The sequence below is a fragment of the Rhodococcus sp. IEGM 1366 genome (assembly GCF_033142425.1).
In the GTDB taxonomy this organism is placed as follows: domain Bacteria; phylum Actinomycetota; class Actinomycetes; order Mycobacteriales; family Mycobacteriaceae; genus Rhodococcus_F; species Rhodococcus_F globerula.
Window position 1 is genome coordinate 1 of sequence record NZ_JAWLRZ010000010.1, and the last position, 57,671, is coordinate 57,671.

A 57,671-nucleotide genomic window follows, 5' to 3' on the forward strand; every position below is an offset into this window, starting at 1 on the left:
CAAATCCACAGACCGCCGAACAGCCAACCCCACCAACGACTCCGGCCCAACACCCAAACCAATCAAATAACGCGCAAACCTATTAACCCGCTCATCGAACTCCCCGTACGAAAGCACCACATCACCACACACCACCGCACGCGAACCCGAAGAAACCCCCACCACAGAATCAAAACCATCCAACAACAACCCACCCACAACCGGACGCGAGGTGTCGTTCCAGGTGTCGAGCACCAAAGCGCGCTCAGGCGCGGTCATGATCTCGATGTCACCGACTGCAGTAGACGGCGTTTCACCGATTTCGGTCAGCAGAGTCTCGAGGCGACCCAGCAGGGCCTGCGCGTACGACTCGTCGAAGAAGTCGGGTAGGTAGCGAAGAGTCAGGTGCAGTTGGTCGTCGAGACCGATCAGCAGGGTGAGCGGGTAGTTCGTGGAGTCGTCGGAAGCGACATCGTCGATCACCATGCCGTCCAAGAACTCTGCTTGCGCTGCAAGACCGTCACGGTCGACCGGGTAGGACTCGAAGATCACCAGAGTGTCGAAGAGTCCGCCGACGCCCGCGGCGCTCTGCACGTCGGTCAGGCCGAGGTAATGGTGATCGAGCAATCCCGCCTGTTCGATCTGAACCCGTGAGAGCAGTGCCTCGACGGACTCGGCCAGATCCAGTTGGACACGCACGGGCAGCGTGTTGATGAACAGGCCCACCATCTTCTCGACGCTGTCGAGTTGTGGCGGACGGCCGGAGACCGTGGCACCGAAGACGATGTCCTGGCGACCGGTCATGCGTCCCAACAGAATTGCCCAGGCAGCCTGGACGATCGTGTTGGCGGTAACGCCGGTCCTCGATGCCAAACCGGTCAGTGTCGCGGTCACCGATTCGCTGAGCGAGATCTGCAACTTCTGCGACAGCGCACTGAATTCCTGGCCGGCAACGGTGGGAGCCAACAACGTCGGCTCTTCGACGCCGCCCAGCGCCTTCGCCCAGGCATCCATGGACACACTGCGATCCTGCTGAACCAGCCACGCGAGGTAGTTCCGGTAGCTCAGTGCCCGCGTCTGAGCGGGAATGTTCCCACGCATCGCGTAGTGGCCGAGGAGCGTCTGGAGCAGCAGCGGCATGGACCAGCCGTCGAGGATGATGTGGTGGTTTGCCACAACAAGGCGGTATTCGCTCGCCGCGATCTTGATCAGCGTGAACTTGATCAACGGCGGGTTCGACATGTCGAAGTGCGTGGCCTGGTCCTCGGCAAGAATCCGATCCAACTCGCCGCGTCGTTCTTCGCTGTCGGCGATTGTGGTGAGATCCAGTTCGCGCCACGGCACGTCGATGTCACCGAGAACTACCTGGACCGGTGTACCCGTTCCATCGACCACAAATGCGGTGCGCAGGTTCGGGTGACGATCGATGATGGCCTGTGCTGCGGCGTGGAGGCGATCCGCGTCGACGCGGCCGGACAGCGAGAGAACCATCTGCACGGAGTACAGGTCGACGGTCGACTCGGCCATGACAGCGTGGAACAGCAGACCCGACTGCAGCGGAGCCAGCGGCCAGACGTCCTGCACCGCCGGGAAACGCTGCTCGAACCCGTCGAGATCCTGCTGGGTCAGCGTTACCAGCGGCACGTCCGACGGCGTGAGTCCGCCTGCGCCGACGGCCTGTGCGTGCTGCGCCAGCGCTGTGAGTGCTCCGACCCACAGGTCGGCCAGGGCTTGCACCTCGGTGGCGCTCAGCAATCCGTTCGGGAAGGCAAACGATGCTTCGAGCACCGCGCCGTCAGGGCCGTCGTTGACGATGGCATTGATGTCGACAACCTTGTTGGCCGGCATGTCCGGGTCTTCCGGCGCAGCGACATCGGAGAAGTCGCGTGCCGGAATCCATCCGAGGCCTTGCGCTGCAGCCGGAATATCCTCCGCCACAATGCGACCCAGGTAGTTGAAGCTGACCTGCCCGCTGCTCAGCTTCGACAGCTCGGTGCGGGTGTCGTCGTTGACGTACCGCAGCAGTCCGTAGCCGACACCCTTGTCGGGAGCGGCGAGCAACTGCTCCTTGACTGCCTTGATCGCCGCTCCCGCAGCAACTCCGGCGTCGAAGGCGTCGTCGATGTCGATACCGGCAAGGTCGAGGGCGACAGGGAAGGCCGCCGTGAACCAGCCGACGGTGCGCGAGAGATCGGCACCCGGGACGACACCCTCTTCGCGGCCGTGGCCCTCGAGCTGGAGCAGTGCCGCTTCGGTGTCGATGCCCCGGTCACGCCGCCAGCGCACCAGTGCCAGAGCAAGTCCGGCCAGCAAACCGTCGTTGGCTCCGCCGCGGAACATCTCGGGCAGGGTGGTCAGCAGCGTCTCGGTGACGTCTGTGGGCACCTCCACGCGCACACGCTCGACTGTTGCCGCAACGTCGACGGAGGGGTCGAACGCACGCGAACCGAGAATGGGGTCCGGAGTCGACAGCGTCTTACGCCACCGTGGCAGTTCTGCCAGTCGCTTGTCGGATCGTGATTCCGCAGCCAGCGAGTGCGCCCAGGTACGCATGGACGTGCCCGTCGGTTCGAGCACGGGCACACTTCCGCCACTGCGCTGGGCCCACGCGGAAATCAAGTCCGGCACGATAATTCGCCAGGAGACGCCGTCGACGATCAGGTGATGCGCAGCCACGATCAATCGGCCGGTACGCGTGTCACCGAAGTCGATCCACACGAACTGAGCCATGACACCAGCGGCCGGATCCAACCGGCCGAGAGCGTCGTCGAGAGCGCCCGACGCGATGGCCGTCAGCTCTGTATCCGCAATCGCGGGGTCCACCTGCACCCGGCGCACCGAACCATCCACGTCGACGGTTCCGGGCGCGGACACAGCCATGCCCGGACCACGCTGATCATTGACCAGACGCGAACGGAACATGTCGTGGTGATCGATGACCGCAGTCAACGTTTCGACAACACCGGTCCGGTCGATTCCCAGCGGCAATTCCAACGTCAACAGCTGGTTGAAACGCTGGTAGCTGCCAGGCCGTTCGAACATGAAGCGCTTGATCGGAGTGAGCGGCATCCAACCGATGCCACCGCCTTCGATCTCGGCGAGAACAGTGATCGCGTCGGCGTCGGAGCCGAAGACGGCGACCTCGGCCAACTCTGCCACCGTCTTGTTCTCGAACACGTCCTTGGGCGTGAAGAGAACACCGCGGGCCTTGGCGCGGGACACCAACTGGATCGACATGATCGAGTCTCCGCCCTGAGCGAAGAACGAATCGTCGGTACCGATCTGATCGAGGCCGAGAACGTCGGCAAAGACCTCGCTGAGGATGCGTTCCATCTCGGTGGTGGGAGCGCGGAACTCCTTGACCTCGAATACCGGATCCGGCAAAGCCTTTCGGTCCAGCTTGCCGGCCGGGGTCAGCGGCATGTCGGTCAGAACCATGATCGACGCAGGCACCATGTGCGCCGGCAGAGTGCGTGAGACGAACTCACTCAGATCCGCCGAGCTGACAGCAGATTCCTTGCCGACAAATACGTACGACACCAGTGCCGGAGCACCGGACGCCAGCGTGGTGCCCATGGTCGCGGCGAACTCGACGTCCGAATGTGCCGTCAGGGCGGCGTCGATCTCACCGAGTTCAATGCGGAAGCCACGGATCTTCACCTGGAAGTCGTTGCGGCCCACATACTCAACCTGATATTGGTCAGTCCAACGCACAACATCACCGGTGCGGTACATGCGCTCACCGGGCAGGCCATGCGGGTTGGCAACAAAGCGATCCGCGCTCAATCCCGGGCGGCGATGGTATCCGCGGGTGACCTGAGGACCCGACAGGTACAGCTCACCGGCAACACCAACCGGAACGGGCTGCAGACGCGTGTCGAGAACAAACGCGGCCATGTCGCCGATGGTTCCACCGATGGTCATCCGGTCGCCCGGCATCAGCGGCACACTGACATTGGTGACGATAGTGGTCTCGGTGGGGCCGTAGACATTGAGGAATGTGCGTCGACGGTTCGGCTGATCCGCCCACTTGGCCATCAACTCCGGCGAGTACGCCTCGCCGCCGACACCAACCACCTCGAGATCGTTCAGGCCCGACGGATCCATGGAAGCCAGCGCCGCCGGCGTGATGAAGGCGTGTGTGACGCGTTCGGACTTGAACAGCGCAGTCAACTCGTCGCCGCCGAAGATCGACGTCGGGACGATCACCATGGCAGCGCCTGTCGCGACAGCCAGGAACAGTTCAAGCATCGACGCGTCGAAACTCGGCGACGCGAAGTGCAGCGTGCGGGAGTTCGGCGTCACCAGGTAGTGCTGTGCCTGCGTTGCACTGAAGCTCGCGAGGCCTGCTCCCGTAGCAACAACACCCTTGGGCAAGCCTGTTGTGCCCGACGTGTAGATCACCCAGGCCGGATGCGCCGGAAGGACGGGGCGCACACGTTCGCCTTCGCGAATCGGTGAACTATCCTGCGCTGCCATCAGCTCCGCGCAAGCAGCACTGTCGATCGCGAGCCACTCGACGGTGTCGGTAAGCCCTGCGAGTTCAGCTTCGAGAGTCAGACCGACCGAGACGCCCGAGTCGGAGACCATATGCGTGATGCGGTCAGCCGGGTAGTGCGGATCGATGGGAACAACCGCGGCGCCCGTCTTGGATACCGCCCACACCAGCAGGACCGATTCGATGGAACGCGGAATCGACACTGCGACCAGATCTTCGGCGCCCAGACCGCGAGCGATCAGGACACGGGCGAGGCGCGACGACCACTCGTCGACCTCGGCGTAGGTCATCGACCGATCCTGGTAGCGGAGAGCTTCGTTGGAGGGATACTGCAACGCGGTCTCGGCCAGGATGTCGGCCAACGGCTTCGGCTCGATGCCCGAGGACGCTCGGCGACCGGTCAATTCGATGCGCTCAGGCGCTTCGAGGATGTTGATGTCGCCGACAGCCTGCGTCGCATCCACGGCGACGGCTTCGAGAATTCGAGTCAACCTCTCGGCGAAGGAGACAACTGTCCCCTCGTCGAAGAGATCCGTCGCATACGTGAAGGTCGCAGTCATTCCGTGACCATCGGCAGCTTCCACCAGGGTCAACTGAAGGTCGAACTTCGCTACGGTTTCCGCGATATCGAATTCGGTGATATCGAGTCCCGGCAGCGTCAGGTTATTCTGCCCCAGGTTCTGGAATGCCAAGGCAACCTGGAACAACGGGTTGTGCGCTTGCGAGCGCACCGGATCGAGAACCTCGACCAGCCGCTCGAACGGCACGTCTGCGTGAGCGAAAGCCGCGAGATCACTCTCACGCGCCGACGTAAGCAGATCGAGGAAACGCATCCCCGGATCGACCGAGGTGCGCAGCACGAGCGTGTTGACGAACATGCCGATCAGATCGTCGAGTTCTGCTTCGCCGCGACCGGCCACCGGGGTACCGACTGCGATGTCGGTGGTGCCGGACAACCGGGCAAGAAGTGTTGCCAACGCCGAGTGCATCACCATGAACAGCGATGCCTGGTGCTCGCGACCCACAGCAGCCAGTCCGCGGTGCACATCCGCGGAAATCGGGAAGCTGTAGGTGGCTCCCCGTCCGGTGAACACGGCTGGACGCGCGCGGTCACTGGGCAAGGTGATCTGGTCTGGAACTCCGTCGAGAGCCTTAGCCCAGTAGCCGATCTGCTCTGCGAGTACGGATTCCGTGTCACTCTCGGAACCGAGAACACCACGCTGCCACAACGCGTAGTCGGCGTACTGCACCGGCAACGGCGCCCACGTCGGGGTCTGCCCCTGTGAGCGGGCGTAGTACGCGGTCATCACGTCACGGATCAACGGGCCCATCGAGAAACCGTCGGTGGAGATGTGGTGAATCACTATCGCCAGTACAAACGAGTCCTCGGCAAGCTGGAAGAGCTTGGCCCGCAACGGAACCTCAGCCGTGACGTCAAAACCTGATGAGACGAACTCCGTCACCGCCGCGACGATGTCGGATGCTTCGAGCTGCACGGGAGCCAGATTCACCGGAACTGCCGCCGCCGGCAGTATCCGCTGGTAGCCGATACCGTCCACCTCGGGGTAGACCGTGCGCAGGACCTCGTGACGCTTCACTACGTCCATGACAGCGTCGTACAACGCCGCCTCATCGAACTCGCCGGTAAGCGTGATCGCCATCGGAATGTTGTTGGCTGCCGACTCGCGATCCAATTGGTTGAGGAACCACATGCGTTGCTGCGCAAACGACAACGGCACCTGCGCCGGACGATCCTGCGCAGTCAACGCCGCACGCGAACCACCACCGACATGAGAACCGAGGCGAGCGGCCAGGCCTTCGACGGTCGACGCCTCGAACAACTCCCGCACCGACACCGCAGCATCAAGAGCCTGACCCAACCGCGACGTCACCTGCGTCGCGATCAGCGAATTACCACCGAGCGCAAAGAAATCGTCATCCAAACCGACACGCTCGGCACCCAGAACATCCGCAAACGTCTGCGCCACAACCTCTTCCACCACCGACGTCGGAGCCCGGAATACCGCAACCTGCAACGACGGAGCCGGCAACGCCCGACGATCCAACTTCCCGTTCACCGTCAACGGAATCGCATCCAACACCACAAACGCCGACGGCACCATGTACTCCGGCAACAACGAACCCACACTGGTGCGGACATCCTCGACCGAAACGCTCACACCCGCAGCCGGAACCACATACGCCACCAACCGCTGATCACCCGGAGAATCCTCACGAACAACCACCGCCGTCTGCGCCACGGACACATCCGCCAACACCGCAGACTCGATCTCACCGATCTCGATCCGGAATCCACGGATCTTCACCTGATCATCAGCGCGACCCAGATACTCCAGATCACCAGCGCTGTTCCACGAAGCCACGTCACCCGTGCGGTACAACACCTCACCAGCAGCAAAAGGACTCGCCACAAACCGAGTCGACGTCAACCCCTGCTGACCCAGATAACCGCGAGCCAACTGCACACCCGAGACATACATCTCACCCGCAACACCGACGGGCACCGGAGTCAAACGCGTATCGAGCACAAACACCTGCAGACCCGAAATAGCCTGACCCACAACACTCGCCGACGCATCCGCCGCCATCGCAGCATCCAACACGCGATGGCTCACATGCACCGTCGTCTCCGTGATGCCGTACATGTTCACCAACGTCGGCGCGCTGTCACCGCGGCGGCCGTACCAGTCCGACAAGCGTCGAAGCTCGAGCGCCTCGCCACCGAAAACAACCCACCGCAACAACAACTCAGCGGCCTGACCGGATTCCGACGCCAACCGATCAGCCTCAGCCAACTGATAGAACGCCGACGGCGTCTGATTGAGCACCGTCACCCGCTCAGCAGCAAGCAACTCCAAGAACTGCTCCGGCGACCGCGACGTCACATAATCCACAACGACCAACGTGCCGCCGTAGAGCAACGGACCCCACAACTCCCACACCGAGAAGTCGAACGCATAACTGTGGAACATCGTCCACACATCCGACTCGTCGAACCCGTACACACTCTCGGTATTCGCGAACAATTTCGCCACCGTGATGTGCGGAACCTGCACACCCTTCGGGCGACCCGTCGAACCCGACGTGTAAATCACATACGCAACATTCGAGGTACGCAACGGCGACACACGATCAGCATCCGTCACCACCGAACCATCGAACTCGGTCAGATCCACCGCGTCGATATCGACCACCGGCAGACCAGCAGGCAACACCAACTCACGCTCAGACCACGAAATCGCGCACACCGGAGCAGCATCGGCGAGCATGAACTCGATACGGTCGCTCGGGTACGACGGATCCACCGGCAGATACCCGGCACCGGACTGCACTACCGCCAACAACGCCACCACAAGATCAGCCGACCGCGGCAACGCCACCGCCACCAACGTCTCCGGACCACAGCCCAACGCAATCAACCTGCGCGCCAACCGATTCGACCGAACCGACAACTCCGCATACGTCAACGACTCGTCACCGAACCGCACCGCGATCCGATCACCGAACTCCGCAGCGGCACGATCGAACCACGCCGGCAACGTCGACTCCACACCGCTGTCGATACCCGTGTCACTCCACGCCAGAACACGATCCAACTCACCTGAAGTCAGAACATCCACGTCGCCCACGGCGGCAGTCGGGTCCGCGACAACGCCACGGAGGACGGACACGAATCGATCAGCGAACTCGGCCGCTGTCGACGCGTCGAACAGGTCCGTCGCGTAAGTCAGGGTGCCGGACATACCGGCGTCAGCAGCGTCTTCAAGAGTGAACTGCAGATCGAACTTGGCCAGTGCTGCGTCGAATTCCACAGCAGCGGCGGTGAGTCCGGGCAGTTCGAGAGCACTCTGGCCAAGGTTCTGGAAGGTCAATGCCACCTGGAACAGCGGGTGGTGTGCCTGCGAGCGCACCGGATCGAGTGCTTCGACGATCCGCTCGAACGGAACGTCAGCGTGGGCAAACGCCTGCAGATCCACTTCTCGCGCAGAAGCCAAGAGATCCGTGAACGACATCGACGGATCAACCTCGGTGCGCAGCACCAAAGTGTTGACGAACATGCCGATCAGATCGTCGAGCTGCGCTTCACCGCGACCGGCGACAGGAGCGCCGATTGCGATGTCGGTTGTCGCGGACAAGCGTGCCAACAGCACGGCAAGCGCAGAGTGGACGACCATGAACGGGGTTGCGCCCGCCGTCTGACCTGTTGCTTCCACATCGGCCCACAACTGCGGGTCGATCACAAAGGTGTGGTTCGCTCCTTGTCCCGTTGCGATCTCGGGGCGGGTGCGATCACTCGGCAGGTCCAATTGCTCGGGCAGATCAGCCAGGGCGTCGGACCAATAGTTGATCTGCTGCGCGATGACGGACGTCGGCTCGCCTTCGGAGCCGAGGACCTCGCGCTGCCACAACGCGTAGTCGGCGTACTGCACCGGCAGCGGAGCCCACGTCGGGGTCTGTCCCTGTGAGCGCGCGTAGTACGCGGTCATCACATCGCGGGTCAACGGGCCCATCGAGAAACCGTCGGTGGAGATGTGATGCACCACGAAGGACAACACGAATTCGTTGTCGGCGAGCTGGAAGAGCCTGGCCCGCAACGGAACCTCGACAGTGACGTCGAATCCCTCGACGAAGAATGCATAGAGCTCCGCTTGAAGCTCGCCCTCGGCAATGCGTACGGTCTCGAATTCGATCGAGGCATCCTCCGGCGAGAGGATCTCCTGGTAGCCGACACCGTCGGTTTCCGGATACAGCGTACGCAGAACCTCATGACGCGCAATGACATCGGCGATCGCCGAGTGAAGCGCACCTGAATCCAGGTTGCCGGTGAGACGCACCGCAACGGGAATGTTGTTGACGGCTGACGCGGTATCGAAGCGGTTGAGGAACCACATACGCTGCTGCGCCAGCGACAACGGCACCTGCGCCGGACGCACCTGCGCGGTCAATGCTCGTGTGCCGTCGCCACCGACGTATGTTTCGATGCGCGCGGCAAGTTCTTCCACTGTCGACGCGTCGAACAGCACCCGGACCGGAATCTTGGTTTCGAGCGCCTGCCCCAGACGAGACATCACCCGTGTCGCGATCAGCGAGTTACCGCCGAGCGCAAAGAAATCGTCGTCCAGGCCGACCTGTTCGATTCCTAGAACATCGGAGAATACCTGCGCCACAGCCTGTTCCACAGAACTGACCGGAGCCCGGAACACTGCTGCCTCGAACGCGGGCACCGGCAATGCTCGCCGATCCACCTTGCCGTTGGCGTTGAGCGGCAGGGCGCCCAGCACCATGAAGACTGCCGGAACCATGTAGCCGGGCAAAGAGTCGGCGAGGCGCCGGCGCAGTTCCGTCTCATCGATCACGGCACCGCTGGCCGGCTCCACATACGCGACCAGCGTGTCCTCGATGACCGCGACCGCAGCCAGGGACACAACGTCTTGTGCCGCGAGCAGTGTTTCGATCTCACCGAGTTCGATTCTCTGGCCACGCAATTTCACCTGGAAGTCGGAACGTCCGACAAATTCGAGTGAACCCGAGCGCGTCCAGCGGACGAGGTCACCGGTCCGGTACAGGCGCTCGCCGGCTTCCGAGAACGGATGCGCAACAAAGCGCTCCGCAGTGCGAACGACGTCACCGAAGTATCCCCGGGCCAACTGAGAGCCGGATACGTACAACTCACCGGTAACACCGAGTGGTACTTGAAGCATTCTGGAGTCGAGCACCCACAATCCGGTGTTCCACGCCGGGCCACCGAGGGGCACAACATCGCCGTCGAGATCCGAACTGCGATGGCTCGTGACCTGGATCGTCGTTTCGGTCGGTCCGTACAGGTTGTGGACATCACTACCGGTCAGCGCGCGGAAGCGGGCCGCGAGAGCGCTGTTCAACTGCTCGCCGCCCGCAAACGTCGCACGCAAGGAAGTGGGCGCCGCAGTCTCGAACTCGTCGGCCATTGCTGCAAGCACCGATGGCACGAACTGAGCCACCGTCACCGATTCACCTGCAATGATACTGCTCAGGTATGCGGGATCACGGTGACCGCCGGCCTCCGCAATCACCATTCGAGCACCGACCATCAAGGGCCAGAACAGCTCCCACACCGAAGCGTCGAAGGTTGCGGGTGTCTTGTACAGCACCACGTCTGAAGGAGTAAGGCCGTAAGTGGCCTGCATCCACGACAACTGGTTGACAACGGCCGCGTGTGTGACTCCGACGCCCTTCGGACGTCCCGTCGATCCGGACGTGAACAGCACGTATGCCATGTTGTCCGGGCGCAGCGGGGCACGGCGCTCGTCGTCACGGATCTGCGCCGGCGAGTAACTCTGCAGGTCAAGGGTGTCGATACCAAGTACCGGCCACCCTGCGGGGACGTCACCGCGTTCGGAATCCGTGGTCAGCACGCAGACCGGCGCTGCCGACTCCACGATGTACTGATTGCGTTCGGCCGGCTGCTCGGGATCAACGGGAACATAGGCCGCACCGGCACGGAGTACCGCGTACACGCCGATCACCTGATGGATCGAGCGGCGCATCACGAGCGCGACTCGCGAATCGGGGCCGACGCCGACATCAATCAGTTGACGCGCCAAACGGTTTACGCGCGCATCGAATTCGGCGTAGGTGAGAGTGAGATCGCCGCTGACTACTGCGACGTCTGTCGATGAAGCGGCCACTCCTCGGTCGAGTACATCGACCAAGGTCTTGTAGTCCGCCGGCACTGTCATCCCGGCCGATACACCTGACAGCACGCTGCGTTCCACGTCGTCGACAATGTCGACATCGCTCGGCACGACGCTCGGGTCGGCAACGAGTGCCTGTGCCAACGCAATGAACTGCGTCGCCATAGCGGCCATCGTGGCTTCATCGAACAGGTCAGTCGCGTAGACCATCTGCACGTGCAGCCCGGCATCGCCATTCGTGGCGCCGACCCGTTCGGTGACCGTAATCGACAGGTCGAATTTCGCGCTCTCCGACTCCGGTTCGAAGGTCGTGACCTCGAGCCCGCCCAGCGTGAAGTCGACACGATCCAGGTTCTGGAAAGCCAACATCACCTGGAACAACGGATTACGCGACCTCGACCGCTCCGGATCGAGCACCTCGACCAACCGCTCGAACGGCACATCCGCATGCGCGAATGCGGCCAGATCGGTGCCGCGTACCTGGGTCAGGAAGTCCTCGAATGTAACGCCGGAACCGACCTCGGTGCGAAGCACGAGGGTGTTGACGAACATACCGACAACATCGTCGAGCGCGGCGTCTCCGCGACCGGCGACCGGAGTCCCGATCGTGACGTCGTCCGTAGCCGCCAATCGAGCGAAGAGCGATGCGAATACCGCGTGTACGACCATGAACAACGATGCGCCGTTTGCACGGCCCAACTCGGACATTCCGCGATGAGTCGCCGCGTCGATGTCGAAGGTATACGCATGTCCTCGACCCGAAGCCTGCGCCGGTCGTGGACGATCCGTGGGTAGTTCGAGCTGTACCGGAGCATCTGCGAGCGTAGCGGTCCAGAATTCGATCTGGCGTGCCATCTTCGACTGCGGATCGTCTTCGGAACCGAGTACGTCGCGCTGCCACAGCGTGTAGTCCGCGTACTGGACCGGCAGCGGTGTCCACGATGGAGCGCCGCCGCGAGTGCGTGCCTCGTAAGCGACCATGACGTCACGGGTGAGAGGTCCCATGGAGAAGCCGTCGGTGGAGATGTGGTGAACGACGAACAGCAGTACGTAATCAGCCTCGTCGACGCGATACAGCGCTGCCCGCAACGGAATATCCGCGCTCACATCGAAACCCGCCATCGCGGACGTCGTCACGGCAGTAGGCAATTCGGCAGCCGTCAACGGCTGGGGTACCAAGTCGAGTGCAACGTCGGCAATCGGCAGGATCTCCTGATATCCGACGCCATCGATGTCCGGATAGACGGTCCGCAATACCTCGTGCCGATCGATCACATCGAGCACAGCGGCGCTCAGCGCCACCACGTCCAGATCGCCGGCGATACGAATCGCGACGGGAATGTTGTTGACCGCGGATTCCGGTTCGAGACGGTTCAGGAACCACATGCGTTGCTGCGCAAGCGACAACGGGATCCGCTCCGGCCGGGTCTGCGGAACGAGCGGCGCAACCGCGCCGGAGCCTGCATGGACTTCGAGCCGAGCAGAAAGGGCCCCCACGGTCGACGCCTCGAACAGCGCCCGTACCGGCACTGTGGTGTCGAGAGCCTCGCCCAGGCGTGCGGCAACCCGAGTCGCAATCAGGGAGTTGCCACCGAGGTCGAAGAAGTCGTCGTCACGGCCGACCGGCGAAACACCCAATACCTCGGAGAACACCTGGGCCACGATCGATTCAGCTGCGGTGACCGGCGCGGCATACGCCTTGGCCGCGAAAGCCGGCGCCGGGAGCGCCTTGGTGTCGGTCTTGCCTGCCGTGGTCAACGGAATGGAATCGAGCACGAGGACTGCGTCGGGAACCATGTAGCCGGTGAGGAACTTCGAGACGGAATCGATCACCGCGGCAGGTTCAATGGCAGCCCCGGCATCGGGAACCACGTAACCGACAAGACGATCACCGAATTCTTCGTCGGTGTGGACTACTGCAACAGCCTGTGCGACGCCCTCGCAACGAGACAGTGCTGCTTCGATCTCGCCCAGCTCGATGCGGAATCCACGAACCTTCACCTGGAAGTCGCTGCGGCCCACGTACTCCACTGCGCGGCCGTCGATCCAGCGGACGACGTCGCCGGTGCGGTACAGCCGATCACCGGCGTCGCCGAACGGGTCGGCAACAAATCGACTTGCCGTCAGAGCGGGCTGGCCGAGGTATCCCCTGGCGACCTGGATGCCCGACACGTAGAGCTCTCCTGCAACACCGACCGGGACCGGCTGCATCCGGTCGTCGAGGATGCGAGCGGACATTCCGCGAACCGGTCCACCGATGTTCATCCGGTCGAATGCGGTCAGCGTGTCACTGATATTGCTGGCAACTGTGGATTCGGTGGGACCGTATGCGTTGAAGAAGCCGCGTACGGAGCCGTCCGGCAGCGGTACGGCCCACTTGGCGACCAGAGCGCGCGGGCTTGCCTCGCCACCGACGACAACAACGCGAAGGGCGTCGAGGCCGGCCGGGTCCACCGACGCCAAGGCTGCGGGCGTGATGAAGGCGTGCGTCACTGCCTCGGAGTTCAGGATTTCTGCCAGTTCGGCGCCGCCGTAGACGGTGGTCGGCGCGATCACCATGGTCGATGCGGCGCCAAATGCCATGAGCAGTTCCAACACCGACGCGTCGAAGCTCGGGGACGCGAAGTGCAGGGTCCGTGCGTCTGCGGTCAACTCGTAGCGTTCGACCTGTACGGCACAGAAGTTCGCCACTCCGGCGTTGTCGACGACAACGCCCTTGGGTAGCCCGGTGGTACCGGAGGTGTAGATGACGTATGCCGCATTTTCCGCGCGGATGACGCCCCGCAGCTCCTCGGCACGAATCGGTGCGCCGGACTCCGCGGCCATGACAGCGTCTTCGAGCGTGATCCAGTTGGATCCGGCGGGAAGCGCTGACACGAACTCTTCCGTCGTAATTCCGACTGTGGCACCCGAGTCCGAGACCATGTGAGTGATGCGATCAACCGGATAGGTGGGGTCTACCGGCACAAAGGCGGCGCCGGCCTTGGCTACCGCCCACAATGCGAGCACGGAATCTGCCGATCGCGGAATGGCAATGGCCACTCGATCTTCGGCGCCGACACCGCGGCCGATCAAGACACGGGCCACCTGGGACGAGCGCTCGTCGAGCTCACGGTAGGTGATCGTTTCGCCGGCGTAACTGATAGCTTGCGCGTCCGGGTTCACGGCTGCGGCATCGGTGAGAATTCCGGCCAGTGTTCCCGAAATACCCTGTGCGCCGCGCACATCGGTCAGCTCGAGCCGCTCAGAAGAGTCGAGAATATTGATGTCGCCCACAGCGACTGCGGGGGCAGCGACCACGGATTCCAGAATGCGCACCAGTCGGCGGGCAAAGCCCTCGACGGTGTCGCGGTCGAACAAATCGGCAGCGTAGGTGAACTCCGCGGCGATTCCCTGAAGTTCGCCGTGCACTCCGATGGACTCGGATACCGACAGTTCGAGATCGAACTTCGCTGTTGTCGTGTCGATCTCGGCAGCCTTGACTGCCAGGCCGGGAAGTTCCAGCTCGGTCTGCGCCAGATTCTGCAACGAGAGAACAACCTGGAAGAGCGGATGCCTGGCCTGGGACCTGGCGGGAGCCAGGACGTCGACCAACCGCTCGAACGGGACGTCCGCATGGGCAAATGCGCTGAGCGCGGCATCGCTCGACGCCGCAAGCAGTTCCGTGAACGGAGCCGACGTGTCGACCTCGGTGCGCAGGACCAGAGTGTTGACGAACATGCCGACCAGATCGTCGAGCGCTGCCTCGCCGCGGCCGGCGACCGGAGTACCCACCGAGATGTCCGATGTCCCACTCAGGCGGGCGAGCAGCAGCGCAAGTGCGGCATGCAGCGCCATGAACAGCGTTGCATTGTGCTCCCGTGCAAGTGAATCGAGGCGAACATGCAACTCGGGCGCGATGTCGAAGGCGAATCGTTCGCCGCGCATCGACGCAACATCGGGTCGAGCCCGGTCGGCGGGCAGTTCGATCCGGTCAGGCAGACCCGCGAGCGTCTCGCTCCAGAACGAGATCTGCTGGGACATCAGTGACGATGCGTCGTCCTCGGAACCCAGGACCGCACGCTGCCACAGCGCGTAGTCGGCGTACTGCACCGAAAGCGGTTGCCACTGAGGAACAATCCCGTCCTTGCGAGCCGAGTACGCGATCATCAGGTCGCGGCCCAGCGGCGCCATCGACCACCCGTCTGCGGCAATGTGGTGAACCATGATCGCCAGCACGTGCTCGGTGTCACTCAGCGTCAACAGACGCACGCGGATCGGCACGTCAACGGTAATGTCGAGTGCTGTCGAACCGACTGCGGCAATGGCGTCGTCGAGTTCACCGGTGTCGACGGACACCACATCGAGACCCTGGAACACATTGTCGACGTCGAGAATCGACTGCACCGGACCGGATTCGGTATCCGGGTACACCGTGCGAAGAACCTCGTGCCGAGCCAGCACGTCCTCGAACGCTGCTTCCATCGCGGCGACGTCGAGATTTCCACTCAACTGAAGCGCGAAGGTGATGTTGTACGCCGCAGACGCCGTGTCGTAGCGGTTGAGGAACCACATGCGCTGCTGGGCGAGCGACAACGGAATGCTGCTCGGACGCGTCTGCGCGACGAGTGCGGTGCGCCCACCACTGCCCGCGTGTGTCTCCACCCGCGCGGCGAGTGCCTCGACGCTCGACACGTCGAACAACGTGCGGACCGGCACCGTGGTGTCGAGTGCAGCGCCCAAGCGCGAGGTGACCTGCGTGGCGACGAGCGAGTTGCCACCGAGAGCAAAGAAGTCGTCGTCGAGTCCGACTCGCTCGACCCCGAGAACATCGGCAATGATCTGTGCGACGATTTCCTCGACCGGCGTTGTGGGCGCGCGGAATTCACGCACCTCGAACACCGGCTCCGGCAGCGCGTCCCGGTCGAGCTTTCCGACCGGAGTCAGCGGAACCTCGTCCAAGGCCATGATGACCGACGGAACCATGTAACTCGGCAGGGATTCACCGACAAAACCCGCGAGGCGTTCGGCGTCGAAACTCGCATCGCCTTCGAGTTGGACATAAGAGACCAGGGCCATGACTCCCGCGATGCCTTCACGGCCCAGAGTCACGGCGAAACGAACGTCCTCGTGTGCTGTCAGCGCGGCGTCGATCTCGCCGAGTTCGATGCGGAAACCACGCACCTTGACCTGGAAGTCGCTGCGGCCCATGTACTCCAGGACGCCCTGCTCACCCTCGCGAGAAGTGCCGGTCCACCGCACGACGTCGCCGGTGCGGTACATCCGGGAGCCGTCCGACGAGTACGGGTTGGCGACAAACCGCTCCGATGTCAGCGCGTAGCGATCGTGGTACCCACGGGCCAATGCCGCACCCGCAAAATAGAGTTCACCCCTGGTACCGACCGGGACGGGGTGAAGTCGCTCATCGAGGACAAGCGCCGACATTCCCTCGACGGGGCGGCCGATGTCGATGGGCAGACCTGCCGTGAGGTGCCCGTACGACGAAATGATGGTGGTTTCGGTAGGACCGTACCCGTTGAAGTACTCACGTCCCGGTGCCCACGTTGCCAGCAGTTCCGGTGTGGTGACGTCGCCGCCGACGGAGACTACGGCCAACTCCGGCAGCTCAGCTGCGTCCATCGTGCCGAGCACTGCGGGCGTGATGATCGCGTGGGTGACATGCTCGTCGCGCAACAGTGTGGTCAGTTCGGGGCCACCGATGATCGCCGGTGGAACGATGACAAGGGTGGCGCCGGTGGAGAAGGCCACCATCCATTCGAGAACCGACGGATCGAAACTCGGTGAACAGATGTGCAGGAACCGGGACTCCTCGTCGACTCCGTATCGCCGCTGCGCGGCATCACGAACACCACGGAGGCCGCCGTGGGTAACGCTGACGCCCTTGGGCTTTCCGGTGGAACCGGAGGTGTAGATCAGGTATGCAACATGCTCGTCGCGCAGCGGCGTGGTTCGTTCGGAATCGACGACCGTGGCACCCGATTGGGCGTCGACGAGGTTCACGGTGGACGGATCGTCCAGTGCCCACCATTCGGTGGCGGCGGGCAGCTGTCCCAGGAACTCCGATGACGTCAAACCGATTCGTGCCGCGGAATCCGACAGCATGTGGCGAACCCGGTCGTCCGGGTAGTTCGGATCGACCGGAACGTAGGCGGCGCCGGTCTTTGCCACTGCCCACACCGCGCGAACCATGTCATAAGACCGTGGAAATGCCAGCGCAACAGTGGTTTCCGGACCTATGTCGCGCGCAATGAGAGCCCGGGCCAACCGTGACGACTGCTCGTCGAGCTCACGGTAGGTAACCGAACGTCCCTCGAATCGCACTGCGACCGATTCCGGATCGGCCGTACCAGCGGTGAGAATGTCGGCCAGGCTCGCTCGCGGCATCGCGTCGTCGGACGCGACATAAGTGAGGTCGACGAATTCAGTCGGCGAGAGCAGTTCGAGATCTCCGACCGTGGTCGCCGGCCGAGCAGTGACCGCGTCGAGAATCCGGACGAACCGAGTGGCGAACGTTGCTACGGTCGACGCATCGAACAGATCCGTGGCATAGGTGAAGGTAGCGTCCAGGACATCTGAATCATCGCTTCCTTCAGGATTTTCCGACACCATCAGCTCGAGATCGAACTTGGCGACAGGAACTTCCAGTTCGGTGGCGACCGCAGTGATCCCCGAGAACTGCAACTGGCGACGTCCACTGATCTCGGCGGTCAACGCGACCTGGAACAACGGATGACGCGACTGGGACCGCGCCGGATTCAGGACCTCGACAAGACGCTCGAACGGCACGTCCGCGTGTCCGTAGGCGCTCAGTCCCGACTCGCGCACCCTGGCAAGCAAGTCTTCGAACGTTTCGCCTGCGTCTACCTCGGTCCGCAACACCAAGGTGTTCACGAACATACCGATGACATCGCTCAGCGCTTCGTCGCTTCGACCGCCGACGGGAGCGCCGACGGCAATATCCGTGGTTCCGCTGAGTCGGCTGAGCAGCGCCGCATACGCCGCTTGCAGGACCATGAAGAGCGACGCGTTCTTCGAACGTGCCAACGCGTTCAATTTGCGCGTGGTGCGCTCACTGATGTGGAAGTGGTGCTTGGCACCGCGATTGGAGGCAACGGCCGGGCGGGGGCGGTCGGTCGGAAGATCCAGCTGGTCGGGAAGCCCAGCGAGTGACTCACGCCAGAAGGCGATCTGACGTGCGGACTCCGACGAAGGATCATCTTCGGATCCCAGGGCCGCGCGTTGCCAGAGCGCATAATCCGCGTACTGCACAGGCAGCGGCGTCCAGGCCGGTGCGGTGTGCTCGCTACGTGCGGAGTACGCGACCAGGAGATCACGGGCCAGCGGACGGAACGACAAGCCGTCTGCTGCGATGTGGTGCAGCACCATGACAAGTACGAAATCGGTCGCTGTGACCTCGAACAACGTGACGCGCAACGGGATCTCGGTTGCCACGTCGAATCCGCGTCCGGCGATCTCGACAGCGGCGGCCTGCACCTCACGCTTGGAAATCCGCTGCGGAGTGAGATCGATGGACACCTGGTCGATCGGCAGAATCACCTGCTGCGCGGTGCCGTCGGTGTCGGGATAGAGCGTGCGCAGCGACTCGTGCCGCTCGAGAAGATCCATCACCGAGGCGTGCAAGGCCGCAGGATCGACCGTGCCGGTCAATCGCACCGTGAACGGAAGGTTGTAAACCGGCGTCGACGGGTCGAGCTTGTTGAGGAACCACATTCGCTGCTGCGCCAAGGACACCGGAATGACGTCGGGACGCGGTTTTGCGACGAGTGGCGCCAGCGGCCGAACATTTCCCGCCAGCAATTCGGCCCGCGCGGCAAGCGTCGCTACTGTGGTCGATTCGAAGAGCTCGCGCACACCGAGTTGGACACCCATCGCGGAGCCGACTCTGGTGACCACTTGCGTTGCCACCAAGGAGTTTCCACCGAGTTCGAAGAAATCGTCGTCGAGACCGACTTGCTCCACACCGAGGACGTCGGCAAAGACGTCGGCGACAACTCGCTCGGTATCGGTGCGCGGTTCCCGGTACTGCTTGGCGCTGGCGAAGACAGGCTCCGGGAGCGCTGCGCGATCGAGCTTGCCACTCGTGTTGAGCGGCAATGCTTCCAAGACCATCAGTGCAGCCGGAACCATGTACGACGGTAGGCTTCGACCGGCGAATTCGCTCAAAGCAGCCGAATCAACGGAACGGCCAGGACCCGGCACGATGTAGCCGACCAACTGGTCACCGGTCGGTGTCTGCACCACCAACACGACGGCCTGCGAGACGTCGGGATGCGCGAGCAGCACGGTCTCGATCTCGCCGAGCTCGATGCGCTGGCCGCGGAACTTCACCTGGAAGTCGGTGCGTCCGATGTAGTCGAGGTTTCCGTCGTCACGTCGACGCACGAGGTCGCCGGTTCGGTACATACGTTCCCCGGCGGGACCATAGGGGTTTGCCACAAAACGATCGGAGCTGAGGTCAGGTCGACCGACGTATCCGCGGGCCAACTGAACTCCGGCGAGGTACAGCTCACCGGGCTGGCCGATCGGCGTTGCACGGAGATGCGAATCGAGCACGTAGGCCTGAGTATTCCACTGCGGCAAGCCGATCGGGACCGACGTAGTGTCGGACCTGCGAGCCTCGTAGTACGTTACCGAGACCGCAGCTTCGGTGGGGCCGTACAGGTTGTGCAGATCCGCGCTGCACAGTTCACGGAAGGCCGTAGCCGTCTCGGGCGGCAACGCCTCACCGATGACAAAGACGTGGCGCAGTGAATCACATGACCCGGCAGGGGCATTCGCGGTGAACAAGGTGAGCATCGACGGGACGAAGTCCGTGACGGTGACACGATGCTCGGCAATCTTGGCAGCCACGTACATCGGGTCACGATGGCCGTCGGGGGTCGCGACCACGAGGGTCGCACCGACCCGCAATGGCATGAAGAATCCCCACAGAGACACGTCGAACGTAGTAGCTGTCTTCTGCAGGTATACGTCCGATGCGCCGAGGTGGTACTCGGAGTTCATCCACTGGAGCTGGTTGTTGATCGCCGCATGTGTGACCGCAACGCCCTTCGGGCGACCGGTCGAACCCGACGTGTAGATGACATAGGCCGTATTCGAATACCGCAGGGGCGACACCCGATCCGAATCCGTGACTGGACTGGTGTCGAGTTCCGCGTCGTCGAGTTGGTCGATTTCGAGAACTCGGGTTCCGAGCGGCAGGTCCACCTGATCCCGAGCGGTGGTCAGAACACACACCGGCCGTGCGGAATCGAGGATGTACGCCGTTCGATCTGCCGGATGGTCTGGATCGACCGGCACCCAAGCGCCGCCGGCCTTTGCAATCGCATACAGTCCGACCATGAGGTCAAGGGAACGCCGAATAGCCAATCCCACAAGGGATTCCGGACCAACACCCATGTCGATGAGCTTGCGAGCGAGGCCGTTGACCTTCGCGTCGAACTCCGCGTAGGTGAGTGAGCTCCCCTCGAAGATCAGCGCGGTGGCGTCCGGGGTTCGATCGACCTGACGCTCGAACGGCTCGGTGATGGACTGCGAAAGTACGTGGTAACCGGTTCGATTCCAGAGCGCGACTTTCTTGCGCTCCTCTTCGGACGCGATGGGCAGGTCCCACACTCGGCGAGATGTTTCGGCGGAGATGAACTTTTCGAGGAACTCGACAAAGCGCGAATGGTTACGCTCGGCGACCGACGCGGAATAGAGGTTGGGATTCGACTCGAAGTCGATGTGCGTCCGGGTGTCGCCGACGCTCTGGTACAGGTTGACACCGAGGTCTTCGATCAAACCCGTTGACAGGATGTGTAATTCACCGACCAGTGGCCCGAAGGCAAGTTCGGTGGAGAACATCATGATGTTGATCCACGGGCCGAAGAATCCGCCCTGACCTGGTCCGTCACCGTCGCGGACCATGTCTTCGTGCCGGTATCGCTGATGGCGCAGGGCGCCCGACATCTCACTGCCAACAGCATCGAGAAGTTCCTGGACGGTTGTCGTCGAGGTAATCCTCAAGCGCAATGGCACCACGTTGGACACCATTCCGCCGGATCGGCGGAGCACTGCCGTGGTGCGGCCCGAGACGGGCAGCGACAGCGATACGTCCTCACTTCCGGTCATCTGGGCCAGGTACGCGGCAAACGCTGCGACCACCGTGCCGGCGACCGTCGTCTTCTCGACGCGTTCGAGGAATCGCGCGAGCAACGCTTCCACATGGTTGGACAGCGCCGCACTGTTGATGCGGCTGACCGGCGTCGGTGGGGCGCTGCGACCGGCCAGGCTCGAAATCTCGTCGAGGTCGGCGATCTTCTCGGCCCAGAAAGTGCGGTCGGTGTCGAACCGATGGGAATTGCGGTAGGTGTTGTCGACCTCGTACACGTCGCGCAGGTCGGATGCCTCGTTGGGCGTGGGCTCACGGCCTTCGACGCGGGCCGAGTACAACTCGGCGACTCGAGTGACAAATGTGGACGCGCCGAAACCGTCGAGGATCGTGTGATGGACCCGGGTGTACCAGTAGTAGCGGTCCTGTTCGAGGCGCAGGATGGTTGCCGAGATCAATCGGTCTGCGAGCATGTCCACGGGACGGCTTCGGTCTGCGCGCATCCACCGCATTGCCGCGTCGTGCGGGTCGGCCTCACTGCGGACGTCGACATAGCCGACCGAGTCGTCGAGCGTGTCGTCGATGATCTGGAAAGGCTGTGCATCGACTTCGATGATCCGAACGAAGGCCGAACCGATTTCGCGGCCGGCGTCGGCGCACGCCGCCCGGAGCACGTTCAGCTGCAACGCGCCACGAAGTTCGACGTACTGCGCGATGTTGACAGGGACGCTGGGATCGAGGTGCTGCGCGAACCACATACCGAGCTGTGCGGCCGAGAGTGGGAATGCGCCAGATCGCTGAACTTCTTCCGGCGAGCTGCCGACCTCCGACTTACCGCTCTCCAGTTTTCCGTTTCCCAGCGACTTCACGCCCACAGCCTCTCTTCCACACCATTACGCACACGCTGTGACGCACATCTCGCCGCCACAACTTGTACCGATCTCATCTACCCTCAATGAGCCAGAACGATCCATCATCTCCGATGGGCCGCAGGCATGACAAAGCCACACCCAGACATATCGAGTTTGAAGTGAAGGTTCGTTACAGCAACAAGCCACAATTCGCCCACCGCGAAGGCTCGTCTCAGGATCCGACAATCGCAGCGGACAACCCCCTCCCTCACTACCGTTCCGACGGGCACGATCGAAGCAGTTCCGCGCACAGGCCTATCGCGCGCGCGAATCCCCGCGTAACCGCCCGATAAATGTACAGGCTCGGCAATTCGCGAGGAATCGCGCAGTTCACGGGCCTTTTTATCCAGACAAATCGACCGCCGTCAGCCGGTTCGGACTTCGGTCGGGTCCTACTCACGAAGAAACGCGCCGGCTATGCGCCGACGCGTTTCTCCGTACCTCACAACTCATTCACACGAGCGTAACGCCCGTCACATTCTGCAGGTACTCAGCGCTGACGCCCGGTGCCAGCTCCACCAGCGCAATGCCCTCCGGTGTGACATCCAGCACGGACAGATCGGTGATGATGCGATGTACCACACCTTGGCCCGTCAACGGCAAAGTACACCGCTCGAGGATCTTCGGGTTTCCCTCCCGGTCGGTATGCTCCATCACCACGATCACGCGGCGAGCGCCGTGGACAAGGTCCATCGCGCCGCCCATGCCCTTGACCATCTTGCCGGGCACCATCCAGTTGGCGAGATCACCGGTACTCGACACCTGCATGCCACCGAGAACGGCAGTATCGATGTGGCCGCCACGAATCATGCCGAAGGACAGTGCAGAGTCGAAGAACGCGGCGCCTGGATTGACGGTGACGGTTTCCTTGCCCGCGTTGATGAGGTCGGCGTCGACCTGATCCTCGGTCGGGTACGGCCCGGTGCCAAGGATGCCGTTCTCGCTGTGCAGGACGACCCTCACGCCCTCAGGAAGATAGCTCGGGATCAGTGTCGGCAGTCCGATTCCCAAATTGACGTATTCGCCCGGCCGCATCTCGGCAGCCGCACGTGCGGCCATCTCGTGGCGAGTCCAACCGACACGAGTTTCCTCCGAACTGGTCACTTGGTGCCTCCTGAGACGGTTCGCTTCTCGATCCTCTTGTCTTGCACACCCGTATGTACGACCCGCTGGACGAACACACCGGGAAGGTGAACGTGTGCCGGGTCGATTTCGCCGGGCTGGACCAGATGTTCCACCTGTGCGATGGTGATCCGACCAGCCATTGCGGCAAGAGGATTGAAGTTCATCGCGGTCTTGTTGAAGACGAGGTTGCCTTCGGTATCGCCGTAATCGGCATGCACCAATGCAAAATCCGCGGTAATCGATTCTTCCAACACATAGCGGCGATCCCCGAAAACGGCGGTCGCCTTGGGCGGAGAAGCGACGGCAATGGATCCGTCGGAGTTGTAACGCCAGGGCAACCCGCCCTCTTCGATGGGAGTGCCCACGCCGGCCGGCGTGTAGAACGCCGGGATGCCGGCGCCGCCCGCACGCAGACGCTCTGCCAGAGTCCCCTGCGGCGTCAGCTCCACTTCGAGCTCACCCGAAAGGTACTGGCGTGCAAACTCTTTGTTCTCCCCCACGTACGACGCCGTCACCCGGGCAATGCGATGAGCGCTCAGGAGAATTCCGAGACCGTAATCGTCGACACCACAGTTGTTGGAGAACACTTCCAGATCGGTGGCGGTACCCTCGGCGATAGCCGCGATCAAGGCGTCGGGAATTCCGCACAGTCCGAACCCACCGACGGCAAGCGTGGACCCGCTGGCGATGTCGGCAACCGCGTCGAGTGCCGAACTCACAACTTTGCTCATGCGTTGTTCTCCTTACTCGGGGAGGATACCGGCGCGATGCAGCAGTTTCTCGGCGTGACGCAGAACGGGCGCGTCCACCATCTTGCCTTCGAAGGCAAACACACCACGTTCGTGGGCCACTGCCGCAAGAACCCTTTGTGCCCAGTCGATTTCCGACTCCGACGGCGCGAACGCTGCGCGGATGACATCAACCTGGCTGGGGTGAATCGCAACCTTGACGTCGAACCCGACGGCAACGGCGTCGGCGGATTCGACGCCAAGTCCGACCAGGTCCTTGATGTCGAGGTACACGGAATCGACAGCCAGTCGGCCGTAGCTCTTCGCTGCCAGCAAAGTATTCGAGCGAACGTGCCTCGCAACGTCGCGGTACGAACCGTCCTGATGACGACTGGCATTGCCTCCGAGACCGGCGATCAGGTCCTCAGCGCCCCACATCACGCCGATGGTGTTGGCCGCCAGAGCGATTTCCTGCACGGCCAGTGCGCCGAGCGGCGACTCGACCAACGCAACGACCTCGGCGGGGGCCAGCGAGAGAACGTCGTCGGCCGATTCGCACTTGGAGAGCATCAAACGCGTGTAATGCGTGCCGTCGAGGGCAAGCAGGTCGAGTTCGTGCTCGCGAGTACCAACGGGATTGACGCGCACCACCGTGCGTTCCGGGTCGAGCGGTGTGTCGATCAGCGCGGTGCGCGCTGCCTCCTTGTCGTCAGCGGCAACGCCGTCCTCGAGGTCGAGAATGACAACGTCGGCTGCCGCCGCAGCTTTCGCATAGCGCTCCGGGCGATCTGCCGGGCAGAACAACCACGCCGGCCCCGGCGGAATCCACGTCACGACGATTCTCCTTGCGGCCTCAACTGCACCAACGTTTTACGAGTTGCCACGGCCACGACGTCGCCGTGCTGATTACGACCGGTGTGGACCAACGTCACGATGCCTTCACCCGGGCGGCTCTTCGATTCACGCTTGTCGGCGATCAACGTCTCCGCATACAGGGTATCGCCGTGGAAGAGCGGCTTCGGGAAACTGATGTCCGAGAACCCGAGATTTGCCACGATGGTTCCCTGCGTCAATTGTGCAACCGAAAGTCCCACGATCGTCGACAGCGTGAACATCGAATTGACCAGGCGCACACCGAACTGTGTGTCCTCGCTGTACGCGGCGTCGAGATGCAGTGCCTGCGTGTTCATTGTCAACGTCGTGAACAGTACGTTGTCGGCCTCGGTGACCGTGCGGCCTGGGCGGTGTTCGTAGATTGCGCCAAGTTCGAACTCCTCGAACCAGAGTCCGCGCTGAGTGATCTTCTTGGTCTCTGCGTTGTTCATCTGAGAGTTCGTCACAACCCCGCCTCACGTGCGATGAGCATCAACTGCACCTCGGTAGTGCCTTCGCCGATCTCCAGAATCTTACTGTCACGGTAGTGCCGCGCGACTGCGTATTCGTTCATGAATCCGTATCCGCCGTGGATCTGGGTGGCGTCGCGGGCGTTGTCCATGGCGGCTTCGGAGGAGATGAGCTTGGCGATGGATGCCTGCTTCTTGAACGGCTTGCCGGACAGCATCAATGCGGCCGCGTCGTAGTACGCGGTGCGGGCCACGTGGGCGCGAGCTTCCATGCGCGCGATCTTGAACGCGATGGCCTGGTTCTGACCGATGGGGCGTCCGAATGCCTCGCGCTCCTTCGCGTACTTGATCGACTCGTCGACGCAACCCTGGGCGGCGCCGACGCTCAACGCGGAAATAGCGATACGGCCTTCGTCGAGAATGCGCAGGAAGTTCGCGTAGCCCCGGCCACGCTCACCGAGCAGGTTCTCTTCGGGGACACGAACATCCGCGAACGTGAGCGGGTGGGTGTCGGACGCATTCCAGCCGACCTTGTTGTATGCAGGCTCAGCGGTGAATCCCGGCGTCGTGGTCGGCACGAGAATCGTCGAGATTTCCTTCTTGCCGCCGTCCTTGACACCCGTAACCGCGGTGACCGTCACGAGCTTCGTGATGTCGGTGCCCGAGTTGGTGATGAACTGCTTGTTGCCGTTGATGATCCACTCGCCGCTGTCGAACTTGGCGGTGGTCTTGGTTCCACCGGCGTCGCTACCGGCGCCAGGCTCGGTCAATCCGAAGGCGGCAAGCGACTTTCCGCTGGTGAGCTGCGGCAGCCACTCGTCCTTCTGCGCGTCGTTGCCAAATCGGTAGATCGGCATGGCGCCGAGGGACACTCCGGCTTCGAGAGTGATCGCGACACTCTGATCCACCTTGCCCAATTCCTCGAGTGCGAGGCACAGGGCAAAGTAGTCGCCGCCCATTCCGCCGTACTCCTCGGGGAACGGCAGACCGAACAGGCCCATCTCCGCCATCCCGGCAACAACCTCGTACGGGAAGGTGTGATTGGCGTCGTGCTCGGCGGCAACCGGCGCCACAACTGTCTTGGCGAAGTCCGCAACGGTCTTGGCCAACTGCTGGTACTCGTCCGGAAGCGCTCCGGTGGCAAGGTAATCGGACATCAGGCTTCTTCCTTCTGAGTCGTGTTCTCGGTGTCTTCTTCTGCAGTGTCTGCTTCGGCGGTGGGTACGACGCGGGCCAGAATCTGATCCACCATCACCTGATCGCCCTGACGGACAAGCACTTCCACGGTTCCGTCGATCGGCGAGGTCAGCGAGTGCTCCATCTTCATGGCCTCGACGACCACCAGTGACTGCCCCACCGACACGGCTGCGCCGTTCTCGACGTTGACCGCGATCACCGCACCCGGCATCGGACTTGCGATTTCGGCGTCACCGGCGTGCGCGTCGTCGCCTCGGACGCTGACCTCGGCAACTTCGCGGACATGCCAGGTTCCGCCGCCGGCCAGCCACAACCCACCCTCGGTCTCGGCCACGACAAACGTGCGCCGACGCCCGTCGATCACCACAGCCAGTTCCGATCCCGTCAAGCCGGCACTGAAAGCCTGCGGCTGCGATCCTTCGACCTCGACCTTTGCGTCTGTGGGAGTCCCGACTATCGACACATGCGCAATCCGGGTTCCGGCCGACAGGCGGATGCTGGTCGGAGCCGGAGTCCCCACGCGCCATCCGCTGGGAACGTCCCAAGGGTCTACCGATGCTGCAGTCGTCCACCGTGCCAGCCAGCGATAGGCCGCAGCGGCAATGAGGACCTCGTCCGTGGCGTCTGCCGCGACAAAGTCTTCAACCCGACGATCGAGGAGGCCGGTATCGAGGTTGCCCGCGATCACATCCGGATCGGCAAGGAGGAAGCGTGCAAATTCGATGTTGGTGACCACGCCGAGAACCGCGGTGTCGCCGAGCGCACGATCGAGCTTGCGCAAAGCACCGGCGCGGTCGGAAGCGTGTGCGATGACCTTGCTGAGCATCGGGTCGTAGTCGCTGCCGACGACGGTTCCCTCGAGCAGGCCCGAATCGACGCGTACGCCCGATCCCGACGGCTCGACGAGCCCGACGACGCTGCCACCGGTCGGTAGGAATCCGCGTCCCGGATCTTCGGCGTACACGCGGGCTTCGATGGCGTGCCCGGTCAAGGTGATGTCGCTCTGCTCGAAAGCCAGCTTCTCCCCGGCCGCGACGCGTACCTGCCACTCGACCAGGTCGAGTCCGGTGACCATTTCGGTGACCGGGTGCTCGACCTGCAGTCGGGTGTTCATCTCCATGAAGAAGAACTCGTCCGGCTTGTCGGCCGAAACGATGAACTCGACGGTGCCGGCACCGGTGTAGTCGACGCTGCGAGCGGTATTGCACGCTGCTGCGCCGATGCGGTCGCGCGTCACCTGATCCAGCAGGGGTGACGGCGCCTCTTCGATGACCTTCTGGTGACGCCGCTGCAGGCTGCACTCACGCTCACCGAGGTGAACGACGTTGCCGTGCTGATCGGCGAGAACCTGGACCTCGATATGCCGGGGCCGCAGGACAAATCGTTCGAGGAACAGCGTGTCGTCACCGAACGACGACGCGGCCTCGCGGCGAGCGCTGCGCAGCGCTTCCGCCAGATTGGCCGGATCTTCGACCAACCGCATACCCTTACCGCCGCCGCCTGCCGAAGGCTTGACGAGTACCGGGTAACCGATGTCCTCAGCTGCCGCGATCAGTTCTTCGTCGGTCAGATTCGGGCGAGCGATACCCGGAACCACCGGGACGTCGAATGCCGCCACCGCGTTCTTTGCGGTGATCTTGTCGCCCATCACCTCGATGGCACGCTCGTTTGGCCCGAGGAACGCGATCCCGGCCGCAGCGCAGGCTGCCGAGAAAGCCGAATTCTCCGACAGGAAGCCGTAACCCGGGTGAATACCCTGGGCACCGGTGGCCTTGGCGGCGTCGATCACCTTGTCGATGACGAGGTAGCTCTCGCGCGCCGGAGCAGGCCCGATGTTGACGGCAGTATCGGCTTCTCGGACGTGGCGCGCATTGGCGTCGGCGTCGCTGTAGACGGCAACGCTGCGAATTCCCAACTCGCGCAACGTGCGAATCACACGAACAGCGATCTCACCACGGTTGGCAACGAGGACGGTATCTATGGTGCGAAGCTCAGTCATCTCTCTCACATCCTGAAGACGCCGTAGGAGACCGGCTCGATCGGCGCGTTTGCACACACCGAGAGAGCCAGGCCGAGAACAGTTCTGGTATCTGCCGGGTCGATCACGCCGTCGTCCCAGAGTCGAGCAGTGGAGTAGTACGGACTGCCCTGCGCCTCGTACTGCTCACGGATCGGCGCCTTGAACGCTTCTTCGTCGTCAGCCGACCACGGGTTACCAGCGCTGTCGAGCTGTTCGCTGCGAACTGTCGAGAGCACCGACGCGGCCTGCTCGCCGCCCATGACCGAGATGCGCGCGTTGGGCCACATCCACAGGAAGCGAGGCGAATACGCGCGTCCACACATGGAGTAGTTGCCCGCGCCGTACGAACCGCCGATGACCACCGTCAGCTTAGGAACCCGTGCACACGCGACGGCCGTGACCATCTTGGCTCCGTGCTTGGCGATGCCGCCGGCCTCGTAATCGCGTCCCACCATGAAGCCGGCGATGTTCTGCAGGAACAACAGCGGAACACTGCGCTTGTCGCACAGTTCGATGAAATGTGCACCCTTCATGGCGGATTCGCCGAAGAGCACGCCGTTGTTGGCGATGATGCCGACCGGATGGCCTTCGATGTGGGCGAAACCGGTCACGAGCGTCTTGCCGTATTCAGCCTTGAACTCCTGGAACGCGCCACCGTCAACGAGCTTGGTGATCACCTCGTGAACGTCGTACGGCGTACGGGGATCGGTCGGGACGACGTCGTAGAGCTCGCTCTGATCGGCGACGGGCGGAACTGTCGAGATCACGTCCCACGGGCGCTGGGAGCGGGGGCCAAGTGTGGCAATGATGTTGCGCACGATCCGAAGTGCGTCGCGGTCGTCCTCGGCCAGGTGATCGGTGACACCGGAAACCTTGGAGTGCAGGTCACCGCCGCCAAGCTCCTCGGCTGTCACGATCTCGCCGGTCGCAGCCTTCACCAGCGGCGGTCCGCCCAGGAAGATGGTGCCCTGATTACGAACAATGACGGCCTCGTCGCTCATTGCCGGTACGTAGGCGCCGCCGGCGGTGCACGAACCGAGAACTGCAGCGATCTGGGGAATCCCCTTGGCGCTCATGGTTGCCTGGTTGAAGAAGATCCGGCCGAAGTGCTCACGGTCCGGAAAGACTTCGTCCTGACGCGGCAGGAAGGCGCCACCGGAGTCGACCAGGTAGATGCAGGGAAGGTTGTTCTGCAACGCCACTTCCTGCGCACGCAGATGCTTCTTCACCGTCATCGGGTAGTACGTGCCACCCTTGACCGTTGCGTCGTTGGCGACGATGACACATTCGCGCCCCGACACCCGGCCGATTCCTGTAATCACGCCGGCACCGGGGCACTCGTCGTCGTACAGGCCGTTTGCGGCCAGCGGGGACAACTCCAGGAAGGGACTGCCCGGATCGAGCAGTGAATCCACCCGATCTCTGGGAAGCAGTTTCCCTCGACTGACGTGCCGATCCCTCGATTTCTGGTTGCCGCCGAGGGCGGCTTGAGCCAGTTTCTTCTTCAGTTCATCCACCAGAACGGTGTGATCGGATCGGTATCCCGACCCTTGCGTGATTCCACTGGGAGTCATCCCGCCGCCTTCGCCATGAGTTAATGCTCGATAACTGAAACTAGATTAACTATGATTAACTGAGTTGTCCAGGTCACACGCGAAGAAAGATCAAAAGAATGCCCTCTGAGCAGGTAACGGCTCCGACCCGGCGCGATCAGATGAAGGCGGATCGCAGACGTCAACTCCTCGGCGCCGCCGCACGCCTGATCGCCGAACGTGGATTCGTGAGCGTTCGACTCGAGGATCTCGGCGCCGCCGCCGGAATCAGCGGACCTGCCGTATACCGGCACTTCCCCAACAAGGATGCCGTCCTGGTCGAACTGCTCGTCGGGATCAGCACCCGGCTGTACGAGGGCGGTTCGGCCGCAACCGAGACAGCCGACTCCCCGACGTCAGCGCTCGACGCCCTCGTAGAGTTCCATCTCGACTTCGCACTCGGTGAACCGGACCTGATCCGCATCCAGGATCGCGACCTCGAAAGCCTGCCGGCCGACGCGAGACGGCAAGTCCGCCAGACGCAGCGCAAATACGTGGAACTGTGGGTCGGAGTCCTCGAACAGCTCGATCCGACGCTCGACGAAGCCGATGCGCGAATCAAGGCCCACGCCACATTCGGCCTGATCAACTCCACTCCGCACAGCGCCAACCCGGCGTCGCCTGCCCGAACGCGCCGCGTCCTGCGCGCTATGACGCTCGCCGCACTACGCACACCCTGAACCGGACACCGCAAAATCAGTGGCAGACTGGTTGCACCAGCTAACAGATGAGGGTGCCGTGCCGAACGTGGAAGACAGCAGTGCAATCAGTCGAACAGATTTCGCCGAACTGCGAACCGAGTTCTCCCGATTCATGATGCTGTACCAATTCGGTATCGCCGAACTGATGACCAAAGTGAACATCCTCAAGGACGAGTTCACCCACATCAATCAGTACAGTCCCATCGAACACGTCGCATCTCGGGTGAAGACGCCGGAGAGCATCATGCGCAAAGCCGAGCGACTCGGCATTCCGATCACCATCGAGGACATCTCGAAGAACATCTTCGACATCGCCGGCGTGCGCATTACCTGCAGCTTCATTTCCGACACCTATCGGATCGCCGAAATGCTCACCAGCCAGTCGGACCTGAGGGTGATCGAGCGCGAGGACTACATCGCCAACCCCAAGCCCAACGGCTACAAGAGTCTGCACCTCATAGTCGAAGTGCCCGTCTTCATGAGCGACCGCGTCTCTTACGTGCCGATCGAACTCCAGATCCGTACCATCGCAATGGATTTCTGGGCCAGTCTCGAGCACAAGATCTATTACAAGTACAACCGGGACGTGCCGGCCGAACTGCTCGACGAGCTCACCGAAGCCGCAGCCGCCGCACACCGTCTGGACGTCAAGATGGAGCGACTCAACGACGAGTTCGCCAAGATCAAAGCTCTCCCCCATCCCGACGACGAGAGCGTCGAACTCGAACTGCCGACCCAGTTTCTCAATGCCCTGCGTCTACAGCGCGGGCTCTGATCACTGCCTAGACAGATTTCTGCCCAGGCAAAAGTGCGCCCTCCTCTATGGGGAGGGCGCACTTTTCAGACCAAGCGATATGCCTATTTCTTGCCCGTCACGGCGCTGTAGCCGAGGGACAGAACTGCAGCTGCCGCGATGCTGATGATCCAGCGAATCCAGTCGATTCCGCCGGTATCACCCTTGTCCGAGATGGCGCCCCAAACCCAGTATCCGATCAATGCACCGGCGACACCGAGGACGATGGTGATGATCATCCCGTACTGCTGCTTACCTGGCAGCACCAGGCGCGCAAGGATTCCGATTACTGCACCGAAAATAATGGTCCCGATGATCTGTCCCATGACAGCCCCTCTCACATGTCGTGCATGCGTGCGGCCGAAAAATCTCCGCCCAGTCGAACAATAACCACAGTTACAGGTAACAGTCGCCTGTTGTCCAAATTATTGTCCGAGATGCAACCTGAAATACACGGCCGCCAGATGCGACCGACACACAGCACACTACACGTGGCGACTCATCAGCAATCCACATTGACGATGCCATGGAGCACTGAAGAAGTTCGATTTCCACCCCGCCGGACACCTTGTAGTTATCTTGTCGCAATCAAACGTCACCGGTGTGAGCGCCGCCAGGAATTCCACCGCTCGAGGAGATTGATCCCTTCACCGGAAAGAGCATCCCGGCGCCGCAGGCCGGTACACTTACGAGCGCTTCAACGCAGTGATGCGGTCCTCACTCGAGCGCAACAGCACCCGCTCTCCTCCCCACAACTCGCGCGGTTGCACCCAGGTGCCAACACCATCGTCTCCATCCGGTTCCACGCGAACCTCCCAGGTGCGCTGACCTGTTCGAGGATTCACTCCGTACACAATTCCTTCGTCTACGACAAGATCACCGTCCCACAGAATCTCGCCGGTACGTTCGGTACGGGTATCCCACAGGACCTCCCCGTTGGACAGATCAACGAACCGGATCGTACCGTCGGCGCTCGTCACAGCAACCACATCTCCGATCACCGCCAAGGATTGCGCAGAACCGAGCACCTCCTGGTTGGTCCACAGCTTCTCTCCGGTCTTTCTGTCGAAGCCGCTGTCCCCCAGAATGATCGGAGTCGAATCCCCGGCAGGTTGGTCACGGCTGTAACGCAAACTGAAATACGATCCCGATCCGGAAGACACGAAATCCGCCCTGGCAAATTCGTGCCCGTACGGATCAATTGCGTACGCTCTTGTCGCTTGCCCATCGTTCTGGCAATCACGTTCTAAAACCAAAGTGACACCGTCAGAGGATGTGTGCGTGGTCGAGCACGTGGTGTAGCCGTACAACCACCGTTGATCGCCGGTCTCCGGATCGAAACCCAGAGTCTCGTCGAGGGAAATCAGGCCCAGATCGCCGCGCACCGACATCACCGGCTCGACGTAACCGGATTCCCACGATCCGCCGACGTCGAATGCCTTGGACCAGTTGGCTTCCGGATCGTCGACGCTTCCACTGTGGACACGAACGTCGTTGCTCTCGATATCACCCTCGAGGGCCAGGACGTCATCGCCCGAGACAACCGCGATGATCGGTGACCACGGCGTGACAACGTCTCGACGCTCGCCGCTCTCGATGTCGAAAACCGAGTACGCGGAGGCAGTGACATACGGCCCGGAGTAGCACAGCAGCGAACCGTCCAGCAATGCCGGAGAACACCCGCCGATATCGACGGCCGACGCGCGCCAGCGCACCGAGCCGTCTTCGGCATCGAGCGCAACGAGTTCCGCGTCGTCGAGGGAGTAGGACTGCCGGTCCGGCATACCTGCCATTGTCACCACTATCGAGCCCGCGTCGATGAATCCGCCCATCTCCATGTTGAATTCGGTTCCGCCGAGCGGGCTGCGAAAGACCGCGAACTCCCGTCCGAGAACCTCGGCGGCGTCGACGGCCCACAGCGGCGCCCCGACGTCAACGGAATGGGCACGATTCCCGGCATCGATCACGGTGACCACTGCTGCGGTAACGGTGACTATCGCGGCAAGTGCCGCGATGCCCAGACGTGCCCGTGGAGAGAACCGCTCGGTCATCGAATCTCCAGCCCGTCGATCGTTGCGAGAAATTCCAATTGCTCGTATGTCATCGGCATGTTCGGCGACGCCGCCGACGAACGAACCGACACCCGCGTTCCATTGGGCTGTGTCAGCGTTACCGACCGACTCTGTTCACTCGTTGCCTCGCGAGTGCCTTCACCATTCCCCATCGGCATGACCGAGTAATGACGCTCGTCGCGCACGATCACAGCGCCGTCCTCGGCGGTCACCACCGATTTCGGATGCCCGTCGTACGAAGGGTCGTACTTGTTCGGCGCCTTGGGAAGTGGCTGCCCGCTGGTGATCGAAATAGTCAGATCCGACTCGTTGCCGCCCGATCGCGCTACAAGATCCTGACAGGCGGTCGTGGTGTCGCTCTCGGCCAGAACCAATCTCCCGAGCGCAGGTTCGAGAACTGGCATTCCGGGAGGTGCCGCACGCCAACCTGATTGGAGAGCTCTTCCCAGCTCGTCGACGGTGCCACGATCCAGCTTCCGCCCGGACGGGTCGAGTGTCGATCCTTGGCAACCGGGCTGGATAGGTGCCGTACCTGGTGGAACCGGCGCCGTAATGCGCAGTTGCGGAAGGCTGACCAAAGCGATCAGGTCTTCGACGGTCAACGGAACCATCCCGCTGATCTCGACCCCGGGGCTACCGGCATAGACCGCGTCGGTCGCGCTCGCCTGGATGAATGTTTTATCCGCGCCGTACAGAAGCGCTGAACGCGACAGAGTGCGAACGCCGTTGGTTTCGCTCCACGTGTCCTGCGCGTCCACGACAGAACCGTCAGCGAGGGTGCGGCGCTCGACGAGCGAGCCGGCAATACACGGGGGAACCGGGCCCGTATGGGACGTCACCCGGATGTCGAGTGCTCCTGCCTTTCCGTCCCGTACCAGCGTCGCGGATGCCGTCGTATCCGCCATCTCCTCGAGTGAGAACCCCTCTGGCAGTTCGGACGACTCCGACGGAACGTGGAGGGGCCCGAAGTTCAACGATCGTTCCGGGCTTGCGAACTCGATCTCGGCGACAGCCGGCAGCGACCGCTGGACGGCTTCGGACATCACCGTTGCCTTGGGCGCGGAGAACCACGGGAACCGTGGATCGTCGTAGGTTTGTGCCCCGGTCGACCAGTACGAGATCGATGACAAGCCGTCGCCAGGCGACTCGACGCTGGTGCATCCCGGGATGCTCGTCGGGTACACCACCGTTGGTGTTACGTACGTGTACTCCGAATTCTCCTCGGCCTGCGTCTCCTCGGTCGACTGCGTCGTTCCGACGGACGACGCAGTCAGTTCACCGGAGTCCGAACCGCTCCATCGATCGACTACTCCGGCAAAGACGATGCCGCCGGCCATCAACGAGACCACCGTGAGCGCGACCGTCCACTTTTCGGTCCGATCGGAACCGGAATTCTTGTCGGCCACCAGCCCTCGCAGTTTCCTCAGGGCACGCCAGGCAGGCGTTGCCTCTCCCCGGACCTGTCGCGGCGGCACCGACTTTTGTTACCAACCGGATGGTTTCCATTGGAGAAGTCACTACACCCCGACAGGCACCGGATCTGCGTCTGGATCCTGTTCGATCGGGATGAGCCGGATCGCTTCGCCCTCGATATCGACGTTGGGCAGGATCTTGTCGAGCCAGGCCGGCAGCTTCCACGCCGAGTCTCCGAGAATCGACATGACCGCGGGAATCACGATCATGCGAATGATGAAGGCGTCGAAGAAGACTGCAGCGGCAAGGCCGAAGCCCATCATCTTGCTGGTGGTTTCCGACGACAACATGAACGCGCCGAACACCGAGATCATGATGATCGCCGCTGACGCGACCACTCGCGCACCGTGGGTGTACCCCGAGATGATGGCGTCCTTTGCCGACAACCCGTGCACGTATTCCTCACGCATTCGAGTCACGAGGAATACCTGGTAATCCATTGCCAGACCGAAGACCACACCGATCATGAAGATCGGCAGGAAGGAGATGATCGGTTGGGTGTGCTGGATCAACCCGAATGCGCCCTCTTGGAAGATCGCCACCGTGGCACCGAACGTGGCGCAGATGGAGAACAGGAATCCGAGAGTTGCAGTCAGCGGAACCAGGATCGAACGGAAGACGACCATCATGATGATGAACGCCAGCCCGACGACCACAATCAGATACGGAATGAGGGCGGAACTGAGTTTCGACGACATGTCGGCAACAATCGCCGTCTGACCCGCGACGCCAAGTTCAGCGCCCTCGGCTTTCACCGTCGACCCGTATTCGCGGATCTGATCCATCAACTCGTGTGTTTCGGGACCGCTCGGCGATAGCTGCGGAGTTACGGCGATCAGGGCGGAGTTTGCCCCAACGGTTGGGTTGGCCGCGTCCGGGCCGTTGCCGGTCCACATCAGGAGATCCGGCGTGGCGACGTTGTCCAGACCCTTGATGTACGCAATCGTCTTGGCTGCGACGGGCGTGATGTCTGTCCCCTCGGGAGAGTCGAGCACAACGAACAACTTGCCGTTGACACCCTCACCGAAACCTCGCTGCATCAGCGCGAGTGCCGGTTGCTCCTCGTCCTGAGTGAAGGAAAGCCCGAGCTCGAGTTTTGTCATCGGAATCGCGGCGATCACCAGCAGAACCAACGCAATGCCGGCGATAGGCCACGGGTACTTGGTGACCACCTTCGCCCACCGGTGCCCGTTCGATTCCATCGATTCGGGCTCGTCACCGTGACGCAGGCCGGGGATGCGCGGCGAGAAGGCAAAGCGGCCGAACACCCCGAGAACAGCCGGGATCAACGTGATCGCGCCCAACACCGCGATAATCACGGCGATCGCAGCCGAGATTCCCATCTGGGTGATCATCGGTACACCCACCACGGCCAGCGCTGCCAAGGCAACCACAACGGTCAGGCCGGCAAAAACGACGGACGAGCCGGCTGTGCCCACCGCACGACCGACTGCCGCCTCCCTACTACCACCCAGATTGAGTTCACTGCGGTACCGCGAGACGATGAACAGCGCGTAGTCGATCGAGACGGCAATGCCGATCATCGTCACGATGCCCGTGACACCCTCGTTGATGTCGAAGAATCCCGCCCCGAGCGTCACGGTCAGCGTTGCGAGTGCGATGCCGAGTATCGCGGTGAACAGCGGAATGAACGCCGCGATCAGTGCACCGAAGGCCACGATCATGACGATGAACGCCACCGCGAAGCCAAGCATCTCCGACAATCCGCCAGCAGTCTGGACCTGCATCAACGAACCGGTGCCCTCGACTTGCAAACCGCCGGTACGGAACTTGGCCATCAGATCGAGGAAAGCCGTCTTGTTGGCCTGCGTCTGATCCTCGATGCGGATCGACTGGTTGAGCTGGATCAACCCCACCTTGCCGTCGTCGCCCAGTACGGCACTGGCAAGCGCCGGTTCAGCCGCCGCGAGGGCGACCGGATTGACGATCGTTTCGGGATCAACGATGTCCGGGAGAGTCTTTGCCTGCGCGATCAATTGGTCGATCTGATCACTGTGCGCAGCAAGTCCGTCGTCGGCCGCGACAAGAATGCTGGTGGATGCCTTACTTTGTTGCTCTGCCGCAGCCGCAAAATTCTCGTTCATCAGCTCGGTGGCACGCTGGGAATCCGTGCCGGGAAGATTGAATTCTTTCGAGAACGTCGGGCTGGTAGCGCCGATCGCGCCGCCGACAATCGCGATGACAATCACCCACGTTGCCAACACAAGGTACTTGTGGCGGAATGCAAACTTCCCAAGCCTGTACAAATAGGTAGCCAACGTAAGCCTCTCTCGCCGTGGACTCTCGGTGCCACGTCATACGGTACGGTCCGATTCGCGTTATGGCACTAGATATTTGCCAAGAAGCCCCCACGAAAGGCATCCGCATGACCCACGGCCAGAGCGTCGACCGCGACCTACTTCAGTCCGGGCAACAACGCCTCGACGCCCTGGGACCTCGATTGACCGGCACTGACGCGCATCATGCGGTGGTCGAGGAAGTCGCCCGCGAATTCGTGGATCTCGGGCTCGAGGTACACCGTGATTCGCACACCTTCGAGCGTTGGGATCTACCTCAGCGTGCCGACGGACTGCGCATCGAACTGCCGACCGGACCGGTGCGAGTCTCGTCCGCATTCCCCTACTCCGGACTCACCGGACCGGCTGGGATCACCGCACGTCTGGTCTACCTGAATGCCAAGCGCCCCTCGTGGTCGAAGGCCAAAGGTGCTATCGCTGTGATCGAGGTTCCCCACGTCGACCTCCCGCGCTCGCTGCTGGTGAGTGAGTGGGGACCGATGGTGACGGACGAGACCCTGCGCAATCCGGTGCTCTCCGCGACGCTGTTGGGGCCGAAACTCGAGAAGGCCCGCAAATCCGGTGTCCTCGGCGTGATCGCGGTGTGGCGTGGCATTGCGCCGGACAACGCTCTGGGACAGTATCTTCCGTTCACCCAGCCATATCACGATATTCCGGCAGTGTGGGTGGCGGGTGACGAGGGCGCACAGGTAATTGCTGCCGCCCATTCCGGTCAGCAGGCGACTCTCGTATTGGACGCAACCTTGCATCCCGGAACAACAACCGACACCGTCTGGGCCGTCTCCCCCGGCACTTCACCATCGGAAACGATTCTGGTCATCACACACAGCGACGGGACGAACGGGGTCGAGGAGAACGGCCACCTCGGCATGATGGAGTTGGCTCGCCATGCTGTTGCGCAACCGCATCGACGGTCGTACGTGTTTGTTCTGACCACCGGTCACCTGCGTATTCCCGCGGTGTCCGAACACGGACAGGCAACGTCGACGTGGCTGGAGGCCCACCCCGACATGTGGAAAGGCGAAGCGGGCCAGGCACGCGCGTTGGCCGGGATAGCAATCGAGCATCTGGGCGCTCTCGGCGACACCGAGGACACCGTACTCGGCACCTATACGTTGGACGCGACCCCGGAACCGGAACTGCTGTACGCGACGAGTCGGGAAGTCCACGATATCGTCGCACCGCTGTGGCGCGACATCGGTAGCGGCGACCGTCGAATCGTCGCCCCCGGCCCCGTCATTCATTTCGGTGAGGGTGAACCGCTGTTCGAGCGCAAGATTCCGGCTGTCGCGTTGGTGACCGCGCCGCAATACCTGCTGGCGTTGCGCGAACCGGACACAGCCACACACGTGGACATCGATGTTATGGCGCAACAGGTCCAGAGCTTCCGCGATCTACTCGACGCCCTCGACGCAACGGACTCCGCAGCGTTCGGCTCGGTAGTCGGGCGGACGGTGTTCGCGAAATTCTCGGCATTGTTGAAGCTGATGCAGATCCTGAAAAAAGCAAAAACCGCTGTGCGCCTTTATTAACCGACCGCGGTTAACAAAGGCGCACAGCAGTTTGTCCTACTTGTCGTGAATGATCACGCCACGGATGTTCTTACCGTCACGCAGATCCTGGTAGCCCTGGTTGACGTCTTCGAGGCTGTACGTGTTGGTGATCAGTTCGTCGAGCTTGAGCTGACCCGCATCGTAGAGACGCAGCAGGCGCACGATGTCGTACTGCGGATTCATGGATCCGAACAGCGTGCCCTTGATCGTCTTCTGGTTCAGCGTCAGGTCGGTACCCGACACGTGAACGGTCAGCTTGGCAGGATCGGCGAGTCCCGTGATCACCACGGTGCCGCCCTTGCCGATTACGGCCGTCGCTGCACTGACGACGTCCTCGTCGACGGTGCCGACCAGAATGAGCGCGGCGTCTGCGCCCTGGCCCCACGTCAATTCGTTGACCTTGACGGCAGCACTCTCGGCGTCCGCAAAGGCATGGGTTGCACCGAATTTCAGTGCGGTCTCCCGCTTGAGCGCAACCGGGTCGACCACAACGACGTACTTGCAGCCCGCCGAAACGGCGCCCTGGACCGCGTTGATACCGAGGCCACCGATGCCGTAGATCACTGCGGTGTCACCGGCGCGGAGGTTACCGGCGTTGACGGCGGTTCCCCAGCCAGACGGCACACCGCAACCGACGACCACTGCGGTCTCCAAGGGAAGCCAGTCGTCGATCTTGACGACCGAGTGCTGCGAGATGGTGGCCCGCTCGGAAAATGTTCCGAGCATACACATTCCGCCGAAGTCCAGGCCGTTGCCATGGAACCGGAAGGACCCGTCCGGCATGGAACCTTCGAGGATGGTGGCGCCCATGTCACACAGGTTCTGACGACCGGTCGAGCAGTAGCGGCACGTGCCGCAGTTCGGGATGAAGCTACACACGACGTGATCGCCCGGCTTAACCTTCGTGACGCCGGGTCCGACCTCTTCGATGATGCCCGAGCCTTCGTGCCCACCGACAATCGGGTAACGCGGCGGGAGATCACCGTCGGTCAGGTGCAGATCCGAATGGCACAGTCCGGCAGCGGTGTACTTGATCAGTACCTCACCCACGCCCGGGCCGTCGAGGTCGAGTTCCATGATCTCGAAAGGCTTTCCGGGCTCGAGCAGTACAGCAGCTTTGGTCTTCACTGGTGATCTCCTTGATTGTCGGACGAGAGAATGAGCGATGGGGTCGGTCAGAGGGCGATGTTGACGGCCTTGGTCTGGGTGTAGAGGTCGATGGCGGATGCGCCGAGTTCGCGGCCCCAGCCGGACTGCTTGTATCCGCCGAAAGGCATCGCGGTGTCGAAGCCGTTGTACTGGTTGATCCACACCGAGCCGGCCTTGAGGCGCTTTGCCGTGCGGTGGGCCTTGGAAATGTCACGGGTCCAGATGCCTGCGGCCAGGCCGTAGATGGAATCGTTTGCGGCAGTGATCGGTCCGTCGTCCGCGTTGAACGGCAGTGCCGCCACGACGGGTCCGAAGATCTCCTCCTGGACGATCGAGAACTCCGGCTTGACGTCGACAAAAACCGTCGGCTCGACGAAGTAGCCCTGATCGCCCCAGCGGTTGCCGCCGGTGAGTGCGCGTGCGCCGTCGGCGATTCCCTCGCGAAGGTATCCGGTGACCTTGTCGAACTGCTCCTGCGACACCAGCGGCCCGAGCTGGGTGGTGGGATCGAGGCCCGGTCCGATCTTGACCTGGCTGGCGGCGTGGGCAACCGCTTCGGTGAACTTCTCGAAGATGGAGTCCTCGACGTACAGCCGGGTTCCGGCGACGCAGCACTGACCGTGGTTGAACAACCAGGCGTTGAGCGAACCCTCTACCGCAGCATCGAAATCCGCGTCGGCGAACACGATATTGGGACTCTTGCCCCCGAGCTCGAGGGTCACCTTCTTGAGGTTGCCCTTGGCCGCGTCAACGATCTTCTTGCCCACCTCGGTCGAACCGGTGAAAGCGACCTTGTCGACGTCGTCGTGACCGGACAGTGCCGCGCCGGCGTCACCGAAGCCGGGAACGATGTTGACAACTCCGGGCGGGAAGCCGGCTTCCTCGAAGACCTCGGCAAGAAGCAGAGCGGTGAGCGGAGTTTGCTCGGCCGGCTTGAGGATCACGGTGTTGCCTGCGGCAAGTGCTGGGGCAAGCTTCCACGACGACATGAGCAGCGGGAAGTTCCACGGCACGATCAGACCACAGACTCCGATCGCCTCACGCAGTGTGTATGCGTGGAACTCGCCGCCGGGAGAGAAGGGCATGGACACGTTGACCGTGCTGCCTTCGATCTTGGTGGCCCATCCCGCGTAGTAGCGGAAAACGTCTGCGGCCCAGGCCACGTCGACTGCTGTGGCGATCGCGACGGACTTGCCGTTGTCGAGAGCTTCGAGCTGGCCGAATTCTTCGGCGCGGGCACTGAGGATGTCGCCGACGCGCCAGATCATCCGCTCGCGCTCGTTTGCCTTCATGCGCGACCACGGTCCGTCTTCGAAAGCTGTGCGGGCAGCGCGTACTGCGCGATCGATGTCTTCGGCCTGGCCGTGCGCCACGTCGGTGAGCTTCTGCCCGTCAGCCGGGTTGTACGTCGAGAAGGTCTGACCCGAAGCGGCATCGACGAATTCGCCGCCGATGTAGAGCTTTTTCGGTCCGTTCAGGAATCCCTGTACCGCGGAACTGATGGTGTGCTCGGCTACTGCCGTCATCGGAAACTCCCTGAAGTAGTGAGGTGCGAATGTGATGCACGCCATACTTCCGCGCTTCCGCGGGTGCTAACTGTCCGAACTTTGTACAACTGAGTTCGGACAGCAACTTAGACAGTGATGTCGAGTGCCCGCATCCGCGTGTACAGGGTGCTTCGGCTGATACCGAGTTGCGCCGACGCGTGAACCTTGTTGCCGCCGCAGTCTTTCAACGCTCCGATGATCGCCTGACGCTCCGCTTTCTCCCGTCCTGCCAACCGCGACACCTTGGTGGTCGTGCGATAGTCCTCAGGCAGGTCGGTGACGTCGATGCGATTGCTCGCGCGATCGCCCGCGGCGCGATACAGCACAACTCTCAATTCGGCGAGATTGCCCGGCCAACTGGCCGCTGTGAGCGCCTCGGCAGCACTGGCGGTCAACCTCAGTTCGGGCGAGATCCCTTCCAGCATCGCCTGCGCCAACTCGGCAATCTCGGCTTGCCGCTCGCGCAGTGGGGCGATGACAACTCTGGAAGCGCAACGCGAGAGCAACGCCGCGATGGTCGGCGGTAGGTCTGCTACTGCTCCACTGGTCATAACGATCCTCGGCCCCTCAGCGCTGGCGTCGATCAAGTCCGCGATCATGGGCAACACCGAATCGGGAAGCAGCTGCACCTGTTCGATCACGACAACACCCGAGCGCCTTCGGGCAGCTCGCACGAGATCGGTGACCCATTGCTCACGGCCGTCGAAGGCGATTCGCGTGGCATCGTGCCAACTGGCGTCGACGCTCCCGACCACGTCCGACGCTGCCGAAGTTCGACCGGAACCTGCTTCACCCGAGATGGCAACTGCGGACGACGACGCCCGCGCCCGCATCAGATCGCGGCGCAGTCGTTCCCCCGGAGACGGAGTCCGCTCGTGCGTTCGACGAATTGGCGCCCGCTCACGCTGGAGTGGTTCGACCAGGAAAAGCGCTCCACCGTCGGCGCCGGAAATTCTGTCGGCTTGGACTCGCGCGAGTGCACCGGACGCCAATTCGACTGTTACCAATCTCGATTGGTCCGGGTTGAGGTCGGCGATCAAAGACCGGAGCGATACATGGTCTGCGGTGTCCAGCAGATCCAACGCCGTTCGGTTGCTCAGCAAAATGTCGTCGCCGATGGCCGCGACGGCAATGTTGCGCTGATGCGACACTCTCTGGAATGCGTCGACCAACCGCTGCTCCGACGCTTTCGATCCCTCGAGTAGGCGCTTCTCGATGTCCGCCGCTGCCCGCGCAAGGAACGGCGCGAACAGCGGGTTAGCTTGCGAGACAATACCGGTCATGTCGAGAATGCCTTCGACCCGGCGAGTCACCGGGTGCAGAATCGGCTGTCCGTAGCAACTGAGACCTTTGAGGCTGTCGAGGAAATGCTCCTCGCCGTGGATCACCACGGCTCTCCCCACCTCGAGCGGCGTACCGAGGGCGTTGGTGCCGGCATGTTCTTCACCGAATCGTGAACCGTTGACTACACCCAAACGCTCGATTGTCCGCTCGACCAGACGGTCCGAGTACACCGACGCGATAACGCGGCACTCCCGATCTGCCAGCAGGACACAGAATCCGGTGCCCGCGAGCTGCTGGGCAACTTCGTCGAGCACCGGAGTAGCCGCGCGCAGCAACCGGCTCTCGGCGTCCTGGTCGGCGGTATCCACTGCGATTGCCGCGGACGGGTCGACTCCGCTGAGCCGCGAGCGTTTCCAGGAAAGCGCGATCTCGGGCCGAACCGGATCGCGAGTTCCTGAAGAATCGAACACGACTCAGCCCTGCCCGATCAGTTCCATCGCCTGTTCGCGCATCGCGATCTTGCGCACCTTTCCGGTGACGGTCATGGGGAATTCGTCGACGACATGCACGTACCGCGGAATCTTGTAGTGCGCCAATTTACCTGTGCAGTAGGCACGTACGGCGTCGGCGTCCAGTTCGCGTGCGCCCTCGCGCATCCGAATCCACACCATCAACTCCTCGCCGTACTTGGCGTCGGGCACGCCGATCACCTGCGCGTCGAGGATGTCGGGGTGGGTGTAGAGGAACTCCTCGATCTCACGGGGGTAGACGTTTTCGCCGCCGCGAATAACCATGTCCTTGATCCGTCCGGTGATCGCGACGTACCCGGCCTCGTCCATGACACCGATGTCGCCGGTATGCATCCACCGGGCAGCGTCGATCGCCTCCGCAGTCTTTTCCGCGTTCTCCCAGTACCCGAGCATGACCGAGTACCCGCGCGTGCACAGCTCGCCTGGTTCTCCGCGCGGCACCGTCAATCCCGTTGCCGGGTCCACGATCTTGATCTCGAGATGCGGTCCGACGCGTCCGACCGTCTCGGTTCGCTGCTCGATGGAATCATCCGAACGGGTCTGAAGTGACACAGGAGACGTCTCGGTCATGCCGTAACAGATGGATACCTCGGCCATCCCCATGCGATCGATGACCTGCTTCATCACCTCTACCGGGCAGGGTGAGCCGGCCATGATTCCGGTTCGCAGGCTCGACAAGTCGAATGTATCGAATTCGGGCAAGGCCAGTTCCGCGATGAACATCGTCGGCACACCGTAGAGGGAGGTGCATTTCTCCGCTTGCACAGCCTCGAGTGCCGCACTCGGATCGAAGGCCGGACCCGGAATAACCATGGCGGCACCGTGACTGGTGCACGCGAGGTTGCCCATCACCATGCCGAAGCAGTGATAGAACGGCACCGGAATGCAGACGCGGTCGAGTTCGGTGTAGTGGCACAACTCGCCGACGAAGTAGCCGTTGTTGAGAATGTTGTGATGACTGAGCGTCGCACCCTTCGGGAAACCGGTAGTGCCCGAGGTGTATTGGATGTTGATCGCATCGTCCGCAGACAACGCAGCCTGCGCAGCGGCGAGAGGAGCCGGATCGCTTGCCTGCGCCGCCAACCCGTCCGCCAGCACGCTGTCCCACTCGGGTGAACCGAGCAGGATCACCGACGTCAGATCAGGGCACTGCGGCCGCACCGTCTCGATCATCGACGCGTAGTCCGACGTTTTGAAGCTGGCCGCAGACACCAGTGTCGAGATTCCGGCCTGCTCGAGCACGTACTGCAACTCATGCGAGCGATACGCCGGATTGATGTTGACCAGGATCGCGCCGATCTTTGCCGTCGCATACTGCGTGAACGTCCATTCCGGACAGTTGGGAGCCCACATCCCCACCCGGTCGCCCTTCCCCACACCACGGGAAAGAAGTCCGGCAGCGAGCCCGTTCACCTGCTCGGCGAACTCCCGGTACGTCCATCGTCGACCGCTGGCATGGTCGATCAACGCATCACGGTCGCCGTGCGCGGCAACCGTGCGATCGAGATTGTCTCCGATGGTGTCGCCCAGCATCGGACCGTCCCATACTCCGGACGTATAGCTGGGCAGCGGCGTACTCATGTGTTCTGTCCTCTCCGGTTGCCTGTTCAGGCACCTATGAGAGGGGCCGCCGCAGCGGACCCTCTCATCTACGAATTTACTCGATTCGGTGTGATGCACGACATACTTCCCGGTGCGGGGTGTCCGTAACTGTCTGAAGTCCGGACACCCCGCCCGACAACTGTCCTTACAGTGCGTGGTCCTTGGTCTCGACGAGCGCCCAGGTGCAGACGAGACTCACCACACCGAGGATTGCGAGCATGATTCCGATGGCCATGCTCCCGTAGGCCGAGGCCAGCGGGGCGGCGATCAGCGGCGGCACTGCGCCACCGAGCACTCCGGCGAGGTTGTAGCCGAGGCCGGCACCGGTGTAGCGGTAGCGGGTCTGGAACATTTCCGGGAGCAGTGCGCCACACGGGCCGTAGGCGATTCCGAAGATCATCAGAGTGCCGAACATTCCGAGGATGAATGCAAGAGGAGTTCCGGTATCGAGGAGCGGGAACAGAATAAGTGCCCACACCACAGCCAGACCACACGAGATCATGATGACCTTGCGACGGCCGATCCGGTCCGAGTACAGCGCGGAGACGATGATCGCGGCGCCGAAGACAAAGGCGGACGCAATACCGACGGACAGGACGAACGGGCGGGAGAATCCGAGCGTCTTGGTGCCGTAGCTCGTGAGGAATGCCGTACCCATGTAGAAGAAGGCAAACAGGCAGGCCAGCGCACCGGCCGAGAGGAGAATTTCCTTGGTCTGGAAACGCCATGCATCCAGGAACGGGAGGGTGCGAGGTGCTTCGTTCTTCTCCGCTGCGACGCGATCAGCTTGCTCCGCCTTGAAGACCGGAGTTTCTTCGATTGCGAGGCGCATGTAGAGGCCGATACCGACGAGCACGATGGAGAACAGGAACGGGATTCGCCAGCCGTAATCGAGGAATGCCTGGTTGGTGTCGCCGAGAACTGCGCCGGTGATGAGGAACGTGCTGCTCGAGAGAACAAAAGCAATGGCCGGGCCGAGTTGCGGGAACATGGCGTAGAGGCCGCGTTTGCCGGGCGGGGCGTATTCCGCGGTGAGCAGGGTTGCGCCCGCCCATTCACCACCGACTGCAAATCCTTGACCGAAGCGCAAGAGCACCAAGATGATCGGAGCTGCAACACCGATTGTGTCGGCGCCGGGCAGCAAACCGATGAGCAGCGTCGAAATACCCATCAGCAACAGAGTGGAGATGAGCGTCTTCTTGCGACCGATGCGATCTCCGAAGTGCCCGAACAACATTGCGCCGACCGGCCGTGCGATGAAGGCAACGGCAAAGGTCGCGAACGACGCCACTGTGCCGGCAGTGGCCCCGAGCGCCGGAAAGAAGACCGTCGGAAAGACAAGCGCCGCAGCGGTTCCGTAGATGAAGAAGTCGTAGAACTCAATGGTCGTGCCGATACAACTGGCGATGGCAACTCGCCGCACACTCGTTGTCTTCGCGGGGGCTGCCGCAGTGCCTGCGGCACTCGATCCCCCTGCTGGAGAGACTGTGGTCACTCGATTCCTCCGTGGTCCGGTGGTGTTGCCCTGTGGGCTTCACCGTCGATAAGAGGAAAGGTAGTGATCCGGCTCACCCCCCACTACCCCCGAAAGGGGGTGAGGGGTGATGCGCATCACGCTTCATGTCCTGAAGTAACGAGTTTCACTTCGCCGTGACACGACGAAGGCCGTCCGACTCCCTGGGGGAGACGGACGGCCAACTGTGAGAAACTACGCTCAGTTTTCCGACTTGCCAGCCGCCTCGCACAACTCCTGGCGGATCTCCACCCACACCGTGGCGTACGAGTCGATTCCCTGTTCCGCAATCCACTTCGACTCCCCCGCTTGAACTTTCGCAAGCGCGTCGGAGAACAAGTCCTGATACCGCGACAGGCGCGGAACAAACGCGGACAGATCATCGAACACGTTGGACGCGCGGCGATCCAGCTCTGCCAGCGACGCGGCGTCAGCACTGGCGAGGAGAGCTGAGAATTCCTCGTCCAACGGCAGGAAGGCTTCGAGGACCTCGAGAATCGAATCCTCGTCGATGGACACGCGCTCGGCATCGAGCTGATCGTTCAGCTCGGCGAGACCCTTGTCCGTCAGACTGATCTCATTGTCGCTCTCCACGGCCTTACCCTGTTCGACCAGGGCGTCGTACGCGGCCTGTCCGGATGCCGCACTCACTCCCAGGTGCTCGGCAAGAACACCCGACCCGACGCGTTCCTTGAGCCGCACCGACTGAAGCAGCGCCAATTCGTCCACGTTGCCGGCAAAGGCCATCGTTCTCTCCTCATCACGTGCCGCCTTGGCGGCTCTCACACTGGTGCGACATACCGAAACAGAATCGCAAGCCCTGACGGGCTCGACAGCAATCACATCACAGGAGCGGCCACACCAGCGCTGCTACCTGCGACCAGCGGCAAATCCGACGCAGCGGCTTTACCAGGCATACGGTATCTTTGGCGCGTGAAACCGCACCTTGTGTCCGTGGTAATCCCTGCGTATAACGCCATGGACCACATCGGCGAACAGCTGACCGCGCTTTCCTCGCAGGATTACGAGGGAGCACTCGAAGTCGTCGTTGCCGACAACGGTTCCACCGACGGACTCGCCGCGTACATCGCGACCCATCCGTCTACCGATGCCCTTTCCCTCCGCCTGGTGGATGCGTCGGCCGGACGGGGCGGCGGCTACGCGCGCAACGTCGGGGTTGCCGCATCCAGTGGCGATTTCATCGCATTCTGTGACGCAGACGATCGCGTCCACCCGTCGTGGCTCAGTGCGATCGTCCGCGCCGCCGAGAACTCGGATGCCGTTGGCGGAGTGGTCGAAACCGCGTCGATCAACTCGAGTGAGGTTGCCACGTGGCGCACTTTCACCGGAACACAGTTCGGCAGTGAGGATTTCCTCCCCTACGGCATCACCTGCACCTTCGGCATCTGGCGCGCAGCATTCGACAAGGTCGACGGATTTGACCTCCGATACGTCAATTCCGGTGAGGATATCGACCTTTGCTGGCGCCTGCAGTTGGCCGGCATGACGCTGGCACACGCACCCGATGCCGTGGTTGCCTACCGTCTTCGTGACACGTACAGCGGAACGTGGAATCAAACCCGCGCCTACGGAATCGCCACGGCGCAGTTGTACTCACGGTTCCGCCAACACGGTCAGCGCCGGACTGCTCCTCGTATCGTCGCCGCGACCCTGCTTGCACTGTTTCTCTTCAACCCACTTGTACCCCAACGGATCTGCCCGATGCCTCGCGGTAGGTGGTTCGTCCACGCCGGCAATCTGGTGGGGAAGGTTCAGGGAAGCATCAGATATCGAGTGCTCTTCATCTGAGCACTGTTCTGGGCACTACTCGAGGGTCAGCACCTCACCCGATGCCAACTGGTCTGCCCGCGACGTGTCTTTGAGGTCTACACCGGAACGCCCCAGCTTCCGGGCACCGGCCACCAAACCCGCGACAACGCGGGCTGCCTGCTCGTAGCCCAGACCTTCCGGTGGATGGATATTGGAGATGCAGTTTCTGTCCGCGTCAGTGCGTCCGATTCGAGGAAGATGGGTCAGATAGATCCCGACGCTGTCGGCAACCGAGAGTCCGGGCCGTTCGCCGATCAGGACCACCGCAGTCTGCACACCCATCGCCGCCGCGATGTGATCACCCAACGCAACCCTCGCATTGGTCGCGATGACGGGCGGCGCAATCGAATACGTCGTTCCCAGCACGGCAACAAGCGCCGCGAGCAACTGCTCACCGTGATCCATGAGGGCGCGCGGTGAAAGTCCGTCCGCGAGAATGAATCCAATGTCCTGGTCCGACGTTTCGATCGCACGCAGATCAGCCGGCCGGCGTCCCAAATCGGGTCGGCGTAAGTACTCGCTCCGGGTGGACGCACCGCTGGTGACCACCACGGGCGCTCCGATTCCGACGGCTTCGACCCGTCGAGCGAGAATCTCAGAATCGAGCGGTACGTGAACGGCATCCCGCGCGGCAGCGTGAGCGGCTTTGAACTCGAGCACTCGTGTGGTGGGCAACGAATCTCCGGTGCGGCCCAACCCGATTCGAGACTGTGTTGTCGAACGGAGCGGACTCCAGAAATCGACAACCGGTGCCGCGTCGTCGCTCATCGGTTCACCGTCAGTGCTCGCAGCGGCGAGAGGGAGGCGTCTACCGGCAATAATCGTCCATCTCCGTCCGTCATCCCCAATCCGTGCAGCCATGCCTCGAACTCCGGGGCAGGTTGCAGCCCCAACACCCGGCGCACGTACAACGCGTCGTGGAATGCCAGACTCTGATACCCGAGCATCACGTCGTCCGCCCCGGGAACCGCGATCACAAATGCCGCACCCGCCACGCCGAGCAGGGTCAACAGGTTGTCCATGTCATCCTGGTCGGCCTCGGCGTGGTTGGTGTAACACACGTCAACGCCCATCGGCAGTCCCAGCAGTTTGCCGCAGAAATGATCCTCGAGGCCCGCTCGGATGATCTGTTTACCGTCGTACAGGTACTCAGGCCCGATGAATCCGACGACGGTGTTGACCAGGAGTGGTTCGAGGTCGCGGGCCACCGCGTACGCGCGCGTTTCGAGAGTTTGTTGATCGACGGGAGCGCCGCCGGTTCCGAGGTGAGCGCCGGAACTGAGCGCCGAACCCTGCCCGGTCTCGAGATACATGACGTTGTTCCCGACAGTCCCCCGGTTCAAGGACCGACCGGCTTCGTTACCTTCTCGGAGCAGCGGAATATTCACTCCGAAGCCGGAATTGGCGCCTTCGGTGCCGGCAATCGACTGGAAGACGAGATCGACCGGTACACCGGATTCGATCAGTCCGATCGTCGTGGTCACGTGGGAGAGCACGCAGGATTGTGTCGGAATCTCGAATCGCTGCCGGATGTCGTCGAGGAGGTGCAACAGGTCCGATGTGGCCTGCGGAGAGTCCGTTGCCGGGTTGATCCCGATGACGGCGTCGCCGCAACCCAGGAGGAGACCGTCGAGCGTGGCCGCGGCGATTCCCCGCGGGTCGTCGGTGGGATGGTTGGGTTGTAGCCGGGTGCTCAGCCGACCAGGCAGACCGATGGTGGTCCGGAAGCCTGCGGTGACGTTGATCGCCTTCGCGACCGCAATCAGATCCTGATTACGCATGATCTTGCTGACCGCCGCTACCATCTCCGGGGTCAAGCCAGGACTCACCGCCGCAAGTTGTGCCGCGGCACCTGGCGCCGACGCAGTCTCGAGGAGCCAGTCCCGCAAGCCGCCGACGGTCAGGTGCGCGATCGGTTGGAATGCCAGACGGTTGTGACTGTCGATGATGAGCCGAGTGACCTCGTCGTCCTCGTACGGAACCAGGAGATCTTCCAGAAATACTTTCAACGGAAGATCTGCCAGAACCCACTGGGCAGCAGCGCGTTCCGCGTCGGAGTGCGCCGCGCAACCGGCCAGTTCGTCACCTGATCGAAGTGGTGTCGCCTTGGCCATGAGGTCGACGAGACTCTCGAACGAGTAAGTCGTGCCCGAAACCTGTTGGTGGTACATGCTCATTCCAGTTCTTCTTCCGCCTGTGCAAGTACAGCAAACTCCTCGTCCGGCGAGTTGGCAACAAGATGATGTCGACTGTAGAGACCAAAATAGGCCATGAGAACACCGAACGCGACGAGCGTGAGAAGTGCTGCGATCGGATCGACCAGGAACGTGGCGACCACGGATATCGCTGCGACGACAAGAGCAAATGAAGTGGTGGCAATTCCGCCGGGAGTCCGATACGGACGGGGCATGTTCGGCTCCCGCTTGCGAAGCACGATGTGGCTCACCATCATCAGCACGTAGCTGACAGCCGCGCCGAACACCGCCATGTTCAGCAACATCGCGCCTTCTCCGGTGAGCGACAGGGCAAACCCGATGACTCCGGGGACTACGAGCGCAAGTGTCGGGGCCTTGCGTTTGTTCGTCACCGACAGGTTCTTGGGCAGGTATCCGGCACGCGAGAGCGCAAAGGTCTGACGGGAGTACGCGTACATGATCGAGAAGAAACTCGCGACCAGGCCGGCGAGCCCGATGTAGTTGACAACCTTGGCGGCGCCACTGTCACCGAGCGCTTCGACCAGCGGGTTTCCGGACGTGGACAACGCGTCGGCACCCAATGCGCCCGTCGCCAGGAAGAGAACGGCTGCGCCCGTGACGATCAGGATCAGCATGCTGATGATGATGCCGCGCGGGACGTTCTTCTCCGGCTCGCGCGCTTCCTCAGCTGCGAGCGGAACACCTTCCACCGCAAGGAAGAACCAGATCGCGAAGGGAACTGCCGCCCAGATTCCGATCAAACCGAAGGGCAGGAACGACGACGACCCGGCCGCGGAAGTATCGACGGCGATGTCGGTGAGACTCGACGAATCGAACAGTCCCACAGCGGAAACCGCAAAGACGACAAGGCCGACGAGAGCAATGGCGGTAATCACGAACATCGCCTTGAGCGCCTCACCGGCACCGGTGAGGTGAATGCCGATGAAGATCGCGTACACCGCGAGGTAGACCCACCAACCGTCGGTGATTCCGAACAGATTGAGCGACTCGACGTACGCACCGATGAACGTCGCGATGGCGGCCGGTGCGATGGAATACTCGATGAGAATCGCAGTGCCGGTGGCAAATCCACCCCACGGACCCAAGGCGCGACGGGCGAACGTGTACCCGCCACCAGCAGCCGGGAGAGCCGACGACATCTCGGCCATGCCCAGCACCATCGCCAAGTACATGCCGGCGATGACAACGGCAGCAATCAACAGACCACCGAATCCGCCCTCGGCCAGTCCGTTGTTCCATCCGGCATAGTCGCCGGAAATCACATAGCTGACTCCCAATCCGGCCAGCAGCACCCATCCTGCCGTGCCTTTGCGGAGTGTTCGTTTTTCGAGATACGAATTGTCTTCTGCATGAAAATCGGCGCCGTCGTGGTGCGCGCCCGTCGACTTGTCCGGCACGTGCTCGGAAAGAGACATGTCCATCCTCTGAATCGGTCAAGAATACAACGACGCCAGTGCCCGGCGCCGCGTGGCTCAACAGTATGGGTGAGAAGTAACTGGCAATCGCCGCGGCGATGACGGGACTGTAAAACGCTCAGGCTCGGCCGGCCATGCCCGGAACCGGGCAAGCGTCCACCGCTTCGGCCACAACCTGAGGAACTGTTGGCGGAAGGGGACGCACCCCGGCCTCCCACTGCGCGCCGACCAAGATCGCGGACGAGTTGAGCGCATCGTTCTCTTGCTGCGTGAAAGCCCGTGCTCGACTGAGGAATCGGAACCCTTCAGGAGACTCCAGACTGAAACCGCTGCCGCGACCGGGCACAACGTCCAGAACCAGCTGGGTATGCTTCCACGCTTCGAATTGGGATCCGGAAATCCAGACCTGAACGGCATCCGTACCCGCGGGCAGGTCGACCGGAACCTCACCGACCCCAAGTCGCAGATCGATGACGCCGAGCAGTACGTCACGGTCACCGACGATGAATTCGCCTGCGGGATAACACATCGGTGCGCTGCCGTCACAGCATCCACCGGATTGGTGCATCATCAGTTCGCCGTGGTTTCCGCTGAGGCGGCGCAGAAGATCAGCCGCCCCAGCGGTAGTCACGAGACGGGGTGGAACGACGCCTGCCGTGTCATCAGTTGCGGTGACATCAGTAGCGTCCATTCCAGCCTCCGTGTGTTCGTATTCTCGTGTTGTCTTTACCTGGTGCGCGAAGCGAGGATCAGAAGAATCCCTGAGCCTTCTGCGCGTAGCTGACCAGGAGGTTCTTGGTCTGCTGGTAGTGCGAGAGCATCATCAGGTGGTTCTCGCGACCGATACCGGACTGCTTGTATCCACCGAAGGCGGCATGTGCCGGGTACTGATGGTACGTGTTGGTCCACACTCGGCCGGCCTGGATGTCACGGCCCGCACGGTAGGCAACTCCACCATCACGCGACCAGACGCCGGCGCCGAGACCGTAGAGGGTGTCGTTGGCAAGTTCGATGGCCTCGTCGTAATCCTTGAAGGACGTGACGGATACGACCGGGCCGAAGATCTCTTCCTGGAAGATGCGCATCTTGTTGTTGCCGGTGAAGACCGTCGGCTGCACGTAGTAGCCGCCGGAGAGGTCGCCGCCCAGTTGAGCCCGCTCGCCGCCGGTGATGACCTTGGCGCCTTCGGCCTTGCCGATCTCGATGTAGGACAGGATCTTCTCGAGCTGATCGTTGCTGGCCTGCGCGCCGATCATGGTGTCGGTATCGAGCGGATCACCTTGGCGCACAGCCTTGGTGCGGATGGCAGCCATTGCGAGGAAGTCGTCGAAAATATCTTCCTGGATCAACGAACGCGACGGGCACGTGCAGACCTCGCCCTGGTTGAGCGCGAACATCGTGAAGCCTTCGAGCGCCTTGTCCTGGTAGTCGTCGTTGGCGGCGAGCACGTCGGAGAAGAAGATGTTGGGGCTCTTGCCACCGAGTTCGAGGGTGACCGGGATCAGGTTCTGCGACGCGTACTGCATGATCAGGCGTCCGGTGGTGGTTTCACCGGTGAACGCGATCTTCTTGATGCGCGGGCTCGATGCGAGCGGCTTGCCGGCCTCGACGCCGAATCCGTTGACGATGTTGAGAACACCGGCAGGCAGCAGGTCACCGATGATGCCGATGAGGTGCAGGATCGAGACGGGCGTCTGCTCGGCAGGCTTGAGGACGATGGCATTTCCGGCAGCAAGTGCGGGAGCCAGCTTCCACACGGCCATGAGGATCGGGAAGTTCCACGGAATGATCTGACCGACTACACCGAGCGGCTCGTGGAAGTGGTACGCCACGGTGTCGGAGTTGATCTCCGAGAGCGAACCTTCCTGTGCGCGAATCGCTCCCGCGAAGTAGCGGAAGTGGTCGATGGCAAGCGGGATGTCCGCGTTGAGGGTTTCACGAATCGGCTTGCCGTTGTCCCAGGACTCGGCAAGCGCGATGGATTCGAGGTTCTCCTCCATGCGATCGGCGATCTTGTTCAAGATGATTGCGCGCTCGGCAACAGAGGTCTTGCCCCAGGCCGGTGCCGCCGCGTGTGCTGCGTCGAGAGCGAGCTCGATGTCTTCCGCGGTGGAACGTGCCACGTCGCAGAAGTTCTGTCCGGTCACCGGCGTCGGATTCTCGAAGTACTGACCCTTGACCGGAGCAACCCATTCGTTGCCGATCCAGTTGTCGTATCGAGACTGGAAGGACATGATCGCGTCGGCGGTACCTGGGCGGGCGTACACGGTCATTGCAAGCTCCTATGTAAACGTGATCTTCCTGGGCACAGTCCCGAGATCGGTGACTGCAGTCCCACCCCCCGGTGGGGTGTGATTCACAACACTAGGAGTTGCAACGTTGCAACTACGTTGCGTCGGTGCAACGCGCCCGTTCGGTCGGTGCAACGCGCCCGTTCCTCAGAGGCCGAGTTGCCGGTCCAGAAGATCAATTTTTGCCTTGACCTGCGAATACAGTGCAGATTTCGGGTCGAGTGTCGACAGATACGCCTCCCAGACGACCGAATCCTCCCGGCCATGGACCGAGGTGGTCCACTTGGCGAGAAGGTTGGCGTCGCCGCCGCGAAGAAGCGCGGCCTGAACCCGAGTGCGCAGTTCGTCCCGGATTGCATCGATGCCCGGAGCGGTGGATCCACTCAGGACCGGGCCGGAATACAAGCGCAAGGCCGTCGCTGCGTCACCGCGATCCAGAGCCTTGCGGACGTCGTCGACGTCGGTGGCGAACTCGGTAATGATGCGATAGGGCCTCGACGCCAACCGATCGGCGCCGAAAACCTTACGAAGGCGAGACATCTCGGCGCGAACAGTGACACCGTCCAATTCACCTTCGTCGAGGAGAACCGCAAGGTGATCGGCGCTGAGCCCTTCCGGATGTTCCGCGAGCAGAAGCAGGATCTCGGCGTGACGTTGTGAGACCGGAATCCGCTCACCGCCACGTACGAGAGTCGGCCGTCCGCCGCCGAACGTCTCCAGCCTCGGAGCTGAGGCAGTGAGCGGGATCGGCGAGTTGAGCAGGTGGAACCGCAGTTCCGATTCGGCGGCGGCCACCGTCGCACGAATCAACGACAACACTTCCGGGACGGCAACCCGAGGTCCACCGGTGATGTCGATGGCGCCGAGAATCTGTCCGGTCGTGGGGTCGTGGACAGGCGCGGCCGAACAACTCCAGTCGTGCACGGTGCGGTTGAAATGCTCCGAACCGAAAATCTGTACCGAATGATCGAGCGCGAGTGCCGTCCCCGGAGCATTGGTGCCGACGCGGTCTTCACTCCAGTCGGCGCCTTCGACAAAATTCATCGACAGTGCCCGATCCTTGGCGGCGCTGTCGCCCTCCACCCAGAGCAACCGACCGTGTGCGTCGCTGATCGCGATCAGCAGGCCTGTATCCGCTGCATCCTCTACCAGCAGTTTTCGAACCACCGGCCGGATGAGAGACATGGGATGGGACGAGCGATAACTCTCGAGATCCAGCCCCTCGAGCATCTCCGGAGCACCGACGACGTCAGGATCGACGCCCTTGTTTCGACTACGCATCCAGGATTCGAGCACAACGGACCGCACGCGCGAATCGTCCGCTATTGCAGCCCCGTCGTGGGCATCGATAAAGGATTGATGGGCACTCGACAGTCGACGTGCCAGCACCGCTACGTCATCTCCGGGCCGCACTGCTACCCACGGGTTGCCGTACACAGCCTGTTCACGTGCCATATTCTGCGTTCCTCCGCTCCCCTGCCACTGTAGTGCCGATCACATCACAATGGTGAAGATGGTCGGTTGCTCTTCACGCCCGCGCAGCGTCACGCACCAGTTCACTTGCTCGTTCAGCCAGCATCACCGCAGTTGCATGGGGACCGCGAGTGGGAATCACCGGCATTATCGATGTGTCGACAATACTGAGTGCCTCGACGCCGAGGACACTGCATCGATCGTTGACAACCGCATCCGGATCGAACTCCGAACCCATGACGCAACTTCCCGACATGTGCAGCGACGTGCCCAACCGCGATTCGATCCACTCGTCCGAATATTCGATCTCGGGCCGCCGGATCATCCCGGTCTTCGCAATGGTTTCGAGCAGGTCCTCCGCGATCTGCATTCCCCGCCGGAGGACTCGACGATCGTGCGCTGAGTCGACGTAGTTGTATCGAATCCGCGGCGATCCACCGGGCGCCTTCGGATCGAGCTCGACGGTTCCGCGGCTGCGCGGAGCCATCAGCACCACTCCGATCCCATGATCCATCTGTGGAATTCCGGGTACCAAATCTGTGAACGAGGCTGTGTACGGACGTATTTCGAGGTCCGCGTCGTTCAGAGCCATTTCCAGCACCGGGGTCTGCGGCCGCAATGCCTCCGGAACCGAATACCTGTAAGGCAGCAGCACTTCCGGGTGATCGACAAAACCCTGCCCCACGCCCGGAAGGTCGACCACCACCGGAACATCATGAGCCACAAGCTGATCAGCCGATCCGACGCCGGAATTGAGGAGCAGGAGCGGCGTGGCAACCGCGCCGGAGCACACCACGATGTGGCGCCCGCGGATGCGCCGCAACGCTGTGCCGTCGAGGACATCGACGCCCACCGCCCGCGTCCCGGAGAACACGATCCGCAGCACGGTGACACCGACATCGACGGTGAGATTACGACGCCCCATCGCCGGCAACAGGTAGCCGACCGCACTACTGATACGACGATGGTCCGAGATATTCAACGGGACCGGGCCGACGCCGTTCGAATCCGGCGCATTCTTGTCGGCGTCCTCTGGGAAACCCGCTGCAAGTGCCGCGTCATGGAACCGACTGCTGAATGGATGCATGTCGTCGAGTTGGCGCCGACGCACCGGAATTGGACCATTGTCACCGTGATACGGCCCGCCGAAATCGTGATCGGTCTCCGACTTCCGGAAGTACGGCAGCACCTTCTCGTAACTCCAGGAATCGGGCCAGAGGTCAAAATCTGAGCGCGTGGCCCTCGCGAAGTACGCACCATTTACCGCGCCGCTCCCACCGAGAGTTCGCCCACGCGAGACGGTGGCACGTCGACTTGGCGTCAATTCGACCGGATACGTCCAGGTGTGTTCACTAGCCGGTCCCACCGGGAGCAAATACGGATCATCGAGGACACCCGGAAGATCAACCGTCGAACGATATCCACTTCCCGCCTCGAGAAGAAGCACCTGCGCGGCCGGGTCCTCGCTGAGTCTCGCCGCGACCACACAGCCCGTGGTGCCGCCACCGACCACCACGAAGTCTGCGCGATCCGGAACGCTCACTTGGTGATTCGGGGCTTCAATGCCGCCAGGTCGCGCGCCTCGATCGCACCACGCCACAGGCCGAATCCGTACGCGACGTCGTCGGCCCGTTTGAACAACACGTACCGAACCGGACCCAAACCACCTGGCTCGCGGTGCCGATACCAGTCCACCAGCCCTTCACTGA

General features: G+C 62.3%; 30 protein-coding genes (1 of these 30 running past the window's edge). 4 read left to right on the top strand and 26 right to left on the bottom strand.

The window, feature by feature from the left end; genetic code table 11:
• The 8 genes from R4P64_RS27495 to R4P64_RS27530 form a co-directional block, all read right to left on the bottom strand.
• Positions 1-22,155, bottom strand: a 22,155-nt coding sequence (locus tag R4P64_RS27495; RefSeq protein WP_317823414.1) for a non-ribosomal peptide synthase/polyketide synthase, incomplete at its 3' end; no start/stop codon positions are given.
• Positions 22,156-22,650: 495 nt separating this feature from the next.
• Entirely contained in the window at positions 22,651-23,301 is a 651-nt protein-coding gene (locus tag R4P64_RS27500; protein WP_317823415.1) for a 3-oxoacid CoA-transferase subunit B, read from the bottom strand.
• On the bottom strand, positions 23,298-24,053 hold the full coding sequence (locus tag R4P64_RS27505; RefSeq protein WP_172936246.1) for a CoA transferase subunit A: 756 nt from the start codon (positions 24,051-24,053) through the stop codon (positions 23,298-23,300). The genes R4P64_RS27500 and R4P64_RS27505 overlap by 4 nt, the downstream gene beginning before the upstream one ends.
• A 12-nt stretch (positions 24,054-24,065) precedes the next feature.
• A complete protein-coding gene (locus R4P64_RS27510) occupies positions 24,066-24,884 on the bottom strand; it encodes an HpcH/HpaI aldolase/citrate lyase family protein (RefSeq protein WP_033236941.1) in 819 nt (272 codons plus the stop codon).
• Entirely contained in the window at positions 24,881-25,375 is a 495-nt protein-coding gene (locus tag R4P64_RS27515; protein WP_033236966.1) for a MaoC family dehydratase, read from the bottom strand. Before R4P64_RS27515 ends, R4P64_RS27510 begins: the two co-directional genes overlap by 4 nt.
• Before the next feature lie 11 nt (positions 25,376-25,386).
• A complete protein-coding gene (locus R4P64_RS27520; protein ID WP_317823416.1) occupies positions 25,387-26,550 on the bottom strand; it encodes an acyl-CoA dehydrogenase family protein in 1,164 nt (387 codons plus the stop codon).
• Positions 26,550-28,589: an acetyl/propionyl/methylcrotonyl-CoA carboxylase subunit alpha gene (locus tag R4P64_RS27525; RefSeq protein ID WP_141484691.1), complete on the bottom strand. Its 2,040-nt coding sequence runs from the start codon at positions 28,587-28,589 to the stop codon at positions 26,550-26,552. The genes R4P64_RS27520 and R4P64_RS27525 overlap by 1 nt, the downstream gene beginning before the upstream one ends.
• Before the next feature lie 5 nt (positions 28,590-28,594).
• Positions 28,595-30,184, bottom strand: a complete 1,590-nt coding sequence (locus tag R4P64_RS27530; RefSeq protein WP_317823417.1) for a carboxyl transferase domain-containing protein — start codon at positions 30,182-30,184, stop codon at positions 28,595-28,597.
• A 98-nt stretch (positions 30,185-30,282) separates the two neighbouring features.
• Here R4P64_RS27530 and R4P64_RS27535 point away from each other — a divergent pair, with 98 nt between their 5' ends.
• The gene (locus R4P64_RS27535) at positions 30,283-30,882 is read left to right on the top strand and encodes a TetR/AcrR family transcriptional regulator (protein ID WP_033236945.1); all 600 of its coding nucleotides are present in this window, start codon (positions 30,283-30,285) and stop codon (positions 30,880-30,882) included.
• 67 nt (positions 30,883-30,949) lie between these two features.
• Positions 30,950-31,678, top strand: coding sequence for a GTP pyrophosphokinase family protein (locus R4P64_RS27540; protein WP_092801705.1), 729 nt, complete (start codon positions 30,950-30,952; stop codon positions 31,676-31,678).
• An 83-nt stretch (positions 31,679-31,761) separates the two neighbouring features.
• Here the strand turns inward: R4P64_RS27540 and R4P64_RS27545 are convergent, their stop codons facing one another.
• The 4 genes from R4P64_RS27545 to R4P64_RS27560 all read right to left on the bottom strand — a co-directional run bounded on the left by R4P64_RS27545 (position 31,762) and on the right by R4P64_RS27560 (position 37,520).
• Positions 31,762-32,022, bottom strand: a complete 261-nt coding sequence (locus R4P64_RS27545) for a GlsB/YeaQ/YmgE family stress response membrane protein (protein ID WP_033236946.1) — start codon at positions 32,020-32,022, stop codon at positions 31,762-31,764.
• 360 nt (positions 32,023-32,382) lie between these two features.
• A complete protein-coding gene (locus tag R4P64_RS27550) occupies positions 32,383-33,747 on the bottom strand; it encodes a PQQ-binding-like beta-propeller repeat protein (protein WP_317823419.1) in 1,365 nt (454 codons plus the stop codon).
• Positions 33,744-35,174, bottom strand: coding sequence for a hypothetical protein (locus R4P64_RS27555; protein ID WP_141484693.1), 1,431 nt, complete (start codon positions 35,172-35,174; stop codon positions 33,744-33,746). Before R4P64_RS27555 ends, R4P64_RS27550 begins: the two co-directional genes overlap by 4 nt.
• 111 nt (positions 35,175-35,285) lie before the next feature.
• Complete coding sequence (locus R4P64_RS27560; protein ID WP_045070865.1) at positions 35,286-37,520, bottom strand: MMPL family transporter; 2,235 nt, start codon at positions 37,518-37,520, stop codon at positions 35,286-35,288.
• 107 nt (positions 37,521-37,627) lie between these two features.
• Between R4P64_RS27560 and R4P64_RS27565 the strand changes: the two genes are divergently transcribed.
• Positions 37,628-39,091, top strand: a complete 1,464-nt coding sequence (locus R4P64_RS27565; protein ID WP_317823420.1) for a hypothetical protein — start codon at positions 37,628-37,630, stop codon at positions 39,089-39,091.
• Between the two features lie 36 nt (positions 39,092-39,127).
• On the opposite strand, the gene R4P64_RS27570 is transcribed toward R4P64_RS27565, so the two are convergent.
• The 6 genes from R4P64_RS27570 to R4P64_RS27595 form a co-directional block, all read right to left on the bottom strand.
• Positions 39,128-40,240 carry an NDMA-dependent alcohol dehydrogenase gene (locus R4P64_RS27570; protein ID WP_033236951.1) on the bottom strand — a complete coding sequence of 371 codons (1,113 nt, stop codon included), beginning with the start codon at positions 40,238-40,240 and terminating at the stop codon, positions 39,128-39,130.
• A 47-nt stretch (positions 40,241-40,287) separates the two neighbouring features.
• Positions 40,288-41,787, bottom strand: a complete 1,500-nt coding sequence (locus tag R4P64_RS27575) for an aldehyde dehydrogenase family protein (protein WP_092801901.1) — start codon at positions 41,785-41,787, stop codon at positions 40,288-40,290.
• 107 nt (positions 41,788-41,894) lie between these two features.
• A complete protein-coding gene (locus R4P64_RS27580) occupies positions 41,895-43,562 on the bottom strand; it encodes a sigma-54-dependent Fis family transcriptional regulator (protein WP_317823421.1) in 1,668 nt (555 codons plus the stop codon).
• Between the two features lie 3 nt (positions 43,563-43,565).
• The gene (locus tag R4P64_RS27585) at positions 43,566-45,203 is read right to left on the bottom strand and encodes an AMP-binding protein (RefSeq protein ID WP_317823423.1); all 1,638 of its coding nucleotides are present in this window, start codon (positions 45,201-45,203) and stop codon (positions 43,566-43,568) included.
• A gap of 166 nt (positions 45,204-45,369) precedes the next feature.
• Complete coding sequence (locus R4P64_RS27590) at positions 45,370-46,719, bottom strand: MFS transporter (protein ID WP_045070869.1); 1,350 nt, start codon at positions 46,717-46,719, stop codon at positions 45,370-45,372.
• Between the two features lie 219 nt (positions 46,720-46,938).
• Positions 46,939-47,484, bottom strand: a complete 546-nt coding sequence (locus R4P64_RS27595) for a hypothetical protein (RefSeq protein ID WP_033236954.1) — start codon at positions 47,482-47,484, stop codon at positions 46,939-46,941.
• Positions 47,485-47,670: 186 nt separating this feature from the next.
• Between R4P64_RS27595 and R4P64_RS27600 the strand changes: the two genes are divergently transcribed.
• A complete protein-coding gene (locus R4P64_RS27600) occupies positions 47,671-48,546 on the top strand; it encodes a glycosyltransferase (protein ID WP_317823424.1) in 876 nt (291 codons plus the stop codon).
• 15 nt (positions 48,547-48,561) lie between these two features.
• Here the strand turns inward: R4P64_RS27600 and eutC are convergent, their stop codons facing one another.
• From eutC to mftF, 8 genes are all read right to left on the bottom strand, one after another.
• Positions 48,562-49,335: an ethanolamine ammonia-lyase subunit EutC gene (gene eutC / locus R4P64_RS27605; RefSeq protein ID WP_095886672.1), complete on the bottom strand. Its 774-nt coding sequence runs from the start codon at positions 49,333-49,335 to the stop codon at positions 48,562-48,564.
• Complete coding sequence (locus R4P64_RS27610) at positions 49,332-50,744, bottom strand: ethanolamine ammonia-lyase subunit EutB (RefSeq protein WP_092801741.1); 1,413 nt, start codon at positions 50,742-50,744, stop codon at positions 49,332-49,334. The genes eutC and R4P64_RS27610 overlap by 4 nt, the downstream gene beginning before the upstream one ends.
• On the bottom strand, positions 50,741-52,204 hold the full coding sequence (gene eat, locus R4P64_RS27615; protein ID WP_411742711.1) for an ethanolamine permease: 1,464 nt from the start codon (positions 52,202-52,204) through the stop codon (positions 50,741-50,743). Before eat ends, R4P64_RS27610 begins: the two co-directional genes overlap by 4 nt.
• Before the next feature lie 112 nt (positions 52,205-52,316).
• Positions 52,317-52,889 carry a DUF779 domain-containing protein gene (locus R4P64_RS27620; protein ID WP_033236960.1) on the bottom strand — a complete coding sequence of 191 codons (573 nt, stop codon included), beginning with the start codon at positions 52,887-52,889 and terminating at the stop codon, positions 52,317-52,319.
• Positions 52,890-52,947: 58 nt separating this feature from the next.
• A complete protein-coding gene (adh, locus tag R4P64_RS27625) occupies positions 52,948-54,471 on the bottom strand; it encodes an aldehyde dehydrogenase (RefSeq protein ID WP_033236961.1) in 1,524 nt (507 codons plus the stop codon).
• A gap of 165 nt (positions 54,472-54,636) precedes the next feature.
• Positions 54,637-55,944: a helix-turn-helix domain-containing protein gene (locus R4P64_RS27630; RefSeq protein WP_033236962.1), complete on the bottom strand. Its 1,308-nt coding sequence runs from the start codon at positions 55,942-55,944 to the stop codon at positions 54,637-54,639.
• A gap of 73 nt (positions 55,945-56,017) precedes the next feature.
• Positions 56,018-57,505 carry a mycofactocin system GMC family oxidoreductase MftG gene (gene mftG, locus R4P64_RS27635; protein WP_317823426.1) on the bottom strand — a complete coding sequence of 496 codons (1,488 nt, stop codon included), beginning with the start codon at positions 57,503-57,505 and terminating at the stop codon, positions 56,018-56,020.
• On the bottom strand, positions 57,502-57,671 hold the end of the coding sequence (gene mftF / locus R4P64_RS27640; RefSeq protein ID WP_033236971.1) for a mycofactocin biosynthesis glycosyltransferase MftF. It continues 1,228 nt past the right edge of the window; 170 of the gene's 1,398 nt are visible here — the last part of the coding sequence; its start codon lies off the right edge, out of view; its stop codon occupies positions 57,502-57,504. Before mftF ends, mftG begins: the two co-directional genes overlap by 4 nt.

Coding starts and splice junctions, on each gene's coding strand:
- R4P64_RS27620 (WP_033236960.1), bottom strand. CDS start 52,889: ATGGACGCTACTGATGTCACCGCAACTGATGACACGGCAGGCGTCGTT.
- R4P64_RS27595 (WP_033236954.1), bottom strand. CDS start 47,484: ATGGCCTTTGCCGGCAACGTGGACGAATTGGCGCTGCTTCAGTCGGTG.
- R4P64_RS27610 (WP_092801741.1), bottom strand. CDS start 50,744: ATGAGCATGTACCACCAACAGGTTTCGGGCACGACTTACTCGTTCGAG.
- eat (WP_411742711.1), bottom strand. CDS start 52,204: ATGGACATGTCTCTTTCCGAGCACGTGCCGGACAAGTCGACGGGCGCG.
- R4P64_RS27575 (WP_092801901.1), bottom strand. CDS start 41,787: ATGACGGCAGTAGCCGAGCACACCATCAGTTCCGCGGTACAGGGATTC.
- R4P64_RS27525 (WP_141484691.1), bottom strand. CDS start 28,589: ATGACTGAGCTTCGCACCATAGATACCGTCCTCGTTGCCAACCGTGGT.
- adh (WP_033236961.1), bottom strand. CDS start 54,471: ATGACCGTGTACGCCCGCCCAGGTACCGCCGACGCGATCATGTCCTTC.
- R4P64_RS27585 (WP_317823423.1), bottom strand. CDS start 45,203: ATGAGTACGCCGCTGCCCAGCTATACGTCCGGAGTATGGGACGGTCCG.
- R4P64_RS27535 (WP_033236945.1), top strand. CDS start 30,283: ATGCCCTCTGAGCAGGTAACGGCTCCGACCCGGCGCGATCAGATGAAG.
- R4P64_RS27565 (WP_317823420.1), top strand. CDS start 37,628: ATGACCCACGGCCAGAGCGTCGACCGCGACCTACTTCAGTCCGGGCAA.
- R4P64_RS27545 (WP_033236946.1), bottom strand. CDS start 32,022: ATGGGACAGATCATCGGGACCATTATTTTCGGTGCAGTAATCGGAATC.
- R4P64_RS27550 (WP_317823419.1), bottom strand. CDS start 33,747: ATGACCGAGCGGTTCTCTCCACGGGCACGTCTGGGCATCGCGGCACTT.
- R4P64_RS27515 (WP_033236966.1), bottom strand. CDS start 25,375: ATGAACAACGCAGAGACCAAGAAGATCACTCAGCGCGGACTCTGGTTC.
- R4P64_RS27505 (WP_172936246.1), bottom strand. CDS start 24,053: ATGAGCAAAGTTGTGAGTTCGGCACTCGACGCGGTTGCCGACATCGCC.
- eutC (WP_095886672.1), bottom strand. CDS start 49,335: ATGAGCGACGACGCGGCACCGGTTGTCGATTTCTGGAGTCCGCTCCGT.
- R4P64_RS27520 (WP_317823416.1), bottom strand. CDS start 26,550: ATGTCCGATTACCTTGCCACCGGAGCGCTTCCGGACGAGTACCAGCAG.
- R4P64_RS27630 (WP_033236962.1), bottom strand. CDS start 55,944: ATGGCACGTGAACAGGCTGTGTACGGCAACCCGTGGGTAGCAGTGCGG.
- R4P64_RS27530 (WP_317823417.1), bottom strand. CDS start 30,184: ATGACTCCCAGTGGAATCACGCAAGGGTCGGGATACCGATCCGATCAC.